Raw genomic sequence first — 53,735 nt, forward strand, 5'->3', positions numbered from 1 at the left:
ATCGGTGTCTTCGACTGGTTCGGCGACGTCTTCCTCGACGGGGTCTTCGGTGTCTTCGACCGGTTCGGCGACGTCTTCGTCGACAGGCACATCGGTGTCTTCAACCGGTTCGGCGACGTCTTCGTCGACAGGCTCGTCAGTGTCTTCGACCGGTTCAGCTACGTCTTCCTCGACGGGGTCTTCAGTGTCTTCGACCGGTTCAGCGACGTCTTCTTCGACGGGGTCTTCAGTGTCTTCGACCGGTTCAGCAACGTCTTCTTCGACGGGGTCTTCGGTATCCTCGACCGGTTCGGCTAAGTCTTCATCGACAGGCTCATCGGTGTCTTCGACTGGTTCGACGACGTCTTCTTCGATGGGTTCATCCACGTCCTCGACTGGCTCGGCCACGTCTTCGTCGACCGGTGGCGTCACCTCTTCGCCCGTATCCAGCATCACTTCGGCGCTGGTTGCAGCAAAGTTCTGCGTGACCATGACAGCGTCATAACCTTGCATGTCGCCCTCTTCGATCCCGATCCCGATATACTTGAAATCAGGGTTCAGGATGTTTGCGCGGTGACCCGGGCTGTTCATCAGGTTTTCGTGCAATTGCGCTACATCATCGCTGATGTCGGGCGCGCCGCGTTCGGACTGCCAGGCGATATTTTCGCCTGTGCGCCAGCTGCCCTCCAGATCAAATCCGGCCGCTTGCATCCGTTGCGTCGCCGATGATCCACCTGCGCCGGTATGGCTGAACCGATCTGTGTCCAGCATCCAGGCGCTGTGGTCTTCCGACGAGTCGTTCAGTTGTGTCTCCAGTTGTAGGGGGTCCAGTCCGCGAGATGTGCGTTCCTGATTGATCAGGGCCAGCATTTCCCGTTCGACTGTGCTTGCTGTCGACATGTTTGCCTCCGTTTGGTTGTCGTCTGTTTCAGACAGCGGTCAGTTACAGGGGCGATGCCAAGGGCGAAAAGAGGCGGTGTTCAATCAGGGCGGGTATTGGCGGGCGAGTGCTGTCGCGTGTGATTCGCTGCGCTGCAAAATGCCGGTCCAAACGGGTCGGGCGGGGTTCGGCAGATTACCGCATAGAAGGACAGGTACTTTCGGCAGAAACCATCAGGACCCAAAAACGACAAACCCCCGGGCAGGGCCTCGGGGGTCGTCAAATAGTGTCATCCAAAGCTGGACGAGCGAGGTTTTAGAGCAAACCTTCGCGCTGTGCTTTCTTGCGTGCCAGTTTACGGGCACGGCGGATCGCTTCAGCTTTCTCGCGCGCTTTTTTCTCGGACGGTTTCTCGAAATGTTGCTTCAGCTTCATTTCACGGAACACGCCTTCGCGCTGCAGCTTTTTCTTCAGGGCACGAAGCGCCTGATCGACGTTATTGTCGCGAACACTAACCTGCATGTGGTTGTCACCACCTTTCTAGATAGAGTTGCAAGGAAATTGCAGGAATTGGCCGTATAGCAAAGCCGGTCTAACTTGTCTAGTACTGGGGCCGAGCATCGGAGAACCGCCATGACCGCGACTTACGAAGATACAAAAGAGCAACTTTTGAACGCCATGCTGGATCATGTCCCGTTTGACGGATGGTCCGGGACCAGCTTTCGCGCGGCGATTGAAGAATGCGGTGTCGATGACGGGTTGGCCCGCGCCATTTGTCCGCGCGGCGCGGTCGATCTGGCGTTGGCGTTTCACGCGCGTGGCGACGCCGAGATGCTGGACCAACTCAAATCCGCAGACCTGAGCGGCCTTAAGTTCCGCGAAAAAGTGGCTGCCGCGATTCGGTTTCGGTTGCAGGCGGTTCCGGACAAAGAGGTCGTGCGCCGGGGCATGACCCTGTTTGCCCTGCCGACCCATGCCGCCGACGGTGCCAAGGCGATCTGGGGGACCTGCGACCTGATCTGGGATGCGTTGGGCGATACCTCGGACGATGTGAACTGGTACACCAAGCGCGCAACGCTTTCGGGTGTGTATTCCTCGACGCTTCTTTATTGGCTGGGTGACGACAGCCCCGATCATCAGAAGACTTGGGAGTTTCTGGACCGCCGCATCGAGGGTGTGATGCAGTTCGAAAAGCTCAAGGCGCAGGTCAACGATAATCCGCTGTTCAAGCCGTTCCTGACGCTGCCCAACTGGGTGGCCGGTCAGATCAAAGCTCCGACGCGAATGCGTGCCGACCTTCCCGGGCTGCTGAACCCCCGCAAGTAAGCGCAGTTGCATCTGGGCCTTTTGACTGTCGCCTGCTAGGTCATGGGCAAAGGAGACTTGCCGATGACCCAGATGATGCGCGCCGTTGAGATTTCGACCCCGGGTGGCCCGAACGTTTTGCAACTGACCGAGCGTCCGATCCCTGAACCAGGCCACGGTCAGGTTGTGATCAAGGTTGCCTATGCCGGGGTCAATCGCCCGGATGCGTTGCAGCGCGCCGGCGCCTATGACCCGCCTCCGGGGGCAAGTGATCTGCCGGGGCTTGAAGCATCTGGCGAGGTCGTGGCCATTGGCCCCGGTGTTGAAGGGCTGGCCGAGGGGGATCAGGTCTGTGCGCTGCTGCCCGGGGGAGGTTATGCGGAATACGTCGCCACACCTGCTGCGCACTGTCTGCCGGTGCCCTCGGGCATGGATCTTAAACAGGCGGCCTGCCTGCCTGAAACTTTCTTTACCGTCTGGTCCAATGTGTTCACACGCGGCGGTCTGAAAGCGGGCGAGCGGTTTCTGGTGCATGGCGGCTCGAGTGGGATCGGGACGACAGCCATTCAACTGGCGCACGCCTTTGGCGCGCGCGTCTTTGCAACCGCTGGGTCGGATGACAAATGTGCGGCCTGCGTTGAGCTGGGGGCCGAAAAGGCCATCAACTACAAGCAAGAGGATTTTGTCGCGGCGCTGCGTGCAGAAGGTGGGGCAAACTTGATCCTCGACATGGTCGGTGGCGACTATATTCCGCGCAATATCAAGGCTCTGGCCGAGGATGGGCGGCTGGTCCAGATCGCGTTCCTGCAAGGGCCGGTGGTCGAAGTCAATTTCGCGCTGATGATGGTGAAACGCCTGACACTGACCGGCAGCACGCTGCGCCCGCAAAGCGACCTGGCCAAGGCCCGCATTGCGCAGGATTTGCTGGAGGCTGCGTGGCCGCTGCTTGAAGCTGGGAAAATCGCGCCCGTCATGGACAGCGAGTTTGATCTGGCCGAAGCGGCGGCTGCCCATGCGCGGATGGAAAGCTCGGGTCACATCGGCAAGATCGTCCTGAAGGTGGCTGACTGAGCCTGGCTTCAGGCGACAGCGCGGCGATACAGGTGCCAGGTGGCGTGGCCCAGAATAGGCATGACCACGATCAGGCCCAACAGCATCGGTATCGCCCCCAGAACCAGCATGGCGGCGACGATAAAGCCCCAGGTCAGAACGACACCGGGGTTATGCCGCAGCACACGAACCGAGGTCACCACGGCGACCGGTAGCCCGACCTTTCGATCCAGCAGCAGCGGAAAGCTGACGACGCTGATGGCCAGTGCGATTACCGCAAAAAGAAACCCGATCGTCGTTCCGATCAGGATCATGGCCCAGCCTGCTCCGGTGGTGAAAACGTCGGTCATGAAGCTACCGAACGACGCAGGTGGTTCGGGCCCCAGTGTCTGTGCGTAAAGGCTCTGCGCGACCATCAGCCAGATCAACAGCAGCATCACCATATAGAACCCAAGCGCCAGAATGGCGCCGAAGGACGGTGATCGAAACACGCCAAAGGCGTCCAGCCAGTGAACCCCGTCGCCCTGTTCCCGCTTGCGGCTGATTTCATAAAGCCCAACGGCGGCGACAGGTCCGATCAGAGCGAACCCGGCGACCAGCGGGGCCAGCAGCGGTACCATGTCCATGTTCATCCCGATCCCGAACATCAAAAGCCCTGCGATCGGGTAGATCAGAACGATAAAGACCGCATCGGCGCGGGTTTCCAGAAAGTCGTGATAGCCCGCCTGCAAACAGGCGCGCAGATCCGACAGTGTCAGGGTCTGCACCAAAGGCATCTCGTTCGTGTCCGAGCTGCCGACGGTGGATACGCTTTCTGCGATGTGTTCGCTGGTTGCCCCAAGGTTCCGGGCGGCCCAGCTGATGGGATTACCGATCGTTTTGTCCATGTTCGTCCCCTCCCTGGCTTGACTGCGCCACGGGGTGCATCCGGTGATCGGTTTGTCCGCGCCCGGATGATCCGGCAACGCCTGGTTGCAGTATAGCACAGATTTGGGAGCAAGTCCGCCTGGCTGTGCCAGATCGAATGGATTGCCCTGTGTGGCAGGCATGTTAGCTTGGCCAAAAGCCTTCAGGGAGAGCACCATGCAGCAGACCGCACGCACCGTTGTGATTCATGAAACCGGTGGCCCCGAGGTTCTTCGGATCGAAGACCGCCCGGTCGGTGATCCCGGGCCGGGCGAAATCCGCATACGACATCAAGCCTGCGGGCTGAATTTCATCGACGTTTACCAGCGCAGCGGCTTGTATCCGCTGGACCTGCCGCATGCTCTGGGCATGGAGGCGGCCGGTATCGTCGAGGCCGTCGGCGAAGGTGTCACGCATCTCAGCCCCGGCCAGCGCGCGGCTTATGCTGCGGCGCCTCCGGGCGCGTATGCGCAGGCGCGTGTTATGCCAGCGGCGCAGGTTTGCCCACTGCCCGAGAGCATTTCGTTCCGAACTGCGGCGGCGATGATGTTGAAGGGCCTGACGGTTGAATATCTGTTCCATCGGACAACGCCGCTCAGGCGGGGGGACACGGTCTTGTTCCACGCCGCAGCCGGAGGTGTGGGCCTGATCGCCTGCCAATGGGCCAAATCCGAAGGCATCACTCTGATTGGAACCGCCGGGACGGATGAAAAATGCAGCCTTGCCCAGTTCAACGGGGCCGCCCATTGCATCAATTACCGGACCGAGAATTTTGCCGAGCGTGTTGCCGAAATCACCGGCGGCAAGGGTGTCGATGCCGTGATGGATTCCGTCGGCGCAGACACGTTTCAGGGCTCATTGGACTGTCTCAAGCCGTTGGGCATGATGATCTCATTCGGCAACGCCTCGGGGCCGGTTCCGCCCGTGGACCTAAGCGTTTTGGCGCAGAAGGGGTCCCTAAAGCTGACACGACCAACGCTGTTCACGCATATTTCGGACCCGGGCGTTTGCCAGGCGATGGCGCGGCGGTTGTTCGGCAAGGTCGATGGGAAAGAGGTCAAGGTTCATGTCGACCAGCAATTCCCGCTGGAAGAGGTGGCCGACGCGCATCGCGCACTTGAGGCACGGCAAACCACCGGCAGCACAATCCTCGAGATCTGATCCCTTGGCCCCGGCGCAAAGCGCCGGAGCCTTGAGCCTTGTCAGAACCGATAAGCCGCGCGGATCTGGAACGTGGTCGCATCGACATCCACGCCGCTGGAATTGAAATTGTCGAATTCGTGATAGAGGATCTCGCCCGCCACGCTGATATTGGGGGCGACGATCTGCTCGTACCCAGCACCAATGAACCAGCCATTGTCGCTGCCAAGATTGTCTGTTCCGGCGTCAGCATAGCCACCGGTCCCGTAAAGCAGCCCTTGCGGATTTACCTTGTATCCGGCCCGCGCCTTGATGCGCCAGACGTCTTCAAGCGTGGCTGCGCCAGACAGGTCGATGTCAGCCCAGTCATAGTCGAAGCCACCACCGACGACCCAGTCGCCCAGGTCATAGTCATAACCAAGGATCAGACCGCCGATTGCGCCATCGCCGTCAATGCCGGATACGTTGGTGTCCACATCGGCATAACCGATCTGACCACCGGCGTAGAACCCGGTCCAATCGCCCGAGGACTGTGCCATTGCCGAGCCTGCCGCCAACGTAGCGACAGTGGTGACGAGAGCCAGTTTTCCTGTCATCTTTTGTTCCTTTCAAACGAATTGCGATAGTCCCGTCCTGAACCCAGGACGCGCGATGCAAATATTTCCCCGGCCAAGGTGGCCGGAATTCCGATGGATTAAGTGTTCCGTACCGAACGTGTCGCCGCCTGCTCGAGCTGTCGGCGAATGGCCCATTACCGTTGGACGCGTGCTATGAGACAGGATTTAGGATCGCGAATGCAGCTTTCAAATAAAATCGGCGGCAGGGGTGAGCCTGCCGCCGACTGTTTCGCTGAGATCAGCGGATTATTGCTCTTGCAGTTCCGCGGGGGTTTTTTCTGCGATAGTTTCCCAATTGGTGCTGGCCTGTTCGATAAAGCCGGGGATGTCGCCTTCCCAACGCTTCTGAATGCCTTCGGACAGGTTCAGATACAGCTTGTTGTCGACGATCTTCCAATAGTTCGGATCGCCATCGAACTTAAAGCCCATGGCCGCGCCAAAGGCGCAGTAGCCACCATATGCGGGCAGGTAGGCCTCTGGGTTTGCTTCAAAGGCAGCTTTGTTTTCCTCGTTCGCAAAACGGTACATCGCGTCGTTGTGCAAAGCGGTGATCTGCCAGTCGCCTTTGGTGGGTTCGCCTTCAGTGAAATAAGCAACCGGGTCATACCCTTGCAGCGCCAGACCGGTGGTCGTGGTGTTGAGTTCTACGCCGGCGGCCAGGGCCGAGCTTGCAATGGCGACCGACAGTGCAACGCCGCCGATGATGGATTTGATCTTGTTCATTGGTCTTCACCTTTCGTGAACAGAGCCGATTTCGAGCCCGGAATATGGCTCTCACAACCCGGATTTTTTGTCCGTGACGCCGGTAATTGGCCGTCACAGAACCCGAGTTGGGGAACGTCGTGATCACGTTCAAAGCAATCAATTGTGATTGTGCTTAGACGAACGATGCCTGTGCAGACGCGCAGGTCCGCGCCTGAACAGGTGGCCGGTTTCAAATGCGGTACCGGCGCGGTTCCAGCCAGCCGATAACGGGTTTGCGGCTGGCGGCGTATCCGGTATCGGACCGGTCCAACCGGTCCGCAAGCACGGGCAGGCGGCTGACCGGGACCTTGGGAAACAGATGGTGCTCGCGGTGATAGAACATCAGGTAAGCCAGCCGGGCAAGCAGGCCGCGTTGGCTGCGCGCTGCGACGCCGCTGTCATGGGTGCCTTGATGGGTGATCCAGACCGCGAACAGGGCTGCAAGGGACTGGGCGACAATCATTGCCAGCACGTGCAGACCAAGCGCCTGCGATCCGCTGAGCACGGCGACCGCGACAACAGAGGCCACCAGCCCCCAGTCGATCAGAATGCGTCTGCGGACTTTGGAGTTGGCGCCACGCCAGGCCGCTCGGTTGATATCGACCGGAAAGCGCGGCCCGTAAATCAGGACCTGAGGCAAAGTCATGTGCCCGCACCGCCCTTCGCAATCGCCCGGACCCATGGCGTGTTTGTGATGCAGCAGATGGCAGTGGCAAAACGCATGATTGGACCCCAGCATCAAAGCGCTCAGCACATGCATGACCGCGTTGTCCCAGCGTCGGGACAGGCCCAGATTGCTGTGGATTGCCTCATGGTTCAGGCGCAGCCCACACAGAAAGAACATGAAACTGCCAAGACTGCCCAGCGGCCAAAGATAGGTGCTGTAAAGTGCAAGCGACACCACCAGCCAGGGCAAAGGCAACAGCAGCTCTCTGACCCGATCCCAATGGCTGAGCGATACCAGATCGGTCCAGGCAACATTCATCGGCGCGCGTTCGGGTTGGCGTGGCGGGATTGGATCGGGCATGTCTTGTTCCTTTCGGCATCTGAAATAGCAGGCATTTCTGTAATGACAGAAATCAATGACCAAAAATTTTTACTCTGGCTTGTCTCCTGTTCCTTTGGGTAGCAGCCGAGCGATCCGACCGCCGAGTTTGACTATGGCAAGCTGCACGCGACGGGGCAGGCGGTTTACGTCGACATACCAGTCGTCGAACATCTGCATTGTGTCCAACGTCTCTTCCAGCCGTGCGCGGATCTGCGCGGGTGTGCCGTCTGCGCGGGCTTCCTCGGATGCAGCGCGCATCGCCGCCAGGGTCGGGGCGAATTCGCGTTCGCGGCGACCTTCGGCAACGGCCTTTGCCAGATCGAACATGTCTCGGATCGAATGGAAATGGTCGCGCCGGTCGCCCAGCTTCCGGCTGGATTTGACGATCTTCCAGCTTTGAAGTTCTTTCAAACCGTTCGAGACGTTGGACCGCGCCAGTCCAAGCGTGTCGCAAATCTCATCAGCAGTCAGGGGGTCAGGTGAAATGTGCAAAAGCGCATGAATCTGGGCCACTGATCGGTTCACACCCCATTTCGAGCCCATGTCACCCCAGTGAAGAATGAAATCCTGCATGGACTGTGTAAGGTGCATTGTTGGTTTCCAATTTTCTGTAATGACAGAAATTACAGGAATGTACGATTCGATCAAGCCCTTTCAGCATCTTCGCGCCGCGTCAGTTTTTCGCGCCGATTCGGGGTTCTGTTCCGGCCTTGATGCGCGCGATGTTTGCAGCGTGCCGCCAATAAACCAGCAAAGTCAGTGCGATGCCCAAGCCAAAGCCGGCTCCGTTGGTCAGGACCATGACCCATGTGGTCGAAAGCGCGGCTGCGGCCAGCGCGCCGACGGATGAGATGCGCCAGATTGCAGCTGCCACAAGCCAGGTCAGGCAGCAGGCAACCCCAACGCGCCAGTCCAGCGCCAGCCAGATGCCCAGAAACGTGGCAACACCTTTGCCACCCTTGAACCCAAGCCAAACCGGAAAACAATGGCCCAGAAACGCCATCAATGCGGCGATCTGCGCGGCGTCCTCGCCGACCATGGCACGGGCCAGCAGAACCGCCACAGCGCCTTTGCCGGCGTCAAACAGCAATGTCAGGGCCGCCGCAGCCTTGTTGCCGGTGCGCAGCACATTGGTTGCGCCGATATTGCCCGAGCCGATCTGACGCAAATTCCCCAGCCCCATGACCTTGGCGATGATCATGCCAAAGGGGATCGAACCCATCAGGTACCCCAGCGCAGCCCAGAGGATGAGTTGCGTGATCGAACTGTCAAAGGGTGGCATCAGGTTCTCCGGTAGACTTCTTGGCCTGCGACGTAGGTTGCGCTGACCTTACCCTGCATGCGCTGGCCGTCAAACGGTGTGTTCTGAGATTTGGATTTCAACGTAAACCGGTCCAGCACGAACGGCGCATCCGGATCGAACAGCACCAGATCAGCGGGGGCGTTTTCGGACAGGCGGCCGCTATCCAGCCCCAGGCGTTTTGCAGGGTTCAGGGCCATGGCGCGGAACAGGGTTGGCAGGTCCAGTTGCCCCGAATGATAGAGTCGCAACGCCGCTGGCAGCAGCGTTTCCAGCGCCACAGAGCCCGAGGCGGCCTCTTCAAATGGTAGGCGCTTGCTTTCTTCGTCCTGCGGGGTGTGCATGGAACTGATTGTGTCGATCAGGCCGGTTCGTACCGCCTCGATCACCGATTGGCGATCGTCTTCCGATCGCAGCGGCGGCTTGACCTTGAAGAAGGTGCGATAGTCGGCCACGTCCAACTCGTTCAGTGTCAGGTGGTGGATCGAGGTACCGGCAGTGATGTCCAGCCCGTTGCGCTTGGCCCGTTCCAACGCTGGCAGGGCGCGACTCGTGGTGATCTGGTCGGCATGATAGGCCGCACCGGTCATTTCCAACAGCGCAATATCGCGATCCAACCCCATCCGCTCGGCCATTGGTGAAACAGCGGGCAGGCCGCGCAGGGCGGCAAACTTGCCGCTGGTGGCAGCGGCCCCATGACTTAGACCGGGCTCTTGCGGGTGTGCGATCACCAGCGCGCCGCAGGATTTGGCATAGGTGAGCGCTCGGGAGAATACCTTGGTGTTGGCGACGACATTGTCGCAATCGGTGAATGCGACAGCGCCCGCGTCCTGCAGGAAACCGATCTCGGTCATCTCGCGGCCTTCGCGCCCTTTGGTAAGCGCAGCCATTGGCAGAACGTTCACAGGCGCATCAGCCTGCGCGCGGCGGGTGACGAATTCCAGCGTTTCCGGCGTGTCGATGGCGGGGCTGGTGTCGGGCCGCGTGATGATCGTGGTCACCCCACCGGCGGCGGCGGCAAGACCGGCTGACTTATAGCTCTCCTTGTGGCGCTCGCCCGGTTCGCAAACCTTGACGCCGATATCTACGATGCCGGGTGCCAGACAATGGCCGCCGCAGTCGATGACCTGCGCATCCGCGTCAGGCGCGCTGTCTTCGCCGCGCGCTGCGATCCTGCCTTCGACTACTTGTAACCAGCCAATGCTGTCCGTACCGGTTTCCGGGTCGATCAGGCGGGCGTTAGTGAAGATCAGGTTGCTCATGCCATGGCCCTTTCGATTGCGGCTTTGGTGGCGGCGGGGTTCGCCTGGTATTTGATCAGATGCTTGTCGCCACCCTTGGTGACGACCTGGACAAAGCTGCCCATGATGTTGACGGCTTCGATCTGGTTCAGCGGCACTCTGCGAGGTCCTGGGCCAGACAGCGTCGTATCGCTCATGTCCCAGTTGTTCGACAGCTCTTCCGAGGCCAGGTACCATGCGCGAAAGCCGATGGCAGCCAGTGCCGCTGGTGCACCGGCCCAGACATAGGGGTTGCCGATCAGCCACAACACCGCCATTGCGCCCGCCATCGCAAAGGCGGCCAGCCAGACATTCGTCCGGACGTATGCGCCCTTGTCAGGCGGGAATGTCACAGGATCAGCCAAAGGGCACCTCCGATGATCAGCAGAAGAACCAGCGCCAGAACGGCCGAGCCGACGCGACGGGGCTTGTCATCATCGGGAGATGGCTGCGGCGCTGAAAACGGTTTGGCGCTTTCAGTCTCAATCGCACCGCCGGTCCAGTTTGTTGCCTCTTCCGTGTAAAGCCCGATCAGGTGCAGCCGAGGATCCGGCTGCAAAGTAACGGCTTTGCCGCCGAAGGCAGCGCTGCGAACAGCCATGACCCAACCTTCAACCTTCTCAAGCATCGCGCGATCCAGTTGATCGACGGTGACGCCGCACCCCTCGTTGAGATAGCCGTAAAGCCCGAGGTCTTCGAGGTCGGAGACAGGGAAGATATCGATCTGACCCGCATCCAGCCCCACGACCCCCAGAACCTGATCCACCGCGCCCGGTTCGCGCAGGAATTTTGCCTCTTGCGGGCGCATGTCCAGCGCGAACAGGCGGATCACTCCGTGTTCATTCGGGGCGACGGACAGATCGCTCATGCGGCGCCTTTCAGGTTGCGGGCCAGCAGCTCCATCGCCGCCATGCGGACGGCGACGCCCATTTCGACCTGCTCCTGAATGACCGAGCGGTTGATGTCATCAGCCAACGTGCCGTCGATTTCCACGCCGCGGTTCATTGGGCCGGGATGCATGACGATGGCATCCGGCTTGGCCTGCGCCAGCTTGGCGGCATCCAGCCCGTAGCGGTGGTAATATTCGCGTTCGGAAGGGATGAAACCGCCATCCATCCGCTCTTTCTGAAGGCGCAGCATCATGACGACATCGACGTCCTTGAGACCTTCGTTCATGTCGTCATAGATTTCGGCCCCAAATTCGGCGAACTGGCCGGGCACCAAAGTCGGTGGGCCGATCAGCCGAATGCGGTTTTCCATCTTGCCCAACAGGATCAGGTTCGACCGGGCCACGCGCGAATGGGCGACGTCGCCGCAGATCGCAATGTTCAGCCGGTGCAGACGGCCCTTGGCGCGGCGAATGGTCAGTGCGTCCAGCAGGGCCTGAGTCGGATGTTCGTGCCGCCCGTCCCCGGCGTTCAGCACCGCGCAGTTCACTTTCTGCGCCAGCAGGTCGACCGCACCGGAATGCGGGTGTCGCACCACCAGCAGATCGGGGTGCATCGCATTCAGCGTCATCGCCGTGTCGATCAGCGTTTCACCCTTTTTGATCGAACTGGCCTGCATCGCCATGTTCATCACATCAGCGCCAAGACGTTTGCCAGCAATCTCGAAACTGGCCTGCGTACGGGTCGAGTTCTCGAAGAACATGTTGATCTGCGTCAGGCCTGTCAGCACGTCGGAACGCTTGGCTGACTGTCGGTTCAGATTGACGTATTTCTCGGCCAGATCGAGAATGGCGGTGATATCGGATTGCGACAGATGTTCGATGCCAAGAAGGTGACGATGGGCGAAACGCATTGGCGGGCTCCTGTCTGACAATCGGGCCGCTTATAGAAAGCCACGCGCGGCGAGGCAACCTAAGGATCGGTTCCTTCGGGCAGTTTCTCGCACCCACCTTCGGGCAGACACTGCTCGCCCGGTTTGCACCATTTGCCATAGCCGCAGTCGACGGCCTTGATCGGCACACATCCCTGATGGGCCGAGCATTTGAATCCGGGTCGGCATTGCGATCCGGTTTCCTCGCACAAAACCCAGCCGGGGCGCGAGCATCCGCCACCCGGCAGACAGGACGATCCGCGCGCGCAGGTCAACCCGTCGTCGCAGGTAACTGGCGGAGAGGGATCGAACTCGGGCGCGGTTTTCTGGCATTCGCCGCGCGCGTTGCAAAAACTGTCGCTGGGGCAATCCAGTCGCGAGGCGCATTTGTTAGCTCCGATCGGCGCGCAGCGGGTGCCGCCTGCGACACAGCGCTCGAACGGGCCGCAGGACCGGCCACCGCCGCAATAATTGCCGCCGGATTGGATGCAGTGGCCATCAAAGCTGCATCTTTGGCCAACGGAACAACAGCGGCTGCCGCAAGCAAACTGCCCGCCTCGGCACTGGCCGGGCCGGTCAAACAACTGCGCAAAAGCTGGGCCGCTGACCACCGTCAGCATCAAACCGATCAGAAGGAATCGCAGGATCAACAACATGAATGGCACCATGGTCGATGCGCGCGCCGGTTCTGGCAAGGTCTATTCGCTTTCCCTCAGCCCTCAGGCGGTTAAATTGAGCTTATGGAATCGGGTCTGGACTTTCATACGGCGCGGGCTCTGCTGGAATGGCAGATCGAACTTGGTGCGACTGAGGCGATCGGCGACGCGCCGGTGGACCGATACGCGCTGCCCGACACGACGCCAAAGCCTAAGAAACCCGAGTCCGCGAAAACCCCGCCAGAGGCACCTCAGAAAGTCGATCCGGCAGAGGTTGCGCGGCACGCCGCAAATGCCGCCAACTCGTTGGATGAACTGCGCGCTGCGATGGACGCATTCGGCCTGTGCGATCTGAAGCGTGGTGCCCGTCAACTGGTGTTTGCAGATGGTACCCCCGGCGCGCGCGTGATGATCATTGGCGAAGCCCCGGGGCGGGATGAAGATCGAGAGGGCAAGCCCTTTGTTGGGCGCGCCGGGCAATTGCTGGACCGGATGCTGACGGCAATTGATCTGGATCGGACGAAAAACGTCTACATCACCAATGTGCTGCCTTGGCGGCCGCCGCAGAACCGCGATCCGAAACCCGAAGAGATCGGCATGATGAAGCCGTTTCTGGAACGTCACGTGGCGCTCGCAAAGCCCGACGTTCTGGTAGTGATGGGCAATATCAGCTGTCAGGCCGTGCTGGGCAAACGCGGGATCACGCGGCTGCGCGGGAAATGGGATCAGGCGCTGAATCTGCCTGTGATTCCGATGTTCCACCCTGCCTACCTGCTGCGTCAGCCGCAGATGAAACGACAAGCCTGGGCGGATCTGTTGGAGCTTAAGGCGCGGTTGGAGGCGAGGTCATGAAGGTTCTGGCATTTTCGGACCTGCATCTGGCGCGAAACCGGGCCGCTGAGATCGTTGCCGCCAGCGCCGAAGCCGATCTGGTGATCGGAGCCGGGGACTATTGCAACGGGCGGCAGGGGCTGGATGACGCGATGGCGATGCTTTCCGGTATATCGGCGCCGCTGGTGCTGGTGCCCGGCAATGCCGAAAGCGCCGAGGAATTGGCGGACGCGGTGCCAGACGGGGTACATGTGTTGCACGGAACGGGAATGACTCTGGGCGGGCTGCACCTGTTCGGGTTGGGTTACGGCGTCCCGGTGACGCCATTTGGCGACTGGTCCTGCGACCTGTCCGAAGCCGAAGCGACCGAGTTGCTGGATCGGTGCGAGGCCGCCGATATCCTGATCACCCATTCGCCGCCCAAGGGCCATGGTGATGCGACCTCGATGGGGCAGTCGGTCGGATCGACGGCTGTTCGGGATGCAGTGGAACGGCTGCAACCATCGTTCGCCCTTTGCGGCCATATCCACGACAGTTGGGGCTATCGCGGTGCGATCGGGCGAACCCAGGTTGCTAACCTGGGCCCCAAAACCAATTGGTTCGAAGTGGCGTCATGATCGAGACTTTGACTCTGCTGACCTTTGTCCCGGCGGCCATTGCTCTGAACATGACGCCTGGGGCCGACATGATGTTCTGTTTTGGACAGGGGCTTAAATCGGGCGCGAGGCCGGCGATTGCCGCAAGTGCGGGCATATCGGCCGGGTCGATGGTGCATGTTCTGCTGGCTGGATTGGGGCTGGGTGCTGCCGTCGCTGCTGTGCCCTGGTTGTTCGATGTCATCCGCTGGGTCGGGGTGGGGTATCTGTTGTCTCTGGCGTGGGGTGCGATCCGTAACGGAGCGGTTACTGACGACGCGCCGAGTCGCCCAAGGCACCGGGCCTTTCGTGACGGGTTGCTGGTGAACCTAACGAACCCCAAGGTCATCCTGTTTGTTCTGGCGTTTATTCCGCAATTTGTTGATCCGGCGCAGGGATCGGTGCTGCTGCAATTTCTGATCTTTGGCGCGATCATTGCCCTTGGTGGGTTTTTCATCAACGCGGGGGTCGGGATCTTTGCTGGCGGGGCAGGCAGGGTTCTTGTCGACAATCCCCGCAGCTCGCGCATTCTGGGCTGGATCACAGGCGGTATCTACACCGCGCTCGCGGTTCGGCTCGCCATTCTGGAAAGGGCCTGACGCCTCATGTCACGCATTGACGAAACCTTGGAGTTCATCCCGGTCCGCATCGCTGTCCTGACCGTCTCGGATACGCGGACGGTCGATGATGACCGCTCGGGTCAGACGTTGGTGGACCGCATCGAAAAGGCCGGGCACGTTCTGGCAGATCGCCAGATCATTCGGGACGAGCGCGGTGAAATCGCGGCGCAGTTGCGCCTGTGGGTGGCGGATCCGGCGATCGACGTGGTGATCTCGACCGGCGGCACCGGGCTGACGGGGCGGGACGTTACGGTCGAGGCGCATCGGGACGTGTATGAGAAGGAAATCGACGCCTTTGGCACCGTGTTCACCATCGTTTCGATGCAAAAGATAGGGACCTCGGCGGTGCAGTCCCGTGCCACCGGTGGGGTTGCGGGCGGGACCTACCTGTTTGCGCTGCCCGGCAGCCCCGGGGCCTGCAAGGATGCGTGGGACGCAATCCTTGAAAAGCAGTTCGATTATCGCCACCGCCCCTGCAATTTTGTGGAAATAATGCCCAGATTGGACGAACACCTGCGACGGAAGTAGACTACTGCTACGTTAAACACTTCGTAAACGCTTTGTGGCTTGGCAATTTTTGTCGCCCGGCTACCATTCGTGTCAGGCAGCATTTGCGACCGGAGTTGAGTGATAAATGCGATTTCTGAGGCAAAGCCTTGTGGGGGTTTTCCTGACGTTTCTGACGTTGGGCCTGTTGCTTGTGGCCGCACAAATGATTTCGGGCGCAGTGCAGGACGTGCTGGACCGCGACTCCAAGCCGCCTGCCGCGCGCGAACGGGTGTTCGCCGTCAGCGTTCGCACGGCCGAGCCAGAAACGGTGACGCCGTATCTGGAGGCATTCGGGCAGGTCCAAAGCCGCCGACGCTTGGAGTTGCGTGCGGCACTTGGCGGGCGTGTCGTCTCACTATCCGAAGATTTCGAGGATGGCGGCACGGTTACAGCCGGTGAACTGCTGGTCGAGCTTGATCCGGCTGATGCACAATCGGCATTGGATCGCGCGAAATCCGACCTGTTGGATGCCCAATTCGAAGAGCGTGATGCCGAACGATCGCTGTTGCTGGCGCAGGATGAATTGAAATCGGCCGAGGCGCAGGCAGAGCTGCGCGCGCGCGCCCTGCAACGTCAGAAAGACTTGCAGTCCAGGGGTGTCGGGGCCGCCGCCAGTGTGGAAGAGGCCGAACTGGCTGCCACTTCGGCGCAACAGGCGGTGCTGTCCAGCCGGATCGGCCTGGCGCAGGCCGAGTCGCGGGTGGATCAGGCCACAACCCTGCTGTCGCGCGCCCGGATCGCGTTGGACGGCGCCGAACGCGATCTGGACGACATGACGATCCACGCAAGGTTTGCGGGTACTCTGACCGGAGTGACACTGGTCGAGGGCCGTCTTGTGTCGGCCAACGAGAAACTGGCCGAACTCGTCGACCCGAATGCACTGGAAGTGGCGTTCCGGGTGTCCACCGCCCAGTATGTTCGATTGCTGGATGACGATGGTGAGTTGATCTCTGCGCCGGTTACCGTATCGCTGGAAGTGACAGGCACCGACCTGACCGCCAAGGGGCGCATCAGCCGCGACAGCGGCTCTGCGGGCGAGGGCCAGACCGGACGCCTGGTCTATGCCCGACTGGATGATGCATCGGGGTTCAAGCCCGGTGATTTCGTCACCGTGAATGTTGAAGAGCAGCCACTGGACAATGTTGTGCGGCTGCCGTCCTCGGTGCTCGATGCGACGGGCAACGTGCTGGTTTTGGGGGCCGATGACCGGTTAGAGCCGCTGCCGGTGCAGTTGGTGCGCCGTCAGGGGGACGAGGTGCTTTTGCGCGGTGACGGGCTGGCAGGCCGCGAGGTTGTCATTGGCCGGACGCCTCTGTTGGGCTCTGGTGTGCGCGTGCGCCCGTTACGTATCGAGGCCAACGCCGACACCAGCCCGGATATGGTTGAATTGACCGACGAACAGCGCGCGCGGCTTGTCGCGCAGGTCGAAGCCAGTGACCGGATGCCGCAGGCCGTCAAGGATCGGGTGCTGGGACAGCTGAGCGAAGCCAGCGTTCCCGCGGCGCTGGTCCAGCGCCTTGAAAGCCGGGCCGGAGGCTAGGGGCAATGATGCGCGACATCCCCGGCGCAGCGGGCGGCATCCTCAGTTACTTCACCCGGCACCGGACCGTGGCGAACCTGCTGCTTCTGGTGATGCTGGTACTGGGGGCCGCGGCCATCCCGAATATGCGGGCGCAGTTTTTCCCGGATGTGATCCTCGAACGTGTCGATGTGAACGTCGATTGGGACGGGGCCGGGCCCGAGGATGTCGACAACGGCATCGTACAACTGCTCGAACCTGCGTTGCTGGCGGTCGAGGGCGTGGCCAGCACCGAATCCACCTCGCGCGAGGGATCGGCCCGCATCCGGTTGGAGTTCGAGCCCAACTGGGACATGTCCCGCGCAGTCGAAGAGGTCAGAACCGCCGTCGACAGCGTCAACAACCTGCCCGAAGATTCCGATGAGCCCACGATCCAACGCGGCGCGTGGCGGGATCGGGTAACGGATGTGGTCATCACCGGACCGATCGAGGCAGAACAGCTGGCCAAGTTTACCGACGAATTGATCAGCCGCCTGTTTGCCGTTGGCGTGACGCGAACGACAATTCGCGGTCTGGCCGCGCCGCGCGTTGTGGTCGAGGTTCCGACGGTTCAACTGATCGCCAATGACATCACCATGTCCGACATTGCCTCGGCCATCGCGGCAGAAGTCACTGCCAGCCCGGCAGGGGATGTCACAGGTGCCAACGCCCGCATCCGTACCGGCGCCGAAAAGCGCAGCCCCGAAGAGATCGAGGGTATTGCCCTGCGCACCTTCGAGGACGGATCGAAGCTGATCGTGGGCGATGTGGCCGAAATCCGCGTCGAAGGCGTCACCCGCAATCGCAGCTACTATGTGGGCGACAACCCGGCCATGTCGGTGCGGGTGGATCGGTCGAATCTGGGCGATGCGATCGAAATTCAACGCACCGTTGAAGATGTCGTTCTGGACATGCAGGCCAGCGTTCCCGAGGGTATCACGATCGAGCTGATCCGCACCCGTGCGCAAGCCATCACGGATCGCCTGGACATCCTGGTCGACAACGGCCTGGTCGGGCTTGGACTGGTGGTCTGCCTGCTGTTTCTGTTCCTCAACGCCCGCATCGCGTTTTGGGTCGCGGCGGGCATTCCTGTGGCCATGTCTGCCGCGATTGCGCTGATGTACTTGGGCGGGTTGTCGATCAACATGGTTTCTTTGTTTGGCCTGATCATCACATTGGGGATCGTGGTGGATGACGCTATTGTCGTTGGCGAACATGCCGATTTCCGCGCGCGCCGGTTGGGAGAGGCCCCGATGGTGGCTGCCGAACGCGCCGCGCGTCGTATGGCTATGCCGGTCTTTGCCGCGACGATCACCACCGTCATCGCCTTTTTCGGCCTCACACTGGTCGGTGGACGGTTTGGAGAGCTGATCCGCGATATTCCCTTTACCGTGATTGCAGTTCTGGCTGCGTCGCTGATCGAATGCTTCCTGATCCTGCCGAACCACATGGCCCACGCCATTGCCCATTCCAGCAAGGAACACTGGTACGATCTGCCCAACCGCGTGGTGAACCGGGGGTTCCGCTGGGTGCGCGACAACCTGTTCCGGCCTCTGGTCGCGTGGGTGGTATGGGCGCGCTACGTAGTCGTGGCCGTGATGGTCGTGATCCTGGCCAGCCAGATCGCGCTGTTCATCCGGGGCGATGTGAACTGGCGGTTCTTCAACGCGCCCGAGCGGGGCTCGGTCACCGGCAACTTTATCATGGTCGAGGGCGCGACACGCGCCGACACCTTGGAAATGATGCGTATGGTTCAGCGCGCGACGGAAGAACTGGGTGAGATCTATGCCGAGCGTCACGGTCGCAACCCGATCGATTATGTTCTGGCCGAGGTTGGCGGCTCTGCCGGGTGGGGGCTTGCGGCTGCAGATGGCAAGGATGCCGATCTGTTAGGGGGTATCTCGATTGAGCTGATCGACGCTGACCTGCGCCCCTATTCCAGCTTTGAATTCGTCGGTGAGTTGCAGGATTTCGTTCCGCGTCATCCAAAGGTCGAATTGCTGTCCTTCCGGGGTTGGCGCTCTGGCCCTGGGGGCGATGCGATTGACGTGCAATTCTATGGTGCGGACGTGAACACGCTCAAATCCGCGTCCGAAGAGTTGCAGACGGAGTTGTCGAAATACCCGGAAGTCTCGGCGCTCGAGGACAATCTGGCGTATGACAAGGAGGAGTTCATTCTGGACCTGACCGCGCAGGGTCAGGCGTTGGGCTTTCGTATCGAAACACTGGGGCGTGTGCTCAGGGATCGTCTGAACGGCATCGAGGCCGCGACCTTCCCTGACGGGCCGCGCAGCGCCGAGATCAGGGTCGAACTGCCCGAGGGCGAACTGACCGCAGACTTTCTTGAACGTACTTTGATGCGCACACCGGACGGGGTCTATGTGCCGCTGGCCGATATCGTCTCGGTCGAGCGCAAGTCGGGTTTCTCGACCGTCAGGCGCGAGAATGGTCTGCGGGTGATCTCGGTGAATGGCGACATCTCCGAGGATGATCCGACCCGTGCCGCCGAAATCGAACGCGCCATGCGCGAAGAAATCCTGCCCAATATCGCGGCCACGAAACAGGTGGAATGGCGTATGGCGGGCCTGAGCGAGCAAGAAGACGAGTTTTTGTCCGAGGCCAGAACCGGCCTGATTCTGTGCCTGACCGGCATCTATCTGGTGCTGGCTTGGGTCTTTGCCAGCTGGACCCGACCTTTGGTGGTGATGGCGATCATACCGTTTGGCCTGGTCGGCGCAATCTGGGGCCACTACATCTGGGAGGTGCCTCTGAGTATGTTCACCGTGGTCGGGTTGCTGGGGATGACGGGGATCATCATCAACGACTCGATTGTACTGGTGACCACGATTGACGGATATCAGCAAGAGCGCGGGCTTGTGCCTTCGATTGTCGAAGGCACCGCCGACCGTTTGCGACCAGTGATGCTGACGACGCTGACGACGGTACTGGGTCTGACGCCATTGCTCTATGAAGGGTCCCAGCAGGCGCAATTCCTGAAACCTACAGTGATAACGTTGGTCTACGGGTTGGGCTTTGGCATGTTGTTGGTCCTGCTTCTGGTGCCTGCTCTCTTGGCCATTCTCAATGACGTTTCGCGCCCGATGACCGCATTGCGACGTGCGCTGAAAGCACCGGATAGGGTTGTGAAAGGCGCGGTTGTTGCAACAAGCGCGGCGCTCGCAGTCTGGCTGGGCGTGTCCATGGTCTGGCCCGCCCTGACCGGTGCCCCGATCGGCCTGCTGGCCGGGCTTTATCCTGCGGAGGATGGTTTGAGCATTCTGCGGATGGGCTTTGGCCTGTTTGCTGGTGGTGCTATGGCCATTCTGGTGCTGGGCGTGCTGGCTTCAGGCCTGCTTTATGGACGGCTGTCCAGACGCGCAGGGGCCTGATCAACGCGCAGGGCGCGGGCCAGAAGGTCGGGCACGCGCGCGCTCATGGGCAAATCGCCGTCGAGGATTTGTTCCATCGGAAACCATCGCGCATCCAGCGCATCATCCGCGGCCACGGGTGTCCCGGACTGGTAACGGCACATGACACCGACCAGCAGGTAGTGCGATAGCACATGCCCGTCCTCGTCGCGCCGCACCAGATCCAAATTGTCGATATAGCCGTCGGGATGCGCCGTCACGCCGGTTTCTTCCAGCAGCTCCCGGACTGCGGCCTGAGAGACGGTTTCGCCCCATTCCACGTGACCGCCGGGAAAGCCCCAAAGCCCCTTGTCGGGTTGTTTGCTACGCTGAACCAGCAGAACCTGATCCTGATGCATCACCACGGCCAATGCGCCGATCTTTGGGGAAGGGGTCATCCGGTCAGCCCGCGCTGCACCCAAGGATGTCCACGGCGTGATTGACCCCAAGCACGGTGATCCGAACCTCGGACCGATCCAGCGCCAATGGTCCGCCCGAAGCACTGATCACCTCGGACCGGGCAATCAACGTGTTTCCCTGCCGCCTGGTTTCCGCCTGCGAGGCCCAAAGCGTCGGGTTGCCGGGCTCGATCACCGCGAATTCTTCGCCACCCGCCGAGGGCATGGTGATGTGCGCTTCGATCTGCATTCCGTCCTTTGTGGGCTTAAGATGACAGGCCGCCCCCGCCACGCCTGCTTCGCGCGCAGAGAACGGGCGTTGAGCCAGCGCTGCGGCAATGGTCGGATTGCGCCCGGCTTCGGCATCCAGCACGTGATCGAAATCCAAACGTCCCGGGACGCAGACATCTTTGCACACGCCCAGATCCATCTCGCCGCGCAGGCGCACGGGCTTTGTCGGGTTCTTCGGGGTGATTTCGACCGGCAACACCAGCTGCCCCTCATATCCGACGGATTGCAGCCCATTCTGGTCAAACACGCTGGGCGCGGGCCAGGTGATTTTCACGTCGCCTACATTGCCCGAACCGCCCCAGTCGAACTGCGGCGGAATACCGGCATCGCCCGGAGCGCGCCAATAGGTCTTCCAGCCGTCTTTCAATGTCAGCCGCAAAGCACCCTGATAGGTGCCCTTGGCTGTGCGCCCACCGTCCAGAATATCCAGTTGCACAAGCTGATCCACGCCCTGCGCGATGGCAGGCGAGGTCAGGCATAAGCTGGCGATCAGGGCCGCGGCTGTCGACATCCGGAAATTCGTCATGACCCATAAATGCGCCCTGCGAACCCGATTGCCAAGTCACGTTCCGGTCACTTCGATGAAATCTGCCGGAATCCCGGCTGACGCCTTGCCATTCCCCGCCTTCCGGGGCCATTGTTGCAGAGGAAGCCGAGACAAGAGACTCCTTCACATGGACCTGACCGGAAAACTGCTGATTGCGATGCCTGGTATGGGCGACCCGCGTTTCGAACACTCGGTCGTCTACATTTGCAGCCATGCTGAGGATGGCGCGATGGGGCTTATCGTGAACAAGCCGTCGGATCTGCGGATCAAGGCTCTGTTGGAACAGCTCAATATCCCGTGCCGCATCCCGGTGGTCGGCGAACGCCTGGTACATTTCGGCGGTCCGGTCGAGATGTCGCGCGGCTTTGTCCTGCATTCCTCGGATTACGAGGCGAACCTGCATTCGATGGAGATCAGCACCGATTTCAGTATGACGGCAACGCTGGACGTGCTGGAAGACCTTGCTTCGGGCACAGGACCGCTGAACGCGATGGTGGCGCTGGGCTATTCCGGCTGGGGACCGGATCAGCTTGAGGATGAGATTGCCATGAACGGCTGGCTGACTACTGACGCAAGCCCCAAGCTGGTATTCGATCTTCCCGATGACGAAAAATGGGAGGCTGCATTGGCAACCCTGGGTGTTGACCCGCTGACCCTGTCGGCCAGCGCGGGCCGCGCCTAGTCGCGGGGCGCCGCAGCGCGTCTGAGCCGGTCGTTGATCGCAGCGCCCAAGCCCGTGTCGGGAATCGGGGCGACGGCGATCGGGCGGCCGGATTTGTCCAACGCGTGCAGGGCCGCAAACAGGTTGGCCGCGGCTTCGTTCAAGTTTCCGCTTGCGGACAGGTTCACATCGCACTCGCCAGTGCCGAACCCAAGAAGCACTTCGTCACCTTGCCGTGACTGCGCGTTCAGGCGCACGGACGACTCGGGCGCATAATGCGACTGCAATTGCCCGGGGGCGGTCAGCAGATCGCCCGACTGGTGGATATGCAATCGGGTGTTCAAAACGGCCTCGATATCTTCCAACGCAACGCCTCCGGGCCGCAGAAGGGCGGGCTCGCCTGCCAATCCGACAATCGTGGATTCAAGGCCCACACCGCAGGGGCCGTCATCCAGCACCGCTGCAATGCGCCCGTCCAGCCCGGCGAGAACGTGTGCGGCGGTGGTCGGGCTTATCCGGCCCGATGGGTTCGCCGATGGGGCCGCAACCGGTGCATCGACGGCTTTCAGCAACGCGCGCGCTGTCGGATGCGCCGGAACCCGAACCGCCAGTGTTTCCAACCCGGCAGTGACCAGCGACGACACGCCATGCCCATCGCGCAGGGGCAGCACCAAAGTCAGGGGACCGGGCCAGAACGCATTTGCCAACTGTTCCGCCTGATCGGACCATTCCACGTATCGCTGCGCGTCTGCGACCGAGGCGACATGGGCGATCAGCGGGTTGAAACTGGGGCGCCCCTTGGCGGCGTAGATTGCCGCCACTGCCTGACCGTTGCGGGCGTCGCCGCCAAGCCCGTAGACCGTCTCGGTCGGGAAGGCGACCAGCAATCCCTGTCGCAGCAAGTCGGCGGCCTGTGTCAGCCCAGCGGGATCGGCGGACAAGACTTCGGTGCGATAAGGGATCATGGGTCGTGACGCCGCGTTTTGGTTGATTGCAACATAGGGACAGGTAGGTAATCGTGCCAACCCAGATGAATACCGGGGGGGCTTGAAGAATCCAAGCCCGCTCTTACAACCCGACAGACAAGCCCGAGAACAGCCATGCCATACCGCGCACCGACCTCTGACTATCAATTCCTTTTGGACAACGTCGTCGGATTCGATCAGATCGCCGCTACCGAGAAATTTTCGGAGGCCAGCGCCGATGTGGTCAGCGCCATCCTGTCAGAAGCCGGCAAGATGTGCGAAGAAGTTCTGGCCCCGCTGCAACGTCCCGGCGATCTGGAGCCTGCCCGGCTGGAAAACGGAGTGCTTCGCACTTCACCCGGATATGCGGACGGCTGGAATGCGATCAGCGAAGGTGGTTGGATCGGTATGAGCGGCGATCCGGACTATGGCGGAATGGGTCTGCCGATGACCGTCACGACCGCTGTCAACGAGATGATGTCAGCAGCTTGCCTGTCTCTGCAACTTGCCCCGCTTATGACCCAGGGCCAGATCGAGGCGCTTGAACATCACGCCAGCGACGCGCTCAAGGCGTTGTACCTGCCCAAGATGATGGCGGGTGAGTGGTCCGGCACTATGAACCTGACCGAGGCACAGGCCGGGTCGGATGTCGGTGCTTTGACCTCGCGCGCCGAACCCAATGGCGACGGAACCTATGCCGTGAGCGGGCAAAAGATCTTTATTTCTTGGGGCGACAATGATTTCTGCGAAAACATCTGTCATCTGGTTCTGGCCCGTCTGCCGGACGGTGTCCCGGGAACCAAGGGCATTTCGTTGTTTCTGGTGCCCAAATACATCCCTGACGAAAATGGCAATCCGGGCGTTGCCAACGATCTGAAGGTCGTCTCGCTGGAACATAAGATGGGTCTGCACGGCTCGCCCACCTGCGTCATGCAATATGATGGAGCCAAAGGCTGGCTTGTGGGCAAGGAACATGGTGGCATGGCTGCGATGTTCACCATGATGAACAACGCGCGTCTGGGTGTTGGCGGTCAGGGTGTCGGCGCTGCGGAAGGCGCCTATCAGCATGCGTTGGCTTATGCGCTTGAGCGCAAGCAGGGCAAAACAGCTTCGGGCACCATTATCGACCATGCGGATGTCCGTCGTATGCTGATGGAAATGCGGGCCGATGTTTTTGCGTCGCGCGCGATCCTGTTGGCCAACGCCGCTGCGATCGACATGTCGCAGGCTACAGGTGATCCGGAATGGTCGGCGCGCGCCGCCTTCTTAACACCGATTTGCAAGGCATTCGGTACTCAGGCGGGCATGCGCGTGGCTGAGACTGGCGTACAGGTGCATGGCGGTATGGGGTTCATCGAAGAAACCGGTGCCGCGCAGTACTACCGCGACGTCCGCGTCACCGCGATCTACGAAGGCACCAACGGCATTCAGGCCATGGACCTTGTCGGTCGCAAGATGATGGACGGGGGTGAGGCCGCTATGAGCCTGCTTGACGAGATCGAGGATCAGGCCGAACGCGCCCGGGCGACCCTTCCCGAACTGGCCGGGCCGGTTTGGGAGGCGACGGAAACCTTGCGTGAGGCAACCGAATGGATGGTTGCTCAGGGTGACATGAACAGCCGCTTTGGCGGCGCGGTGCCCTATCTTCACGCCTTTGCACGCGTGTTGGGCGGGCATTTCCACCTATCCGCAGCGCTGGCCGACCCGGACGGACCCCGGGCCAAACTGGCGCGCTTTTACATCAACGCGTTGCTGCCGGAACATGCGGGGCTTCTGGCGCAGGCGCAGACCGGTGCTGACGATCTGTACGCCCTCAGCGCCGAGGAGCTGGCACTCTGATGGACGGAGATACCCCGTTGTCGATTCACTATCCTTGGGCTGAACCACCGGCCCCCGGAGAGTGCATGGAAATCGCCGAGGGCGTTATCTGGATTCGGCTGCCGTTGCCGATGGTGCTGGATCACGTGAACGTTTATGCGTTGGACGATGGCGACGGATGGACGGTGCTCGATACGGGCGTGTCAACGAACAAGTCTCGCGCGATCTGGGAAAAACTCATGGCAGGTTCATTGGCCGGCAAACCCGTCAACCGGGTTGTGGTGACCCATCACCACCCGGATCATGTGGGCAATGCGGGTTGGTTTCAGACCGAACATGGTGCGGAACTGGTCACCACGCGGACGGCCTGGCTGTTCTCGCGCATGCTGACGCTGGACGTGCAGGAAACCTGGCCGCAGCAGACCCTGGACTATTACCGCAGCGCTGGAATGGCGCCCGAGATCCTGGCCAAGCGCATGGCGGAACGGCCTTTCAACTTCGCGGATGCGGTCTATCCGATGCCGCTGGGCTTTACCCGGATCAAGCAGGGTGATGTGATCCGCATGGGTGGGCGCGACTGGGACGTGCAGATCGGCAATGGCCATGCCCCGGAACACGCCACATTCTGGAGCCGCGATGACAATCTGGTTCTGAGCGGAGACCAGATCCTCAGTTCCATCAGTTCCAATCTGGGCGTCTACGCCACCGAACCCATGGCCGACCCCGTGGCCGACTGGATGGAATCCTGCGAGCGACTGGCTCAGCTGGCGCGGCCCGAACAGCTGGTTCTTGGCGGGCACAAGCTGCCCTTCACCGGGCTGCCGGTCCGCATGCGCCAACTGGTCGAGAACCACCACGGCGCGCTTGATCGTCTGGCGGCCGAACTGGATGCCCCAAAAACCGCGTCCGAGTGCTTTGCACCCCTGTTCAAGCGTCAGATCGGTGAAGGCGAGTACGGGCTTGCTTTGGTCGAAGCGGTTGCGCACCTCAATCATCTCTACCACATTGATGCTGTCACCCGGACGCGGCGCGCGGATGGGGCATGGGAGTATCAGCGCAAAGGGTAGATCAGATGCAGGATGAAATCGAAACCTCGGCCGAGGCTGCAGAAGCCGCAGCTTTGCCCAGGTGCTATGAGGTGCATGCCAATTCCGCTAGCGACTCCGGTTCAAAGGAACTGCCGAAGCCGCTGCAACAACCGGTCGAGACCAAAAGCCCGGCCCAATGGGCATATGAACGGTTGATTCTGTATATCCAGAACTTTGAAAAAACACTGGATGGCGATCATGAGGTGGCTATGGGCTTTACCGGCGGCGACGCCGGGGTGATGCGGATCGAAGGCATGGGCTATTTCGATCCGGACGTGATCACTTTTTATGGCTCGGACGGGGGCGGGGCAAAAACCCAACTGGTTCAGCATGTCAGCCAACTGAACGTGATGCTGCGGGCCCTGCCAAAGACGATCGAAGACAAGCCGGCCAACCGAATAGGGTTTCGCCTGGCGGCCGATCTGGAAGAAAGCTGACGGTCCAGCTTGCAATTCACGTCTGCGCAGCCTTGAATGAGTGCATCGTTCAGGAGGGCGCCGCGTGACCAATTTCTCAGCCGTTACAAATGCCTACACAAGCGCATGGGCGCGGCGGCGCGTATTCGTTCCGATTTATGTCGCGGTTCGGTTGCTGCTGATCGCATTGATTGCGCCGGGCGTGGCCATGGCCGTCAATTTTGCCGTTTCGCTGTCCGACCAAACGGCGCTGACGGATCAGGACATCGCCATGTTCCTGCTGTCGCCAGCAGGGTTCTTGGCTGCAATCGTCGTGCTCAGTTTGTTTCTGCTGGCTGAGGTGCTTGTCTTTGCGGTGATGGCCGGATCTCTGCGGATGGGCGAAAGCGACCCGTGGCGTGCGGGCGGTTCTGCGATCAGGTTGATCCTGACGCGCCTGCCCGCGCTGTTCGGATTTGCCGTGCGTCTGATCCTGCGGGTTCTGGTCCTGGCGTTACCATTTGTAGCCGTCGCCGGGTTGATTGCCTGGTGGACGCTGACTGAATACGACATCAACTATTACCTGACATTCCACCCGCCGGCGTTCTGGGTGGCGGTGGTTCTGATCGGGTTGGTCGTGGCTGCTTTGGCCTGGGTACTGATCCGCCGGTTGTCGGCCTGGGCGCTGGGCCTACATCTGGTTCTGTTCGAGAAAGTAGGGCCCAAAGCGGCCTTTGCCGAAAGTGCCCTGCGAATGCAGGGCAAGCAGGGGCGGCTGAAGATCGAACTGGTCATCTGGATTGTTATCCGCATCGCAATCGCCGCAGCCATCGCCGCAGTGGCGGGAATGTTGTTCGCGTTGGTTCCATTGCAAGAGGGGACCAATCTGCGGGTTGCTCTGATGCTCAGCCTGATCGTCGCGGCCCTTTGGTCGCTGGCGGGGCTGGTGCTGGCGGCCACTGCACTGGGCGCGCTATCTGTTGTGCTGGACGAGTTCTTCGAGCCCAAGGCGGGTACCCTGCCGCACCCCGAACCGGGTAATTTGCGCGCGCCGACCCTGGTTACTGTCGCTGTTGCAGCGCTGGCCGTGCTGATAGGTCTATGGACCGGGCAGGAACTGTTGGAACAGGTGCAGGCACCCGATCATGCCGATGTTATCGGCCATCGCGGGGCCGCTGCGCTAAGGCCGGAAAATACCATGGCAGCGGTGCTCAAAGCGATCGAGGATGGCGCAGATTGGGTTGAGATCGATGTTCAGGAAACTGCGGATGGTGTGGTCATCATCGCCCATGACAGCGATTTCATGAAATTGGCGGGCGTTCCGCTCAAGGTCTGGGACGCCACGATGGAGGACGTGGCAGAAATCGACATCGGCAGTTGGTTTGATCCCCAATATGCCTCGGAACGCGCGCCGACCTTGCATGACGTGCTGAGCGCGGCCAAAGGCAAGTCCAAGGTCATCATCGAATTGAAGTATTATGGCCACGACGTCGATCTGGAAAACCGGGTTGCAGCCATCGTCGAAGAGCTGGAGATGCAGGACGAGATCGCGACCATGTCGCTGAAATACCCCGCGGTCCAGAAGATGAAAGCCATTCGTCCCGATTGGCGCGCAGGCGTTCTGGCGGCGACGGCTGTGGGCGATCTGTCGGGGCTCGAGGGTGAATTCGTGGCCGTAAACGCAGCGACCGTCTCACCCGGGCTGATCCGTCAGATCCACGATGCGGGCAAGGACATCTATGTCTGGACAGTAAATGACCCGCTGCAAATGTCAGCGATGGCTTCGATGGGGGTCGATGGCCTGATCACCGACCGCCCGGCGATGGCGAACGAGGTGCTGCGTGTGCGGGCCGAGATGGGCCCGGGTGAGCGCTTGTTGCTCTGGCTGGCGACCACGTTCGGATTGTCGATCGATACCGACGAGATGCGCGATGCCAGCCCGTAAGCTGTCCGCTATCCTTTTGTGCCTGGCTTCGCCGCTTGCAGCACAGGATCTGATGCGCGGGGTCGAGATGCCCGCCCATCGCGCGCTGATGGTGGTCCGCGACGCCGGTGACCTGTCAGAGTTCGAAACCGACGGATGTTCGGGCGGGTTGTCATCAAGCTGGCGGCTGGTGGCGGACGCCTTCCCGAAATTCAGCGCGCTTTATGAGGCGCACCCGCCCTGGGAATATTGCTGCGTCACCCATGATCGCGCCTATCACAACGCGGGCGGTGCCGAAAATGCCGAAGACGGTTTCGAGGCGCGTCTAACCGCAGATGACGCGCTGCGCACTTGCGTGAAGGACCACGGCGAAGGCCACGCCAATGAATATGCGGCCAGATACGACATGACCCCGGACCAGATTCGCTCGGTTCATTCGATAACGGGTGAGGCAATGTACATGGCGGTCCGCTTTGGCGGAGGGCCATGCAGCGGCTTGCCGTGGCGGTGGGGCTTCGGTTACCCGGGATGTACGATCTTTACGTCACCTGCGCGCGAATGACATCGTGACAGGCCGGGAAAATTCCAGTATCCACGCCTGAAACACGCGAATTGGGAATCTAGTAGACATGGCTGAACACAAGCACGGCGAAATGGACATCACCGTACAAACCAAAACCTTTGATGGTTTCATCAAGTTCACCACATGGTGCGTTGTGGCCATCGCGTTCCTGTGCCTGTTCCTGGCGGTTTTTGCGTCGTAATTCACCCCGGGGGCGATCCGTGTTCAGGATTTTGATTGCGTGCCTGTTGGCAGCAACCGTGGCAGGATGTGTCGGATCGCAGCGGCCGCAGGCCGATCAGGCCGAGATTGTAGCCCGATCCTTTCGGGATCCCGGCCCCTCGACCCTAACGCTTTACACGATGATCAGCACCCGCACCGGGTCCGGGGCGCATACGTCCCTGATGATCGGCGGCAGCGAACGCGTGATTTTTGACCCTGCGGGATCGTTCCGTGCCGACGTCGTTCCGATCAGAGATGACGTTCTGTACGGCATTACGCCTGCGGTTGAACGCGCCTATCGCAGCGCCCACGCGCGCGAGACGCATTATGCCCGCATTCAAACCATCGAAGTCAGCCCGCAGCAGGCCGAGATCGCGCTGCAACTGGCCAAGCAGTCGGGGCCTGTGGCCGGGGCCTATTGTGCCAACTCAACTGCGCGGCTGCTGCAACAGGTTCCGGGATTCGAGCAGATTGATGTGACCTTCTTTCCGGTCAAACTGTCCGAGCAATTCGGGCAGATTCCGGGGGTCGTCACCTCGGAATATCGCGAGAATGACGATGCCGACTTGCAAAAGGGGCTGGCGCAGAACAACGCGCGCCTCAATCAGTTGGATGCGACCTCAACCAACTAGGTAGAGCAGACCGTAAAGCGAGGCTGCGCCGCTGAAAATCGCGTAGAGCACGTTTTTGGTCAGAAGCCCGACTGCGAGTGTGACAGAGGCGGCTGCCATGCGCGGCAGATCCGGCTGTCCGTCAGTGGCGGTGGGCCAGGCGACCAAAGGCGCGATCAGAGCAGGGATTATCGCGACCGCGGTATAGCGGAGATGGCGCAGCAGCCACGGCGGCATCGGACGGTCGCCCACCAGACCGATGAATGTGAACCGCAACGCGTAGCTGCCCAGGGCCAGACCGACGATGATGATCCATATGGTGATCGGGTCTGTTTGTGTCATGTCTTTCTGCGCTCCAGCATCAGTTCGGCCTGGGAACCGGCGATCATGCCGACCGAACCCGCGATCAGAAGGCCAAGGTTGAACGGCACCGCAACGGTCAACAACGCGACGATGATGGCGACAAGCGCAGCGACCACATGGGCCAATGTCCGCATCATCGGGCCGATCATCGCCAGAAATGCAATCGGCAGCGCAAAATCCAGCGCCCAGCTGTCCGGAATCTGTGAACCCAGAACAGCCCCCAGAAAGGTGGTAAGCATCCACAGAGGCGTGACCGGAGTTGCCGACCCGAAGAAGTAAACCATCCGTTGGGGTACAGTCATCTGGGGCTCTTTCTCGAACCGCGCGATGCCGCTGGCGTAGGTGTTATCGACAATCAGAAAGGCCGCACAGGCCCGTTGCCACAACGGCGCGGCTCCCAAATACGGCGTCAGTGAAGCCGAGTACATCGCGACACGCAGATTTACCGCCAGAGCCGAGATCAGAATAATCAGGGTCGGTGTGTTTTCCTGCATCAATTGCAAGGCGGTAAACTGTGCCGCCCCGGCAAAGACGGTGGCCGAGAAAGCCATGGTCTGGACGATGTCCAGCCCGGCCTCGGCAGCAAAAACTCCGAACAACAGGCCGAATGGACCGGCGACGAATATAAACGGGGTACCGTCCCGAACGCCTTTCCAGAAGTATGACTTGGATGTGGAGCTTGCCATGGCTAAATCCTATGGTGATCGCAGCAGCAGTAGCGGTCTTGGGAAAGGGTTGCAATTGGCCACGGAAATCGATCTGTCAGACTATCTCATCGCCCCGGAACCCGGGGCCGCGCGCCTGACGCGCGCGGTTGAAGGCGTGGACCAGAACGGAGAGGTCAGCCGGATCTCGGTGGTCGAGGAAAGACCGCTGACAATTTTCCTGAACGCGCAGGAAATCGTGACCGCAATGACCATCGGCGATTATCCCGAGTATCTGGCGCTGGGCTTCCTGCGCAATCAGGGCATGTTGCGCCCCGACGACACGATCACACGAGTCGATTACGACAATGATCTGGAAACCGTTGTCGTTCGCACCGAGCGTGAAACGTTTTATGAGGACAAGCTGAAGAAGAAGACCCGCACCAGCGGCTGCGCTGTCGGCACGGTTTTCGGAGACATGATGGAGGGGCTTGAGGATGTGCGCCTGCCGCAGACCCCTGTCCGCACGTCGTGGCTGTACGAACTGGCGTCCAAGATCAACCGCACACCCTCGCTGTATCTTGAGGCAGGGGCCATTCATGGCACGGTCCTGTGCCGCGAGAACCGCCCGCTGGTCTATATGGAGGATGTCGGTCGCCACAATGCCGTCGACAAGATTGCGGGCTGGATGTTGTCCGAAGGCGAAGAGGCCGCTGACAAGATCCTGTACACTACGGGCCGCTTGACCTCTGAGATGGTGATCAAGTCGGCGATGATGGGTATCCCGGTTCTGGCCTCGCGATCGGGGTTCACAGCCTGGGGGGTCGAGATCGCGCGCGAAGTTGGATTGACCCTGATCGGACGCATGCGCGGGCAACGGTTTGTTTGCTTGGCGGGCGAGGATCGTGTGCTCCGTGATGTCGACCCGTCCAGTGTGCCGCAGGAAGAGAAAAAGCACCGCCGCAAGAGCGCCGGGTCCTGACAACTCTTTTCCGTTGGCTGCGAAAGTCGCGAAAAACTCTGCAAAATCCGGGTGATATGTCGTAAGGTGGCATATGGAACTCGTGAACCTCATCGCACCTGTTTTTGCGGTCATCCTCACCGGCTACGTATTTTCATGGACAAACCTTCTGGGCAAAGACACCTCGGAGGCGCTGGTCCAGTTCGCCGTCTATGTGCTGATTCCGGCGATCATGTTCTATCTGATCGGGCAGGAAGAATTTGCGAACCTGCTGAATATTGGCTTCTACCTCGCCTATGGCGGCACGCTGCTGCTTTTGTTTGCCGCTTTGTTTGTCGGGCTCAGGGTTATTCTGAACCTGCAGGTCGGGTCCGCCACAGTTGCGGCGTTTGCAGCGGTCGCCTCGAACACCGCGCTGGTGGCGCTGCCGATCCTGCATGCGATTTTCGGGTCCAGCGGTGCGTTGCCTGCTGTTCTGGCAAACCTCGTGGTTGCCATTTTGTTTTTGATCCTGACGTCGATCCTGGAAAGCAGCGCGGGGCATAGCGCTGACAAAAAGACTCCGATCCTGAAAATCATTCTGAACGTCCTGAAGAACCCGATCATCGCCGCGACCCTGTTGGGGGTGGCCTATTCCTTTACCGGGATCGGGTTTGCAAGCGCCGTGTCGGACTATCTGGAACTGCTCAGCCAGGCGCTTGCAGCTGTGGCGCTGTTTGCGATCGGATTTACCACAAGTGTGCGAACCATCGTGCAGACGGGGCCGCTGATTCTGTTCCTGTCCGTGACCAAGCTGATCGTTGCACCTGGCCTCGTTCTGTTGGCTGCGCACCTGATCGGGCTGGACCCGTTATGGACGATCGCTGCGGTGGTCTCCTCGGCGGTGCCGACAGCGAAGAACATCTTTTTGCTGGCCAAACATTATGATCAAGAGCCCAAGCTTGCCGCACATACGGTTTCGGCGACCTCATTCCTGTCGATCGCGACGCTGATCGTGTGGCTATTCGTCCTGCATCATATCTACCCAACGGCGTTTCAATTGAATTGATCCTTGGCGTAAATGCTGGGAATGTGCCGCGTGCATTTCGAACACGAGAGGACGGGGATGAATCGCCCAATTGGTGTCATTCTGGCCGGGGGTCTGGCCACTCGCATGGGTGGTGGCGACAAAGGCCGGTTGCAGCTTGGAGGGCAAAGCCTGTTGTCCCATGTGATCAATCGCCTGACCCCGCAGGTTGCGGGGCTGGTGCTGAACGCCAATGGGGACCCGAGCCGGTTCTCGGATCTTGGCCTGCCCATCGTTGCGGATTCGGTCGATGGGTTTGCCGGTCCGCTTGCAGGCGTTCTGGCGGGTCTGGACTGGGCGGCGGAACAGGGCGCAGAGGCCATCGTGACAGCCGCAGCCGACACGCCATTTTTCCCGCGCGATCTGGTGGACCGTCTGATGCAGGCCGCCGAGGGGCAAGCGCATCCTCTGGTACTGGCCACGACCCCGCGATCCGGGGATGAAGCGTTAAAGTCCGGCGGCGGCAAGCGAGTCAATCGGCATCCGACATTTGGCCTCTGGCCCGTGGCGTTGCGCGACGACCTGCGCGAGGCACTGGGTGACGGCTTGCGCAAGGTTGTGCTGTGGACCGACAGACATCACGGGCGCGAGGCATTGTTTTCTGCCGAGCCGTTTGATCCCTTTTTCAACGTCAACACGCCCGACGATCTTGCGAAGGCGCAGGACATGCGGGAGCAGCCATGAGACTCTTTGGCGTCACCGGATGGAAAAACGCCGGAAAAACCGGGTTGATGGAGCGTTTGGTCACCGAGATCACCGGACGAGGTTACTCGGTTTCGACGATCAAACACGCGCATCACGCAGTTGACGTGGATCAGCCGGGCACGGACAGCTACCGGCATCGAACCGCCGGTGCGTCCGAGGTTTTGCTGGCATCGGCCCACCGCGTCGCGCTGATGCAGGAGTTGCGCGGCGCGTCGGAGCCGTCCCTGAGCAGCCTTCTGGCCCGCTTGTCCGAGGTCGATCTGGTGTTGATTGAAGGCTACAAACGCGAACCGCATCCAAAGATCGAAGCGTTCCGGGCAGTGGCGGGAAATCCACTGATGGCCGAGGAAAATGACTCGATCCGCGCCGTCGCCAGTGACACGCCCCTTTCACTGGACCGGCCTGTGTTTGATCTGGACGATACATCCGCTATTGCAAATTTCATTCTGCAACAGGTCGGGCTGGACCCGGCGCGAAGCTGAAGGATTGTGGAATTGACGACATCTGAGCCCAAACCGGATATTGCGCCTCCGCCGCTGCGGAACGACTGTTTTGCCTTGCCCGCAGGTGTGAACTGGACGCCGGTGGACAGCGCGCTGGACCTGTTGCGTGCGCGGTTGCGTCCTGTGGTGTCGAACAGCTCGGCCGAGCTTGCGCAGGCATCGGGTCGGATTCTGGCACAGGACGTGCAAGCGCTGCGGTCCAACCCGCCGCTCGCCAATAGTGCGGTGGATGGTTACGGCTTTGCAGGCGCGATACCCGAGGGAGAGCATGTGATGCCACTGGCCGACGGCCGCGCGGCGGCGGGTGTCCCCTTTGACGGTATTCTGCCCGCTGGTCACGCCTTGCGGGTGCTGACCGGGGCCGCGATCCCCGAGGGCGTGGACACGGTCATTCTGGAAGAGGACGTGACAGCCCGCGAAGGCCACATTGCGTTTCGCGGCCCGCTGAAACGTGGGGCCAACACGCGACGGGCGGGCGAAGATGTGGCCGCGGGGGAGCTTGCTTTGCCTGCTGGCCGTCATCTTACCCCGGCGGATCTGGCGCTTTTGTCAGCGGTCGGCGTGTCCGAGGTTCCGGTATATGACCGCTTGCGGGTCGCGGTTCTTTCGACCGGAGATGAACTGGTCGAGCCCGGTCAACCTGTCGGGCCGGGTCAGATTTTTGACGCGAACCGGCCCATGCTGCTGTCCCTGGTCGACCGGATGGGATTTGACGCGGTCGACATGGGTCGCGTCGCGGATGACCCTGATGATTTGCATGCACGACTGACTCAGGCAGCGGACCAGGCGGATGTGATTCTGACCAGCGGCGGTGCCTCGGCAGGGGATGAGGATCACGTCTCGGCCCTGTTGCGCAAGGAAGGGGCGATGCAGGAATGGCGGATTGCGCTCAAGCCTGGAAGGCCGTTGGCTTTGGGCATATGGCAGGGCACGCCGGTTTTTGGCTTGCCGGGCAACCCGGTCGCGGCGATGGTCTGCACCTTGATCTTTGCCCGCCCGGCGCTTGGACTGATGGCGGGGGCGGGTTGGCAATTGCCGCAGAGGTTCGATTTGCCTGCCGCTTTTGAGAAACGCAAAAAGCCCGGTCGTCGCGAGTATCTGCGTGCCCGCGTGCGGGATGGGCGGGTCGAGGTTTTTCGCTCGGAGGGGTCAGGCCGGATCAGCGGTCTCAGCTGGGCCGAAGGGCTGGTCGAGATCGGCGATGCCGAGTGCCATATTCAACCCGGTGACCCGGTTCGGTTCATCCCCTATGGCAGTTTTGGCATCTAGCTAGTCGAACGTCCCGGCCACACGGCCCACCAGCATAAAGGCGCGAGCGGTGCGTGTTTCGCCCAATGCGGTCAGGTCCGCATCGCTGGCATCGGGTTCAAAATCCGCGATCATGTGGTCGAAGCGGCGTAAAAAATGATGCGCGGCGTCGCGGAAAATCGGATCCTGCTTCATCCGTGCCGCTGTCAGTGCCAGTGACGAGCGATCCCGAATACCGCCAAGCGTCGCCACCGACCGACCACGCGCGCCCTGGGCAAATTGACGCCAGACTTCGGGCCGGGCCATATCGGGGCGCAGGTCGTCCATATAGATCCCTTCTTGACTGAGAAGGGTCAGAACATCCTGCGACGCCTGCACCAGTTTCGATGCCTTCCGATCTTTCAGCGCCAGTCGCAACGCCTCGAAGCCTTGCTTGTCGCTTTGCGTTTCGGGGAAATTCAGCGCGCGGATGAAGATATCCGTCGTCAACGGCGGGGCAATGTCTTCGGCCTGCGTGCCGAGGGCCAAACTGGTCTGATCCTCGGGTTCGGAACTGCCACGTGTGGGCTCGTTTCGGGCCGACGAAAAGGTTGCGGAGGCAGGTGCCGCCTGTTTGGGGGTCTGGGCGATTTCGTCCAGCTTTTTGGCTGACGCAGGTTCATAAGTGCTGGCGGCGCGCTGTTGCTGTGTAACATAGGCGTGCCGGATGGCGTCGATCGCAGTCTGCAAACGCTCGCTTTCTTCGCGCATGACCCGGCTGGCCCGCATCGCGGTGGCCGCAACCCAGATCATTGCGACCGGAAGAAAAACGGCCAGCAGCGTGACGATAAACCCGCCGCCCTGTTCTGCGCCCGGCAGCACCAAAAACACCACTGAAACCACCAACCAGATGACGCTGAGCGCAAGCGCTGCGATCTCGATCCCGGTCACGGCTGGCCGCGCTGGACGGTCATAGACGCCCAGCGAAGTTGGCCGCTCGCTCTCTTGCTCTGAATTCTGCCCCGACATGGCACCGGCTCCGGTCAGGCGTATTGGATACTCAGAATTTCATAGGACCGCACGCCACCGGGGGTGCGCACTTCGACACTGTCACCCTCGTCCTTGCCGATCAGCGCGCGCGCGATGGGGGATTTGATGTTCAACAGACCGTTTTCGATATTGGCTTCGTATTCGCCAACAATCTGCCAGGTCTTCTCCTCGTCGGTATCTTCGTCCACCAGCGTGACCTTGGCACCGAATTTGACCGCCCCGGCCAGTTTGGCGGGGTCGATCACATCGGCCAGCGACAGGATGCCCTCAAGCTCTTTGATGCGGCCTTCGATGAATCCCTGCTTTTCGCGCGCCGAGTGGTATTCGGCATTTTCCTTCAGGTCGCCCAATTCCCGAGCCGAGGCAATAGCCTCGATGATCGCCGGACGTTCGACGGATTTCAGGTTTTTCAGCTCCGCTTCAAGCGCGGCATTGCCCGCGGGCGTCATGGGGATTTTTTCCATTTTGTCTTGGTCCACGCATAAATTGTCACGCCCCGTCGCATGAAAACAGCGCCGGGGCGAGTGATGGGTCGCTGAATACCTGACCCAAATGCCGCGTGAAATGCAAGAGGGGTCAGCGGTTCCGGCGTTTTATTCGCGAACTCGCGCCGTCAGGATGTGGCAGGGCGTGTTTGTTTGCCCGCCCCAACAGATCACCCCGGCGCCAGCGATGCGCTTCGGATCCTAGCCATAACAGCTCAATCATACTGCACGACCTCGAATTCGATGCCGTTTTCATCGCGGAAATAGAACCGTCGTCCAGGCTCGTAATCAGCGTGGTTATGCGGTTCAAACCCGGCCTTTTTGACCTTTGCTTCTGTTGCGTTCAGGTCTTCGACCAACACCCCCACATGATTCAGCCCGCCTACGACATCGTAGCTGCTGTTGTTCAGGGGTTTTGGGTCCTCGGGCGCATAGAGCGCCAGATAGGTATGCTGGCTGCCCACATGCACCGTATAGCCACCAGCGATGGCCGGACCTTCCCAGCGGGTTTTCCAGTCAAAGACTTTCTCCATCCACGCGGCCGAGGCCTTTGGATCGCGGACTGTGAAATTGGTGTGTTCAAGCGTCGCCATCATGGGATCTCCTTTGCGAATTCAGGCTTGTCACGACTCACTGTAATTTCTAAACCTAACTTTAGGTCAAGAGATTTCTCGAGGATAAGATGGGAGCATCCGAAGGGTTGGCAATTGGTGCTTTGGCACAGCGTACCGGATTGGCGGTTTCGGCCATCCGGTATTACGAGGCTCAGGGGCTTATCGCCCCCTGGCGCAATGCGGGCGGGCAGCGTCGCTATCAGAGGGCTGATATCCGGCGCCTGAGTTTCGTGATGATCGCTCAGCAGTTCGGTTTGACCCTGCCCGAGATTCGCGAGGTTCTGTCGGGCCTGCCCGGAAATCGCACGCCAACCCCGCAGGATTGGAAAAAGATCAGCCGGTCCCTGCGCGCGCGCCTGGATCAGCGAATCGATACTTTGGTGCGGCTGCGCGACAATCTGGACGGCTGCATCGGTTGCGGATGCCTGAGCCTGCCGAAATGCGCGCTTTATAACCCCGACGACCGCGCAAAATCGCATGGTAGCGGTCCCAGGTACCTGATGGGGGACGCTCCGGACGCATAACTGCCGCATTGCAGCAATGTTACGCCGTGTTTTGATTGACCAAGGTCTTTCTGAGCATGTAATCAGCCGTGAAACAATATTGCGCAGACCACGCAGTGAAAGCGCCAATTCGGAAAGTTAGCTAAGGAGCCCGCGATGGCCGAGATTGAACGCGAAGCGATGGAATACGATGTGGTGATCGTGGGTGCAGGTCCCGCGGGCCTGTCGGCGGCCATCCGTCTGAAACAGCTGGATGCCGATCTGAACGTTGTCGTTCTTGAAAAGGGCTCGGAAGTGGGCGCGCATATCCTGTCGGGCGCTGTTCTGGATCCGTGCGGTCTGGACGCTCTGATCCCCGACTGGAAGGAAAAAGGCGCGCCGCTGAATGTGCCGGTGCAAGAAGACAACTTTTATATGTTGGGTGAGGCGGGCAAGATCCGCATTCCCAACGCGCCGATGCCGCCGCTGATGAACAACCACGGCAACTACATCGTGTCGATGGGCAATGTCTGTCGCTGGATGGCGGAACAGGCCGAAGAACTGGGTGTCGAAATCTTCCCCGGCATGGCTTGTTCCGAGCTGGTCTACGGCGACAATGGCGAGGTTAAAGGCGTTGTTGCCGGTGTCTTTGGGCTGGAGCCCGATGGATCCTATGGTCCGGGTACCGAGCCTGGCATGGAACTGCACGGCAAATACGTCTTCTTATCGGAAGGTGTCCGCGGCTCGCTGTCCAAGGAAGTCATCGCCAAGTATGACCTGCAAGCTGGCAAAGAGGTGCAGAAATACGGCGTCGGCATGAAAGAGATCTGGGAGGTCGATCCGGCGAAGCACAAGGAAGGCACCGTTACGCACACTATGGGCTGGCCGCTGGGCAGCAACGCAGGTGGCGGGTCTTTCATCTATCACCTTGAAAACAATCAGGTCTATGTCGGTTTTGTGGTGCACCTGAACTACAAGAACCCGCATCTGTACCCCTATATGGAGTTCCAGCGCTTCAAGCACCACCCGATGGTTGCCGAACTGCTGAAGGGCGGCAAGCGCGTGGCTTATGGTGCGCGTGCGATCACCGAGGGCGGCTATCAGTCGATGCCGAAACTGGTGGCTCCGGGTGTGGCGCTGCTGGGCTGCTCGGCCGGTATGGTCAACGTGCCGCGCATCAAGGGCAACCACAATGCAATGCTGTCGGGCAAGGCGGCCGCCGAGGCCGCTTATGATGCCATCAAGGCCGAGCGTTCGGGTGATGAGTTGACCGCGTATGAAACCGACGTGCGCGACGGTGCGATTGGCGCTGACCTGAAAAAGGTCCGTAACGTCAAGCCGATGTGGTCGAAATGGGGCCTTGTGCCTTCGCTGGCGCTGGGCGGTCTGGACATGTGGACCAACACGCTGGGCTTTTCGTTCTTCGGCACACTTGGCCACGGCAAGAACGATGCGGAGTCGACCGAAGACGCCAGCAAGCACAAGCCGATCGACTATCCGAAACCTGATGGCACGTTGTCTTTCGACCGCCTGACCAACGTCTCGTTTGCGATGACCAATCACGAGGAAAGCCAGCCCTGCCACCTGCATCTGACTGATCCGGATATCCCGGTAAAGGTCAATCTGCCCAAGTTTGACGAACCGGCGCAGCGTTATTGCCCGGCGGGTGTTTACGAAATGGTACAGGACGACGACGGGCCGCGATTCGTCATCAATTTCCAGAACTGCGTCCATTGCAAAACCTGCGATATCAAGGATCCCAGCCAGAATATCACCTGGACCACGCCGCAAGGTGGGGACGGGCCAAACTACCCCAACATGTAAGCAAAAAACCGGGCAATGGCGGCGTCGTGAAGGCTCTGCCATTGCCTCTTTGGGGGCAAAGCCCTAGCTTGTTGCCAGACAACGACAACAAGGCAGTTTTTTGGTGTTTTCCCAGGTTCGTCGCGCGGTGATTGCCGCGTTTCTCAGCTCATCGGTTGCATGGCCGGTTTTTGCGGATACGGGTTCGGGCTCTTATCTGGCGGGACGTCAGGCGATCTATCAAAGCGATTACGTCGCTGCCGAGCGGTATTACAGCCGGGCGCTGAACTTTGATCCGAAAAACGCAAAGCTGTTGGAAAGCGTGCTGCTGGCGCGCATCGCGCTGGGCGATATCGAAGGCGCATTGCCGGTCGCCGAAGCCACCGATTCAGGCGACGGTCCAAATCAGGCCGGGCGCATGGTGATCTACGCCAACCTGATCGCACAGGACAAGCTGGACGAGCTGCTGGCGCGCGACCCGGAAACGCAGGGCGTTGGTCCGCTGGTCGACGGACTGGTGATCGCCTGGACCCATATCGGTCAGGGTGCCGTGACCCAGGCGATGGAGCAGTTTGACACCGTCGCGATGCAGGAAGGGCTGCGCGAGTTTGCGCTGTACCACAAGGCAATGGCGCTGGCGTCCATTGGCGATTTCGAAGGCGCCGAAGAGGTCCTGGTCGCCGACAATGGCGCGGTCTCACGTATCTCGCGCCGGGCGGCGCTGGCCCGGGCCGAGATCCTGTCTCAACTGGATCGCAACGATGACGCGTTGCAGTTTCTCGAAGATGTGTTTGCCGCCGGGAACGATCCCTTCATCGAGAACTACACCGCACGTCTGGCGGCGGGCGAAACGCTGCCGTTTACCCATGTGCGTACCGCGCGTGATGGCATGGCCGAGGTGTTCTTCTCGGTCGGATCGGCGTTGAATTCGGATGCGGCGGATGACTATGTGCTGCTGTACACGCGCATTGCCAACTTTTTGCGCGCTGACCACATCGATGCGATCCTGCTGACGGCGGAGCTTCTGGAAGAGTTGCGGCAATACGACCTTGCGGTCGACGCCTATCGCGCCGTGCCGCCGGACAGTTTCGACTATCACGCGGCGGAACTGGGCCGGGCCGAAGTGCTACGCCAATCCGGCAAGACCGACGCGGCCATCGAAGTGTTGCAGAACCTGGCGGTGCAACAGCCTGATTTGCCAGGCGTGCACGTCGCTCTGGCAGACCTGCTGCGCCAGCAAGAGGATTACGCGGCTGCCGTCGCCTCTTATGACACCGCCATCAATCTGACCGAAGCCGGAGCCGGAGCCAACTGGTTCCTGCATTACGCCCGCGGCATATCGCATGAGCGGCTCAAGAACTGGGAAAAGGCCGAGGCGGACTTCCGCAAGGCATTGGAATTGAACCCCGATCAGCCGCAGGTGCTGAACTATCTGGGTTATTCGCTGGTGGAACGGCGCGAAAAGCTGGACGAGGCACTGGACATGATCGAGCGCGCTGTCGCGGCGCGCCCCGACAGCGGCTATATCGTCGACAGCCTGGGCTGGGTCCTCTTCCGTCTTGGCCGTTACGACGAAGCGGTCGATCACATGGAACGTGCGGTCGAGCTGATGCCGGTCGATCCGGTGGTCAATGACCACCTCGGGGATGTGTACTGGGCCGTGGGCCGCGCGCGTGAGGCGCAGTTTCAGTGGAAGCGCGCGCTGTCCTTTGTCGATCCCGAAGATACCGATGGTGAGGCCGACCCCGACCGTATCCGCCGCAAGATCGAGGTCGGTCTGGACGTGGTGTTGGACGAGGAAGGCGCTGACCCTTTGAAGGTCGCCAATGACGGCTAAGGCTTTTGCGCCCGCCAAAATCAACCTGACCCTGCATGTGATCGGCCAGCGCGCAGATGGCTATCACCTTCTGGATTCGCTGGTGGTTTTTGCAGATATCGGGGACGATCTGACGCTGTTGCCGGGGCCCGAACTGTCAATGACGATCAGTGGTGAACATGCCGAAGGTGTGCCTGCCGATCAACGCAATCTGGCCTGGAAAGCGGCAGAGGCTGTGGGCTGGATCGGACATATCGACTTGCACAAAGTTCTGCCTCATGGTGGTGGCGTCGGAGGTGGTTCGTCAGACGCTGCCGCCGTGCTTTCGGCGCTGTCAGGGCAGGGGATCAATGTTCCGACCAATGTGCCCTTGTCCCTGGGGGCGGATGTTCCAGTGTGCCTGACGGGTCAGGCCACTCGAATGCAGGGCATCGGCGAGAACTTATCGCCCATATCCTTGCCGCAGCTTCCGGCTGTTCTGGTCAACCCTGGTATTTCCGTGCCCACCGGGGCAGTGTTCAAGGCGCTTGCATCGCGGGACAAGCCCCCGATGCCCGAGGTGATCCCCGATTATTCGACGCCCGAGGGCTGCGCCGACTGGTTGCGCGGGCAGCGGAACGATCTGGAAATCCCGGCAATGGATGTGGCCCCGGCGATCGAGGGGGTTCTGGACGCGCTTGAAGCATCCCGGCACACCCTGTTTGCCCGCATGTCTGGCTCGGGCTCGACCTGTTTTGCGCTCTATCCCACGATGAAGGACGCACATTTCGCGGCCTACGAAATCGGCGCGGCCCATCCCGATTGGTGGTGCTGTGCAACGAAGCTTAATTGAGGCGGGACACCACGTAGTCGGCCAGATCGCGCAACAGGGTGCGAAGCTCATGATCCGGCAGTGCGGTCAATGCCGCCTTGGCCTTGGATGCCCAGCCACGCGCGTCCACGCGCGTCGCCTCTAAGGTTCCATACTTGTTCATCAGGGTCAGAGCATGATCCAGATCGCCCTCTTCCTGGCGGCCCTTGCTGATCGTACGCTCCCAGAAGGCATATTCCTCGGGGGTGGCTTGCGCCACGGCTTTAATCACCGGAAGCGTCAGTTTGCGTTCGCGGAAATCGTCGCCGACATTCTTGCCGGTTGCCTTGCTGTCCCCCTGATAATCCAGCAGATCATCCGCAATCTGAAACGCGATGCCCAGCGCATCTCCATATTCAAACAAAGCCCGGACCTGCGGTTCCGGCGCTCCGGCGATGACGCCACCAACCTCGGTCGCAGCAGAAAACAGCGCCGCGGTTTTGCCGCGTACGACCTGAAGGTAGACGCTTTCATCCGTACCCAAATCGGTCGCTGCGGTCATTTGCAGGACCTCACCTTCAGCAATCGTCGCCGAGGCATTGGCGAGGATATCCAGAACCCGCAGAGATCCGGTTTCAACCATCAACTGAAAGCTGCGCGAGAACAGGTAATCACCAACCAGAACGCTGGATTTGTTGTCCCACAGCAGGTTCGCCGTAGGCCGCCCGCGCCGCTGGGCGCTTTCATCAACCACGTCATCATGCAACAGCGTGGCGGTATGGATAAACTCCACTGTCGCAGCCAGCCGCACGTGGTGGTCGCCGGAATAGCCAAACAGACGCGCCGCTGCCAGCGTCAGCATGGGACGCAGGCGCTTGCCGCCAGCCTCGACCAGATGCGCGGTGACCTCGGGAATACGCGGCGCGTGCTCAGAGGCCATACGCGTCTGGATCAGCGTGTTTACCGCCGCCATTTCAGGTGCAAGTATTTCGGCCAGCCGCTCGTGAGGCTTTGAAATTGCGCTGACTGTCATCACACTCCTGATACAAGGCTCGACTTCCGGCTCACCTTGCCCTTACATCCATCCCCATGAAAGAACTTCTGCGCAGCACCGATCCGACGATCCTGGCCTTTGCATCCGCCCTTCTTAAGGGCGAGGATATAGACTGCTTTCAGATGGACGTAAATATGAGCATCCTCGAAGGCGGTATCGGAATCTTCCCTCGGCGCCTGATGGTGCGTGCCGATGACCTGATCCGCGCTGAACGGGTCATGCGCGACAATGAGATCCCGTTGGGGCGATGACGCGTTTTGCCGACAGCGAATTGACCTGCAATGATTTTCTGGGCGGTCAGGTGCGTCTATGGCAACCCCGGTCTGGCTATCGCGCTGGCGTGGATCCGGTTCTGCTGGCTGCTTCGGTCCAGGCCTACGCTGATCAAACAGTGCTGGAATTGGGATGCGGCGCGGGGGCTGCGATCCTGTGCCTGATGGCGCGCGTGCCGCGGTTGCAGGCAATGGGCGTGGAATTGCAGGCAGAATATGCGGATCTGGCGCGCCGAAATGCCGCCGAAAACCGCGCAGCACTGACCGTCGTCGAAGCGGATTTGACCGCGTTGCCGTCCGAATTGAAACAGCAACAGTTCGACCATGTTTTGGCAAACCCGCCTTACTATCGGCCCGGGGCTCACAGCCCCGCAGTGGATTCGGGGCGACGGATCGCCTTGGGTGAGGAAACCCGCCTGACCGACTGGGTGGATGTGGCTGCCAGACGGTTGGCGCCCCGTGGTTATGTACACATGATCCAAAAGGCCGACCGCTTGCCCGATTTGTTGGTGGCCTGTTCAGGGCGGTTGGGCTCGATCGAGGTTTTGCCGCTTGCACCGCGAGCCCATCGCGCCGCCGAACTGGTGATCGTTCGGGCGCGCAAAGGTGGGCGCGCAGCGTTTCGCCTGTTGGCACCGGTCATCTTGCATGATGGCGCGCGGCATGAGCGCGACGGGGAAAGCTATACTCCCGTGGTCTCGACCGTGTTGCGCCAGGCTGCGCCGTTGGCCGGGTTTTCCGAAGATTAGGCAAAGACTGGCCCAATTTGTCGGATTTGTAACAGATTCTGTGCGTCAGAGGCGTGACAGGCTGGAAACGATGTGATCAACTTCTTACGTAATACATGCAACCAGAAAAGGAGGATCGCCATGAGCGTGAGCGCACATCTGACGGAACTGAAGAAGAAGCATGAAAATCTCGGTCTCCAAGTGGAAGAAGCCCAACGCTCGCCAGGCATCGACGATCTCCATATCGCCCAGCTGAAAAAACAGAAGCTGAAGCTCAAGGAAGAAATTGAGCGCCTTTCAAACTAGGACTTCAGACTGGCGCGTGCGGCAATCGCCGCCCCGCCGGTCACCAACAGGGCCGCGATCGCAAGACCCCAGGTCGGGGCGGCGAACCCGGCCAGTACCAACGCCAGTGTAGACAGCAATGGGGCCGCATAGGATGCCGTGCCCAAAATCTGAATGTCGCCGCGTTTCACCCCGATATCCCAGACATAGAAGGCCAATCCGACGGGCCCAAGCCCCAGGGCCAGCACCGACGCCCAGCCAAGCGCGCTGCTGGGCAAAACGGTTTCCTCGACCGCAAAGTGTAACCCCCATGATGCGATGGCCGTAACCACGCAAAACACAGCGACCGAGCTGGTCGGTACATCCCCCAAGCGTCGCGACAGAACCGAATAACCTGACCACGTCAACGCACATAGCAGGGCTAGCCCGTAGCCAGGCAAGTGCTGGGCCTGGAATCCTGCGCTGCCGCCGCCGCCGATGATCACGGCGGCCCCGGCAAAGCCCAGGCATGCACCCAAAAGATGCCCAACGCGCAGAGTCTCACCCGGCAACAGGCCCGAAAACAGCACGATCAACAAAGGCCAGAGATAAGCGATCAGCCCGGCTTCGGCCGCTGGGGCCATGCGCAGAGCAGAGAAATACAACGCGTGGTAACCAAACAAACCAATCGCGCCGAACAGATAGGTTACCCATGAAACCTGACGAAGCTGCGTGAGCCCGCCAGTTGCGACAACCCAAATCAACCCCAACGAACCTCCGATCGAAAAACAGATCGCGTTCAGCAACAAGGGCGGTGTCGGCACGGACCCGACCGTGAACAGGGCCAGCAGCGACCACAGCAAGACCGCGACGAATCCAACGGCAGTTGCGCCCATCCTTGTCATTGGGAATCAATCCTCATTGGTGAGAGTAGCCCTGAATTCATCCGAGATTTGCGGGGCGGTTTCAATCGCGGTCCGCAATCGCGCCTCGAATTCCCCGGTTTGAGGCAGGGTTTTGGAATTGGCTGGATGCCGCAAAAAAAGGCCGATCCCAAGGGACCGGCCTTTCGACTATTCTAGTTGCTCTGGCTCAGACGAAGAACTGCGCACCGTTGGCCGAGATGGTCGAGCCATTGATGAACTGCGAATCGTCCGACGCAAGGAACGCCACGCAGCGCGCGATTTCTTCCGGTTCACCCAGACGACCGGCCGGGATCTGGCCGATGATGGATTCGCGCACCTTTTCTGGCACCGCCATGACCATCTCGGTTGCGATATAGCCGGGGCAGATCGCATTGGCAGTGATACCCGCACGCGCGCCTTCCTGCGCCAGCGACTTGACGATACCCAGATCGCCCGCCTTGGTCGCGGCATAGTTCACCTGAGCGAACTGGCCCTTCTGTCCGTTGATCGAGCTGATGACGATGACGCGGCCAAACTTGCGCTCGCGCATGCCAGGCCAGACAGGGTGAACGGTGTTGAAAACACCGGTCAGGTTGGTGTCGATCACCTGATGCCATTGTTCCGGCGTCATCTTGTGGAAGGGTGCGTCGCGGGTAATGCCTGCGTTTGCAACCACGATGTCAATCGGGCCAACTTCGGCCTCGACCTTTTCGATGCCCGCTTTGGATTCGTCATAGTCGCCGACGTTCCACTTGTAAGTGGCGATGCCGGTTTCTTCGGTGAACTTAGCCGCCGCTTCATCATTTCCCGCATACGTGGCCGCAACATTGTAACCTTCGGCCTTGAGCGCCTTGGAAATTGCTGCGCCGATGCCGCGAGAGCCGCCGGTGACGAGTGCTGTACGTGCCATTTAGGAATCCTCCAAATTTAGTCGGCTTGGTAATGCTGTTACTCTGAGAGAAAGCGATGCGCAATATTGTTTCGCGGTCAAATTGGCATTTCCAGTCATCAATATCGTCGCATCACAGTATTAGGGTCGAATTGTAACAAAAAAGGGCGCCAGTCGGGCGCCCTTTTCTATTGAATTATCAAAGCACTTAGTCGCGCTCCACGCAAAGGGCAACGCCCATGCCGCCGCCGATGCACAAGGTCGCCAGACCTTTCTTTGCGTCGCGGCGTTTCATTTCGAACAGCAGCGTGTTCAGAACCCGGCAGCCCGAGGCACCGATCGGGTGACCGATGGCGATCGCACCGCCGTTGACGTTCACGATCGACGGATCCCAGCCCATGTCTTTGTTCACAGCGCAGGCCTGTGCCGCGAAGGCTTCGTTGGCTTCGACCAGATCCAGATCGTCAACCGACCAGCCCGCTTTCTCCAGCGCCTTGCGCGAAGCATAGATCGGGCCAACGCCCATGATCGACGGGTCCAGACCAGCGGTTGCGTAAGATGCGATACGGGCCAAAGGTTCGATCCCGCGCTTTTCGGCGTTCTCGGCCGACATCAGCAGGGTCGCGGCAGCACCGTCGTTCAGACCGGATGCGTTGGCCGCCGTGACCGAGCCATCCTTGGTGAAGGCGGGGCGCAGCTTGGCCATGGCCTCCATGGTCGCGCCGTGACGGATGTATTCGTCGCTGTCCATCACGATATCGCCCTTGCGGGTCTTGATGGTGAATGGCGTGATCTCATCCGCGAATTTGCCGGCCTTTTGCGCGGCCTCGGCCTTGTTTTGCGAAGCGACGGCGAATTCGTCCTGCATGTCGCGGCTGATCTGCCACTTTTCCGCGACGTTTTCCGCAGTCTGGCCCATGTGATAGCCATTGAAAGCGTCCCACAGACCGTCACGGATCATTGTGTCGATGTATTTCATGTCGCCCATTTTCTGACCGGCGCGCAATGCGGCGGCATGGGGCGAAAGGGTCATGTTTTCCTGACCACCGGCGGCAACGATTTCAGCATCGCCCAACTGGATGTGCTGTGCGCCCAGCGCAACGGCGCGCAGGCCCGAGCCGCAGACCTGGTTGATGCCCCAGGCTGCGCTTTCCTGCGGCAGACCGGCATTGATATGCGCCTGGCGCGCGGGGTTCTGACCCTGGGCGGCAGTCAGGACCTGACCCATGATGGTTTCGCTTACCTCGGCCTTTTCGACCCCGGCGCGGTCCACAACCGCTTCGAGAACGGCGGTGCCCAGATCATGTGCGGGGGTGTTCGCAAAAGAACCGCCAAAACTGCCGACACCCGTGCGTGCAGCGGATGCGATTACTACGTTGGTCATATAGTCAATCCTTTACCGTCATGGTCCAGCCGAAGACCCAGCGGCGTGCATGAGAGAACATCCCTGATGCAACATAAGCGCCCCGTGATCCCCGCTTGTGTGCGTTCTGGAATACCTCAACGCTGCACGTGCAGCAATGGACAGCTTGTCTCACAGCCCCAAGTGGCAAAGTGTCGCGTTGGCAAACAGTGTGCTAACTGGCGGTTTTGGCGTTGTTTTCCTGGACCCAAGGCCGTGTGACCGAAGGCGCGCCGAACAGGTAACCCTGCAGACAGTCAACGCCGTTGGCGACAAGAAATTCGGCATCTTCTTTTGTTTCGACCGATTCGGCGGTGACAAGAATTTCGAATTCCCGTGCAACCGCGATCAGGGCGCGGACCAGTGCCTGATTGTCAGGGTTCTCGCTGACTCCGCGCACGAATTGCCCATCGATCTTGGCGGCATCGAAAAGAAACTCGCGGAAGTGGCGGAAACTGAAATTGCTGGCGCCGAAATCATCCAGCGCAAAGGCGATGCCGCGCGCCTGCTGCCGGTCCATGAAATCTGTGACCAGCTCCGGGACCTGCATGGCCGAACTTTCCGAGATCTCCAGAATCAACCGTTCGCCCAGCGTGTTGTCCTTCCTAAAAAATCGGTCCAGCACGCGCGACCACCGGGCATATCCGATAGAGCGGGCGGACATGTTGATCGACAGCCGGATATCGGGATTGTGCCGCAAGGTTCGCAGGCCTTTTTCCAATGCGACGCAGTCCAGATCCCGCCCGATCGGAGAGTTCTCGACCTGCGGCATGAACTCGCGCGCGGGGATCACCCGTCCGGTTTCGTCCAAAACGCGAATGAAAGCTTCGTAGAAGGCGACGTTGTGCGGCGCGCGCGCCTGCATCACGGGCTGAAACGCCAGCTTGCATTGTTTGTGTTTGACCGCGTCGGTCGCCATAAGCACCGCCGAGCGATCCCGGGCCGTGACCGCCGCGTTCAAAGGGCTGTCTGATCCTTCGGGCAGATCTTGGATGTTCTTGTCCCGCATGGACGCACCGTTTGTTGAGCCAATTCCGCCTCAGTGTCAGGTCAAACAGGTGAATCTGCGGTTAAAAAATTGCGAAAAAAGCGCGGCAACGCCGTTTGGGATCAGCGTGTCGATTGCCACGCGCGCCCTAGCGCGGATGCGGCTCCGAACAGCGCACCCACCAGCCCGAGCACCATAAGACCAAAACCAAGGGCCAGAAGGGCCGCAGGGGCCTCGGGGTTCAGCGCAGTCAGCATGGCAAGGATCAGACCAGATAGGCCTGTTGCGGTCGAAAATGTCGTTAAGCGTGTCATCTCAATGCGATACTCAGAAATAGGAACATTCGCCCGATATGGCGCATCGGGCAGTAATTTCAACACTTGTCAGAAAATTTGGGCGTTATTTAGACCTGTTTCGCCCGTGAAGAAGGCGCGGTGGCGTCAAATTGCTCAAATCCGGGCGTTCCGCGATCCTGTGGATTTCGGGCGAGGTGCTTGGCCTTGATCTGGGCCGAATTATCGCGGCTGCCGTCATGACTATACCCCGGCGGCGCAAAGCAATAGGCCAGCCGCTGCCGCAGGCTGAGGCCCGGTTGCGTAGCATCACGCCAGATGCCAACCCACTCGTGAAAGGCGACGCGCAGCGGGTTGAAGGTGCCGATATTGTGCACCAGACCATAATCGACGCGGTCATCTTCCTGTTCGGGCACGAAGGTTCCGAACAGCTTGTCCCAGATGATGAACACACCAGCAAAATTGCAATCCAGATAGCGCGCGTTGCGCCCATGATGGGCACGGTGATGGCTGGGCGTGTTCATCACCGCTTCGAACCAGCGAGGCATCTTGCCGATGGCCTCTGTGTGAATCCAGAATTGATAGATCAGGTTCAGGCCACCGACAAACAGCACCATCGCCGGATGAAAGCCCAGCAGGATCAGAGGCGCTCGAACCACCATCATGAAGGTGAACGTATAGGTCCAGGTCTGCCGCAACGCTGTTGTCAGGTTGTAGTGCTGCGAGCTGTGGTGGTTCACATGGCTGGCCCAGACCCAACGAATGCGATGGCCAAAGCGGTGCACCCAGTAATAGCGCAGGTCGTCCAACACAAAGCACAGGATAATGACCGGGATCGAGGTGCCGAGGTTCAACGGCGTGATCTGCCACAGCCACATGAAGAATGCCCAAGCGATGAAGCCCAGCAGAAAGCCTGACGCGATATTCCCGGCTCCCATGATCAGTGAGGTCACGGCGTCGCGGGTCTCATACCGACCGCCTTTGCCCTTGAGTGCGATCCACAGGAACTCGGCCAGAATCGCGGCGATGAAGAAGGGGACGGCCCATTGCACGGCGTCGGGGAAATTTACGGCGTCGGTCATGCGGGCTCCAATAGGTGGCGCCAATGACGGCGCTCGGTCTCATCAAGGCGGATAATGGCCCGGGGTGTTCCGAACTCGTGAAACTGAACCTCGAAACCGTCGGGATGTTCGATCCAGTCGAAATCCAGCAGGTGGCGGGCTACAGTGTCTGCCCCCAAGGCCCACAAAAGCCCGGCACCGGTGTTGGTGCGGACCAGAGCTGTATGACCGTCATGCGAGATGGTCAGGTCGATCACATCATCATCTGGGAAATGCCGCACCCATTCGGTCCGGGCCTCTTCGGGCGTCAGAGCGCGTATCCGCGACCGTCCGGTCAGATGCAATAGCGCCGTGACGCCGGCTATGCCGCCGACCACCAGAACTAAGAGTATCTCAAGCGGCATCGCGACCTCCCCACGCGCAGAGTGCAAAGCGGGCGGGGGACTGTCAAAGGTGGCGTGGCGTCAGGTGCCTTCGACCCGTTCGACAATCTCGTGTTGCACCACCCTTTGCACGAACGGGCCAAGGCCCGCGGGTCCCGAGGCGCGATCCTTAAGATGGATGCAGATGTCCGGCCGACGGGCAGCTATGATACCCACCATCTCGCCCCGGACCGAGTCATCAAGACCAGCACCCATTATGGCGCAGGCGATGCGCGGTTCGGCGTCCAGTTGACGCCGGACCTCATCGGGATCATGCGCTCCCAGCCATTGGATCGGCATATGGTCAAGCTGTTGCGCGACGTCGCCGATCACGTTGGGCAGTTTTCCAATCAGCAGAACAACCGGTTTCATGGCCGTCTTCCCTTCTGATGTCGCAAAGAAAAAACCGGCCCAATCGGGGCCGGTCTCAGCATAGCACATTTTTGTCCTGACCGCTTGGGGCGTCAGCTGTTGGCGTTGACCAGGGTCGACACAATCGCCTTGGCGCTGTCCGAGTTCCATTCGGCGTCACCGATCAGACGCGCGATTTCGTTGCCATCGGGGTCGATGATGACAGTAATCGGCAGGCCGATGACACCCATTTCCCGCGCGACCGCCTGTTTAGGGTCCTGATGCCGCGGCAGGTTGGTGATGCCGTTTTCGTCGAAGAACTTCTTGATCCCGGCGGGTGAATTGCGTCCGGTGGCCAATGTCAGAACCTCGAACTTGTCGCCGCCGAATTCTTCCTGCAATTCGGAAATCTGCGGCATTTCCTTGCGGCACGGCGCACACCACGTGGCCCAGAAGTTCAGCAGGACGTATTTACCCTTATAGTCCGCCAACGTTGCGGTGCCGCCATCATCCTCCAATTCGAAGGCAACCGGTTCGACGGGCTTTGGCTCTTTGTGCAGGATCAACCGTTTCAGGCTGCCGTCACGCAGCGGTCCAAGTGTTTCCGCGTCGGTGGCCAAAGCCGCGTTTGCACCCAGCGCAAGGGCCATATAAAGGGGGATCAGACGAAATAGGCGCATATCAACTCCGGGTTTTTGCAACATGACCGATCAATCCTCGAACCAGATGTGGGGCGGCCGCTTTGCCGCCGGTCCAGACGCGATCATGGAGGCGATCAACGCCTCGATCGGGTTCGATCAGCGGATGGCAGCCCAGGACATTGCAGGCTCGCGCGCCCATGCCGCCATGCTGGCTGCCACAGGCGTTATTACTGATAGTGATGCGCAGGCCATTCGGGAAGGGCTGCTCACAGTCTTGTCAGAAATACAGAACGGCGCGTTTCAGTTCTCGACCGCGCTGGAAGATATTCACATGAATGTCGAAGCGCGCCTGAAAGAGGTCATTGGTGAGCCCGCGGGCCGTCTGCACACGGGCCGCAGCCGAAATGATCAGGTTGCGACCGACTTCAAACTGTGGGTCCGTGATCAGTTCGATGCGGCGGAAACCGGTCTGCTGGCGCTGATCCGCGCGCTTTTGGCGCAGGCCGAGGCCGGGGCCGATTGGGTCATGCCCGGTTTTACCCATTTGCAGACTGCGCAGCCGGTGACATGGGGCCACCACATGATGGCCTATGTCGAGATGTTTGGTCGCGATCTGTCTCGCGTGCGCGACGCGCGTGCCCGGATGAACGAATCCCCCTTGGGCGCTGCTGCGCTGGCGGGTACCTCTTTCCCCATCGACCGTCAGATGACAGCCGAGGCGCTGGGCTTTGACCGACCCGCCGCGAACTCGCTGGATGCGGTTAGCGACCGCGACTTCGCGCTTGAATTCCTGTCCACCGCATCGATCTGCGCCGTGCACCTGTCACGCTTTGCCGAGGAACTGGTGATCTGGTCCTCGGCCCAGTTCCGCTTTGTGACGCTGTCAGATCGCTTCTCGACAGGCTCGTCGATCATGCCGCAGAAGAAGAACCCCGACGCGGCCGAGCTGATCCGGGCCAAGGTCGGGCGCATTTATGGGGCGAATACTGCCCTGATGATGGTGATGAAAGGCCTGCCTCTGGCCTATTCGAAGGACATGCAGGAAGACAAGGAACAGGTCTTTGACGCCGCCGACAATTGGATGTTGGCGCTGGCCGCGATGGAGGGCATGGTCAAGGACATGACAGCCAACCGCGACAGCCTTGCCGCCGCTGCCGGTTCCGGCTTCTCGACCGCGACCGATCTGGCCGACTGGCTGGTGCGGGTGCTGGGCCTGCCGTTCCGCGATGCACATCATGTCACCGGATCGCTGGTTGCGATGGCCGAATTCAAGGGCTGCGACCTGCCTGATCTGGCGCTTGAGGATATGCAAACGGTCCATGCAGATATCACCGACGACGTCTTTTCTGTCCTAACCGTGCAAAATTCGGTAAACTCGCGCCAGTCCTATGGTGGTACGGCACCCGATCAAGTGCGGGCCCAAGTCAAGCGGTGGAAGGCGCTGGTGTAATGCAGATACGACGCGTGGTACTGTTGATTGCCGCTGCGGCGGCGCTGGCCGGATGCGGCGCAGATGGCGAACCCATTCAACCGACGATGAGCGCCAATGTTGGGATTGGCACAAGCGGCTCTTACGGCGGTGTTGGCCTTGGGCTGAGCCGTGGCGGGCTGGGCGTCTATTTGGGTTTGTGAACGCAGAATGAAGCTCATCGGCGCAGCCTTGGTGCTTGCTCTGCTCGCAGCCTGTGAACCGGCCGGCAATCCGCGCCCGGAACCCGAGGCCAGATCCAGCGGCTCAGGCGTTTCGATCTCGGGCTATGGCCGGGTTGGCGTGTCTACTGGCGGGTGAGGCGCGGAATCATTTGATCCGTATGCCTCTTTTGGTCTAAGCGCGCTGCTATGGATCACTTTCTCTACCGCGACGGCGCGCTTTACGCCGAAGATGTCCCAATCTCCGAAATCGCCGCTGCGGTCGGAACCCCGTTCTATGTCTATTCGACGGCCACTCTGCTGCGGCATTTTCAGCTTTTTGATGACGCTTTGGAAGGTACCGATCATCTCGTCTGCTATGCGATGAAAGCGGCCAGCAATCAGGCAATCCTGAAGACGCTGGCGCAGGCCGGTGCAGGGATGGATGTTGTCTCGGGCGGGGAATATTTGCGTGCCAAGGCTGCGGGTGTTCCGGGCGACAAGATCGTGTTTTCGGGCGTC

Annotated in this window: 64 protein-coding genes (2 of these 64 running past the window's edge); 33 read left to right on the forward strand and 31 right to left on the reverse strand. The window is 60.4% G+C overall.

Features of this window, described 5'->3' with window-relative positions; all coding sequences use genetic code 11:
* Positions 1-879: the 5' portion of a CAP domain-containing protein gene (locus tag ACR0JA_RS11800; protein ID WP_480574556.1), read on the reverse strand. Its footprint begins 285 nt before the window's first position; only the first 879 of its 1,164 coding nucleotides appear in the window; its start codon is at positions 877-879; its stop codon lies beyond the left edge, outside the window.
* Between the two features lie 295 nt (positions 880-1,174).
* Positions 1,175-1,381, reverse strand: a complete 207-nt coding sequence (gene rpsU, locus ACR0JA_RS11805; RefSeq protein WP_005614280.1) for a 30S ribosomal protein S21 — start codon at positions 1,379-1,381, stop codon at positions 1,175-1,177.
* Positions 1,382-1,492: 111 nt separating this feature from the next.
* Between rpsU and ACR0JA_RS11810 the strand changes: the two genes are divergently transcribed.
* Both ACR0JA_RS11810 and ACR0JA_RS11815 read left to right on the forward strand, forming a co-directional pair.
* Positions 1,493-2,185 carry a COQ9 family protein gene (locus ACR0JA_RS11810; protein WP_480574559.1) on the forward strand — a complete coding sequence of 231 codons (693 nt, stop codon included), beginning with the start codon at positions 1,493-1,495 and terminating at the stop codon, positions 2,183-2,185.
* 63 nt (positions 2,186-2,248) lie between these two features.
* Entirely contained in the window at positions 2,249-3,235 is a 987-nt protein-coding gene (locus ACR0JA_RS11815; RefSeq protein WP_480574562.1) for an NAD(P)H-quinone oxidoreductase, read from the forward strand.
* Positions 3,236-3,243: 8 nt separating this feature from the next.
* On the opposite strand, the gene ACR0JA_RS11820 is transcribed toward ACR0JA_RS11815, so the two are convergent.
* A complete protein-coding gene (locus ACR0JA_RS11820) occupies positions 3,244-4,101 on the reverse strand; it encodes a DUF2189 domain-containing protein (RefSeq protein ID WP_480574565.1) in 858 nt (285 codons plus the stop codon).
* Positions 4,102-4,297: 196 nt separating this feature from the next.
* Here ACR0JA_RS11820 and ACR0JA_RS11825 point away from each other — a divergent pair, with 196 nt between their 5' ends.
* Positions 4,298-5,281, forward strand: coding sequence for a quinone oxidoreductase family protein (locus tag ACR0JA_RS11825; protein ID WP_480574568.1), 984 nt, complete (start codon positions 4,298-4,300; stop codon positions 5,279-5,281).
* 41 nt (positions 5,282-5,322) lie between these two features.
* Here ACR0JA_RS11825 and ACR0JA_RS11830 read toward each other — a convergent pair whose 3' ends face one another.
* From ACR0JA_RS11830 to ACR0JA_RS11875, 10 genes are all read right to left on the reverse strand, one after another.
* The gene (locus tag ACR0JA_RS11830) at positions 5,323-5,856 is read right to left on the reverse strand and encodes an outer membrane protein (protein ID WP_480574571.1); all 534 of its coding nucleotides are present in this window, start codon (positions 5,854-5,856) and stop codon (positions 5,323-5,325) included.
* 267 nt (positions 5,857-6,123) lie between these two features.
* Positions 6,124-6,600 carry a YHS domain-containing (seleno)protein gene (locus tag ACR0JA_RS11835; RefSeq protein ID WP_480574574.1) on the reverse strand — a complete coding sequence of 159 codons (477 nt, stop codon included), beginning with the start codon at positions 6,598-6,600 and terminating at the stop codon, positions 6,124-6,126.
* A gap of 211 nt (positions 6,601-6,811) precedes the next feature.
* Complete coding sequence (locus ACR0JA_RS11840; RefSeq protein ID WP_480574577.1) at positions 6,812-7,648, reverse strand: fatty acid desaturase; 837 nt, start codon at positions 7,646-7,648, stop codon at positions 6,812-6,814.
* Between the two features lie 69 nt (positions 7,649-7,717).
* Positions 7,718-8,260, reverse strand: coding sequence for a GbsR/MarR family transcriptional regulator (locus ACR0JA_RS11845; RefSeq protein ID WP_480574580.1), 543 nt, complete (start codon positions 8,258-8,260; stop codon positions 7,718-7,720).
* Positions 8,261-8,342: 82 nt separating this feature from the next.
* On the reverse strand, positions 8,343-8,951 hold the full coding sequence (gene plsY / locus ACR0JA_RS11850; RefSeq protein ID WP_480574583.1) for a glycerol-3-phosphate 1-O-acyltransferase PlsY: 609 nt from the start codon (positions 8,949-8,951) through the stop codon (positions 8,343-8,345).
* Positions 8,951-10,231, reverse strand: coding sequence for a dihydroorotase (gene pyrC, locus ACR0JA_RS11855; RefSeq protein ID WP_480574586.1), 1,281 nt, complete (start codon positions 10,229-10,231; stop codon positions 8,951-8,953). Before pyrC ends, plsY begins: the two co-directional genes overlap by 1 nt.
* Positions 10,228-10,614: a hypothetical protein gene (locus tag ACR0JA_RS11860; protein WP_480574589.1), complete on the reverse strand. Its 387-nt coding sequence runs from the start codon at positions 10,612-10,614 to the stop codon at positions 10,228-10,230. Before ACR0JA_RS11860 ends, pyrC begins: the two co-directional genes overlap by 4 nt.
* Positions 10,599-11,117 carry a hypothetical protein gene (locus ACR0JA_RS11865; RefSeq protein WP_480574592.1) on the reverse strand — a complete coding sequence of 173 codons (519 nt, stop codon included), beginning with the start codon at positions 11,115-11,117 and terminating at the stop codon, positions 10,599-10,601. Before ACR0JA_RS11865 ends, ACR0JA_RS11860 begins: the two co-directional genes overlap by 16 nt.
* Positions 11,114-12,049, reverse strand: coding sequence for an aspartate carbamoyltransferase catalytic subunit (locus ACR0JA_RS11870; RefSeq protein ID WP_480574594.1), 936 nt, complete (start codon positions 12,047-12,049; stop codon positions 11,114-11,116). Before ACR0JA_RS11870 ends, ACR0JA_RS11865 begins: the two co-directional genes overlap by 4 nt.
* A gap of 59 nt (positions 12,050-12,108) precedes the next feature.
* The gene (locus ACR0JA_RS11875) at positions 12,109-12,762 is read right to left on the reverse strand and encodes a scavenger receptor class F, member 2 (protein ID WP_480574597.1); all 654 of its coding nucleotides are present in this window, start codon (positions 12,760-12,762) and stop codon (positions 12,109-12,111) included.
* A gap of 45 nt (positions 12,763-12,807) precedes the next feature.
* On the opposite strand from ACR0JA_RS11875, the gene ACR0JA_RS11880 reads away from it, so the two are divergent.
* The 6 genes from ACR0JA_RS11880 to ACR0JA_RS11905 all read left to right on the forward strand — a co-directional run bounded on the left by ACR0JA_RS11880 (position 12,808) and on the right by ACR0JA_RS11905 (position 20,305).
* Positions 12,808-13,575 carry a uracil-DNA glycosylase gene (locus ACR0JA_RS11880; RefSeq protein WP_480574600.1) on the forward strand — a complete coding sequence of 256 codons (768 nt, stop codon included), beginning with the start codon at positions 12,808-12,810 and terminating at the stop codon, positions 13,573-13,575.
* On the forward strand, positions 13,572-14,171 hold the full coding sequence (locus ACR0JA_RS11885) for a metallophosphoesterase family protein (RefSeq protein ID WP_480574603.1): 600 nt from the start codon (positions 13,572-13,574) through the stop codon (positions 14,169-14,171). The genes ACR0JA_RS11880 and ACR0JA_RS11885 overlap by 4 nt, the downstream gene beginning before the upstream one ends.
* Positions 14,168-14,788, forward strand: coding sequence for a LysE family translocator (locus ACR0JA_RS11890; protein ID WP_480574606.1), 621 nt, complete (start codon positions 14,168-14,170; stop codon positions 14,786-14,788). Before ACR0JA_RS11885 ends, ACR0JA_RS11890 begins: the two co-directional genes overlap by 4 nt.
* 6 nt (positions 14,789-14,794) lie before the next feature.
* Positions 14,795-15,337: a molybdenum cofactor biosynthesis protein B gene (gene moaB / locus ACR0JA_RS11895; RefSeq protein WP_480574609.1), complete on the forward strand. Its 543-nt coding sequence runs from the start codon at positions 14,795-14,797 to the stop codon at positions 15,335-15,337.
* 106 nt (positions 15,338-15,443) lie between these two features.
* Entirely contained in the window at positions 15,444-16,898 is a 1,455-nt protein-coding gene (locus ACR0JA_RS11900) for an efflux RND transporter periplasmic adaptor subunit (protein WP_480574612.1), read from the forward strand.
* A gap of 5 nt (positions 16,899-16,903) precedes the next feature.
* The gene (locus ACR0JA_RS11905; protein WP_480574615.1) at positions 16,904-20,305 is read left to right on the forward strand and encodes an efflux RND transporter permease subunit; all 3,402 of its coding nucleotides are present in this window, start codon (positions 16,904-16,906) and stop codon (positions 20,303-20,305) included.
* Here the strand turns inward: ACR0JA_RS11905 and ACR0JA_RS11910 are convergent.
* A complete protein-coding gene (locus ACR0JA_RS11910; RefSeq protein WP_480574618.1) occupies positions 20,272-20,721 on the reverse strand; it encodes an NUDIX hydrolase in 450 nt (149 codons plus the stop codon). The two genes, ACR0JA_RS11905 and ACR0JA_RS11910, sit on opposite strands and share 34 nt — an antisense overlap.
* 4 nt (positions 20,722-20,725) lie before the next feature.
* Entirely contained in the window at positions 20,726-21,523 is a 798-nt protein-coding gene (locus ACR0JA_RS11915; protein ID WP_480574621.1) for a protein-disulfide reductase DsbD domain-containing protein, read from the reverse strand.
* A 163-nt stretch (positions 21,524-21,686) separates the two neighbouring features.
* Between ACR0JA_RS11915 and ACR0JA_RS11920 the strand changes: the two genes are divergently transcribed.
* Positions 21,687-22,241: a YqgE/AlgH family protein gene (locus ACR0JA_RS11920; RefSeq protein ID WP_480574624.1), complete on the forward strand. Its 555-nt coding sequence runs from the start codon at positions 21,687-21,689 to the stop codon at positions 22,239-22,241.
* Here ACR0JA_RS11920 and ACR0JA_RS11925 read toward each other — a convergent pair.
* Positions 22,238-23,185 carry an L-threonylcarbamoyladenylate synthase gene (locus ACR0JA_RS11925; RefSeq protein ID WP_480574627.1) on the reverse strand — a complete coding sequence of 316 codons (948 nt, stop codon included), beginning with the start codon at positions 23,183-23,185 and terminating at the stop codon, positions 22,238-22,240. The genes ACR0JA_RS11920 and ACR0JA_RS11925 overlap by 4 nt on opposite strands.
* Positions 23,186-23,320: 135 nt before the next feature.
* Between ACR0JA_RS11925 and ACR0JA_RS11930 the strand changes: the two genes are divergently transcribed.
* The 7 genes from ACR0JA_RS11930 (at position 23,321) to ACR0JA_RS11960 (ending at position 29,826) form a co-directional block, all read left to right on the forward strand.
* Complete coding sequence (locus ACR0JA_RS11930; protein ID WP_480574630.1) at positions 23,321-25,024, forward strand: acyl-CoA dehydrogenase; 1,704 nt, start codon at positions 23,321-23,323, stop codon at positions 25,022-25,024.
* Complete coding sequence (locus ACR0JA_RS11935) at positions 25,024-26,070, forward strand: MBL fold metallo-hydrolase (RefSeq protein ID WP_480574633.1); 1,047 nt, start codon at positions 25,024-25,026, stop codon at positions 26,068-26,070. Before ACR0JA_RS11930 ends, ACR0JA_RS11935 begins: the two co-directional genes overlap by 1 nt.
* Before the next feature lie 5 nt (positions 26,071-26,075).
* Entirely contained in the window at positions 26,076-26,528 is a 453-nt protein-coding gene (locus ACR0JA_RS11940; RefSeq protein ID WP_480574636.1) for a DUF6173 family protein, read from the forward strand.
* Between the two features lie 64 nt (positions 26,529-26,592).
* Positions 26,593-28,431: a glycerophosphodiester phosphodiesterase gene (locus ACR0JA_RS11945; RefSeq protein WP_480574639.1), complete on the forward strand. Its 1,839-nt coding sequence runs from the start codon at positions 26,593-26,595 to the stop codon at positions 28,429-28,431.
* Positions 28,418-28,972, forward strand: coding sequence for a hypothetical protein (locus ACR0JA_RS11950; RefSeq protein ID WP_480574642.1), 555 nt, complete (start codon positions 28,418-28,420; stop codon positions 28,970-28,972). Before ACR0JA_RS11945 ends, ACR0JA_RS11950 begins: the two co-directional genes overlap by 14 nt.
* 67 nt (positions 28,973-29,039) lie before the next feature.
* Positions 29,040-29,174, forward strand: coding sequence for an aa3-type cytochrome c oxidase subunit IV (locus tag ACR0JA_RS11955; RefSeq protein ID WP_039522971.1), 135 nt, complete (start codon positions 29,040-29,042; stop codon positions 29,172-29,174).
* Between the two features lie 19 nt (positions 29,175-29,193).
* On the forward strand, positions 29,194-29,826 hold the full coding sequence (locus tag ACR0JA_RS11960; RefSeq protein ID WP_480574645.1) for a hypothetical protein: 633 nt from the start codon (positions 29,194-29,196) through the stop codon (positions 29,824-29,826).
* Here the strand turns inward: ACR0JA_RS11960 and ACR0JA_RS11965 are convergent.
* Complete coding sequence (locus ACR0JA_RS11965; protein WP_480574648.1) at positions 29,815-30,147, reverse strand: AzlD domain-containing protein; 333 nt, start codon at positions 30,145-30,147, stop codon at positions 29,815-29,817. The genes ACR0JA_RS11960 and ACR0JA_RS11965 overlap by 12 nt on opposite strands.
* Positions 30,144-30,854, reverse strand: a complete 711-nt coding sequence (locus ACR0JA_RS11970; protein ID WP_480574650.1) for an AzlC family ABC transporter permease — start codon at positions 30,852-30,854, stop codon at positions 30,144-30,146. The genes ACR0JA_RS11965 and ACR0JA_RS11970 overlap by 4 nt, the downstream gene beginning before the upstream one ends.
* Here ACR0JA_RS11970 and ACR0JA_RS11975 point away from each other — a divergent pair.
* The 5 genes from ACR0JA_RS11975 (at position 30,853) to ACR0JA_RS11995 (ending at position 35,316) form a co-directional block, all read left to right on the forward strand.
* Positions 30,853-31,794 (forward strand): formate dehydrogenase accessory sulfurtransferase FdhD, encoded by a 942-nt coding sequence (locus ACR0JA_RS11975; RefSeq protein WP_480574653.1) that lies wholly within the window; start codon positions 30,853-30,855, stop codon positions 31,792-31,794. The two genes, ACR0JA_RS11970 and ACR0JA_RS11975, sit on opposite strands and share 2 nt — an antisense overlap.
* Before the next feature lie 73 nt (positions 31,795-31,867).
* Positions 31,868-32,821 carry an AEC family transporter gene (locus ACR0JA_RS11980; RefSeq protein ID WP_480574656.1) on the forward strand — a complete coding sequence of 318 codons (954 nt, stop codon included), beginning with the start codon at positions 31,868-31,870 and terminating at the stop codon, positions 32,819-32,821.
* 57 nt (positions 32,822-32,878) lie between these two features.
* Positions 32,879-33,523, forward strand: a complete 645-nt coding sequence (gene mobA / locus ACR0JA_RS11985) for a molybdenum cofactor guanylyltransferase MobA (protein WP_480574659.1) — start codon at positions 32,879-32,881, stop codon at positions 33,521-33,523.
* The gene (gene mobB / locus ACR0JA_RS11990; RefSeq protein WP_480574662.1) at positions 33,520-34,026 is read left to right on the forward strand and encodes a molybdopterin-guanine dinucleotide biosynthesis protein B; all 507 of its coding nucleotides are present in this window, start codon (positions 33,520-33,522) and stop codon (positions 34,024-34,026) included. The genes mobA and mobB overlap by 4 nt, the downstream gene beginning before the upstream one ends.
* A 12-nt stretch (positions 34,027-34,038) precedes the next feature.
* Entirely contained in the window at positions 34,039-35,316 is a 1,278-nt protein-coding gene (locus ACR0JA_RS11995; RefSeq protein WP_480574664.1) for a molybdopterin-binding protein, read from the forward strand.
* Here ACR0JA_RS11995 and ACR0JA_RS12000 read toward each other — a convergent pair whose 3' ends face one another.
* The 3 genes from ACR0JA_RS12000 to ACR0JA_RS12010 all read right to left on the reverse strand — a co-directional run bounded on the left by ACR0JA_RS12000 (position 35,317) and on the right by ACR0JA_RS12010 (position 37,405).
* Positions 35,317-36,303, reverse strand: a complete 987-nt coding sequence (locus ACR0JA_RS12000; protein WP_480574667.1) for a hypothetical protein — start codon at positions 36,301-36,303, stop codon at positions 35,317-35,319.
* 14 nt (positions 36,304-36,317) lie between these two features.
* Positions 36,318-36,788, reverse strand: coding sequence for a transcription elongation factor GreA (gene greA / locus ACR0JA_RS12005; protein WP_480574670.1), 471 nt, complete (start codon positions 36,786-36,788; stop codon positions 36,318-36,320).
* A gap of 236 nt (positions 36,789-37,024) precedes the next feature.
* Positions 37,025-37,405 carry a VOC family protein gene (locus tag ACR0JA_RS12010; protein ID WP_480574672.1) on the reverse strand — a complete coding sequence of 127 codons (381 nt, stop codon included), beginning with the start codon at positions 37,403-37,405 and terminating at the stop codon, positions 37,025-37,027.
* A gap of 86 nt (positions 37,406-37,491) precedes the next feature.
* Between ACR0JA_RS12010 and soxR the strand changes: the two genes are divergently transcribed.
* The 4 genes from soxR (at position 37,492) to ACR0JA_RS12030 (ending at position 42,356) form a co-directional block, all read left to right on the forward strand.
* Positions 37,492-37,947 (forward strand): redox-sensitive transcriptional activator SoxR, encoded by a 456-nt coding sequence (soxR, locus tag ACR0JA_RS12015; RefSeq protein WP_480574675.1) that lies wholly within the window; start codon positions 37,492-37,494, stop codon positions 37,945-37,947.
* 135 nt (positions 37,948-38,082) lie between these two features.
* Entirely contained in the window at positions 38,083-39,729 is a 1,647-nt protein-coding gene (locus ACR0JA_RS12020; RefSeq protein ID WP_480574677.1) for an electron transfer flavoprotein-ubiquinone oxidoreductase, read from the forward strand.
* A gap of 100 nt (positions 39,730-39,829) precedes the next feature.
* A complete protein-coding gene (locus ACR0JA_RS12025; protein WP_480574680.1) occupies positions 39,830-41,545 on the forward strand; it encodes a tetratricopeptide repeat protein in 1,716 nt (571 codons plus the stop codon).
* A complete protein-coding gene (locus ACR0JA_RS12030) occupies positions 41,535-42,356 on the forward strand; it encodes a 4-(cytidine 5'-diphospho)-2-C-methyl-D-erythritol kinase (protein WP_480574682.1) in 822 nt (273 codons plus the stop codon). The genes ACR0JA_RS12025 and ACR0JA_RS12030 overlap by 11 nt, the downstream gene beginning before the upstream one ends.
* Here ACR0JA_RS12030 and ACR0JA_RS12035 read toward each other — a convergent pair.
* Positions 42,349-43,347 (reverse strand): polyprenyl synthetase family protein, encoded by a 999-nt coding sequence (locus ACR0JA_RS12035; protein ID WP_480574685.1) that lies wholly within the window; start codon positions 43,345-43,347, stop codon positions 42,349-42,351. The genes ACR0JA_RS12030 and ACR0JA_RS12035 overlap by 8 nt on opposite strands.
* Positions 43,348-43,403: 56 nt before the next feature.
* Here ACR0JA_RS12035 and ACR0JA_RS12040 point away from each other — a divergent pair, with 56 nt between their 5' ends.
* From ACR0JA_RS12040 to ACR0JA_RS12050, 3 genes are all read left to right on the forward strand, one after another.
* A complete protein-coding gene (locus ACR0JA_RS12040; protein ID WP_170712606.1) occupies positions 43,404-43,619 on the forward strand; it encodes a putative signal transducing protein in 216 nt (71 codons plus the stop codon).
* The gene (locus ACR0JA_RS12045) at positions 43,616-44,389 is read left to right on the forward strand and encodes a tRNA1(Val) (adenine(37)-N6)-methyltransferase (protein WP_480574688.1); all 774 of its coding nucleotides are present in this window, start codon (positions 43,616-43,618) and stop codon (positions 44,387-44,389) included. Before ACR0JA_RS12040 ends, ACR0JA_RS12045 begins: the two co-directional genes overlap by 4 nt.
* A 120-nt stretch (positions 44,390-44,509) precedes the next feature.
* The gene (locus ACR0JA_RS12050; RefSeq protein ID WP_480574691.1) at positions 44,510-44,674 is read left to right on the forward strand and encodes a YdcH family protein; all 165 of its coding nucleotides are present in this window, start codon (positions 44,510-44,512) and stop codon (positions 44,672-44,674) included.
* Here the strand turns inward: ACR0JA_RS12050 and yddG are convergent.
* From yddG to ACR0JA_RS12095, 9 genes are all read right to left on the reverse strand, one after another.
* Positions 44,671-45,537 (reverse strand): aromatic amino acid exporter YddG, encoded by an 867-nt coding sequence (gene yddG / locus ACR0JA_RS12055; RefSeq protein ID WP_480574693.1) that lies wholly within the window; start codon positions 45,535-45,537, stop codon positions 44,671-44,673. The genes ACR0JA_RS12050 and yddG overlap by 4 nt on opposite strands.
* Before the next feature lie 187 nt (positions 45,538-45,724).
* A complete protein-coding gene (phbB, locus tag ACR0JA_RS12060; protein WP_480574696.1) occupies positions 45,725-46,447 on the reverse strand; it encodes an acetoacetyl-CoA reductase in 723 nt (240 codons plus the stop codon).
* 187 nt (positions 46,448-46,634) lie between these two features.
* On the reverse strand, positions 46,635-47,810 hold the full coding sequence (locus ACR0JA_RS12065) for an acetyl-CoA C-acetyltransferase (protein ID WP_480574699.1): 1,176 nt from the start codon (positions 47,808-47,810) through the stop codon (positions 46,635-46,637).
* Positions 47,811-48,003: 193 nt separating this feature from the next.
* Positions 48,004-48,837 carry an EAL domain-containing protein gene (locus ACR0JA_RS12070; protein ID WP_480574702.1) on the reverse strand — a complete coding sequence of 278 codons (834 nt, stop codon included), beginning with the start codon at positions 48,835-48,837 and terminating at the stop codon, positions 48,004-48,006.
* A 101-nt stretch (positions 48,838-48,938) separates the two neighbouring features.
* Entirely contained in the window at positions 48,939-49,130 is a 192-nt protein-coding gene (locus ACR0JA_RS12075; RefSeq protein ID WP_480574705.1) for a hypothetical protein, read from the reverse strand.
* A gap of 89 nt (positions 49,131-49,219) precedes the next feature.
* On the reverse strand, positions 49,220-50,191 hold the full coding sequence (locus ACR0JA_RS12080; protein ID WP_480574708.1) for a sterol desaturase family protein: 972 nt from the start codon (positions 50,189-50,191) through the stop codon (positions 49,220-49,222).
* Entirely contained in the window at positions 50,188-50,574 is a 387-nt protein-coding gene (locus ACR0JA_RS12085) for a hypothetical protein (protein ID WP_480574711.1), read from the reverse strand. Before ACR0JA_RS12085 ends, ACR0JA_RS12080 begins: the two co-directional genes overlap by 4 nt.
* A 60-nt stretch (positions 50,575-50,634) precedes the next feature.
* Entirely contained in the window at positions 50,635-50,964 is a 330-nt protein-coding gene (locus ACR0JA_RS12090; RefSeq protein ID WP_480574714.1) for a hypothetical protein, read from the reverse strand.
* Positions 50,965-51,056: 92 nt separating this feature from the next.
* On the reverse strand, positions 51,057-51,623 hold the full coding sequence (locus ACR0JA_RS12095) for a TlpA disulfide reductase family protein (RefSeq protein ID WP_480574717.1): 567 nt from the start codon (positions 51,621-51,623) through the stop codon (positions 51,057-51,059).
* 22 nt (positions 51,624-51,645) lie between these two features.
* On the opposite strand from ACR0JA_RS12095, the gene argH reads away from it, so the two are divergent.
* The 4 genes in view from argH to lysA are tightly spaced (at most 50 nt apart) and all read left to right on the forward strand, a layout consistent with a single transcriptional unit that may run on beyond the window.
* The gene (argH, locus tag ACR0JA_RS12100) at positions 51,646-53,034 is read left to right on the forward strand and encodes an argininosuccinate lyase (protein WP_480574720.1); all 1,389 of its coding nucleotides are present in this window, start codon (positions 51,646-51,648) and stop codon (positions 53,032-53,034) included.
* Positions 53,034-53,216, forward strand: a complete 183-nt coding sequence (locus tag ACR0JA_RS12105; RefSeq protein ID WP_480574723.1) for an argininosuccinate lyase — start codon at positions 53,034-53,036, stop codon at positions 53,214-53,216. Before argH ends, ACR0JA_RS12105 begins: the two co-directional genes overlap by 1 nt.
* Positions 53,217-53,223: 7 nt before the next feature.
* Positions 53,224-53,373 (forward strand): hypothetical protein, encoded by a 150-nt coding sequence (locus ACR0JA_RS12110; protein WP_480574726.1) that lies wholly within the window; start codon positions 53,224-53,226, stop codon positions 53,371-53,373.
* A gap of 50 nt (positions 53,374-53,423) precedes the next feature.
* On the forward strand, positions 53,424-53,735 hold the start of the coding sequence (lysA, locus tag ACR0JA_RS12115; protein WP_480574728.1) for a diaminopimelate decarboxylase. The gene runs 954 nt beyond the window's last position; 312 of the gene's 1,266 nt are visible here — the first part of the coding sequence; it begins with the start codon at positions 53,424-53,426; its stop codon lies off the right edge, out of view.

Source organism: Ruegeria sp. AM4 (assembly GCF_056540665.1).

Coding starts and splice junctions, on each gene's coding strand:
- ACR0JA_RS11975 (WP_480574653.1), top strand. CDS start 30,853: ATGGCTAAATCCTATGGTGATCGCAGCAGCAGTAGCGGTCTTGGGAAA.
- moaB (WP_480574609.1), top strand. CDS start 14,795: ATGTCACGCATTGACGAAACCTTGGAGTTCATCCCGGTCCGCATCGCT.
- ACR0JA_RS11935 (WP_480574633.1), top strand. CDS start 25,024: ATGGACGGAGATACCCCGTTGTCGATTCACTATCCTTGGGCTGAACCA.
- ACR0JA_RS11940 (WP_480574636.1), top strand. CDS start 26,076: ATGCAGGATGAAATCGAAACCTCGGCCGAGGCTGCAGAAGCCGCAGCT.
- ACR0JA_RS11905 (WP_480574615.1), top strand. CDS start 16,904: ATGATGCGCGACATCCCCGGCGCAGCGGGCGGCATCCTCAGTTACTTC.
- ACR0JA_RS12090 (WP_480574714.1), bottom strand. CDS start 50,964: ATGAAACCGGTTGTTCTGCTGATTGGAAAACTGCCCAACGTGATCGGC.
- ACR0JA_RS11815 (WP_480574562.1), top strand. CDS start 2,249: ATGACCCAGATGATGCGCGCCGTTGAGATTTCGACCCCGGGTGGCCCG.
- ACR0JA_RS11825 (WP_480574568.1), top strand. CDS start 4,298: ATGCAGCAGACCGCACGCACCGTTGTGATTCATGAAACCGGTGGCCCC.
- ACR0JA_RS11980 (WP_480574656.1), top strand. CDS start 31,868: ATGGAACTCGTGAACCTCATCGCACCTGTTTTTGCGGTCATCCTCACC.
- ACR0JA_RS11880 (WP_480574600.1), top strand. CDS start 12,808: ATGGAATCGGGTCTGGACTTTCATACGGCGCGGGCTCTGCTGGAATGG.
- ACR0JA_RS11840 (WP_480574577.1), bottom strand. CDS start 7,648: ATGCCCGATCCAATCCCGCCACGCCAACCCGAACGCGCGCCGATGAAT.
- ACR0JA_RS11915 (WP_480574621.1), bottom strand. CDS start 21,523: ATGTCGACAGCCGCGGCCCTGATCGCCAGCTTATGCCTGACCTCGCCT.
- ACR0JA_RS11925 (WP_480574627.1), bottom strand. CDS start 23,185: ATGATCCCTTATCGCACCGAAGTCTTGTCCGCCGATCCCGCTGGGCTG.
- plsY (WP_480574583.1), bottom strand. CDS start 8,951: ATGCCACCCTTTGACAGTTCGATCACGCAACTCATCCTCTGGGCTGCG.
- ACR0JA_RS11890 (WP_480574606.1), top strand. CDS start 14,168: ATGATCGAGACTTTGACTCTGCTGACCTTTGTCCCGGCGGCCATTGCT.
- ACR0JA_RS12080 (WP_480574708.1), bottom strand. CDS start 50,191: ATGACCGACGCCGTAAATTTCCCCGACGCCGTGCAATGGGCCGTCCCC.
- soxR (WP_480574675.1), top strand. CDS start 37,492: ATGGGAGCATCCGAAGGGTTGGCAATTGGTGCTTTGGCACAGCGTACC.
- yddG (WP_480574693.1), bottom strand. CDS start 45,537: ATGACAAGGATGGGCGCAACTGCCGTTGGATTCGTCGCGGTCTTGCTG.
- phbB (WP_480574696.1), bottom strand. CDS start 46,447: ATGGCACGTACAGCACTCGTCACCGGCGGCTCTCGCGGCATCGGCGCA.
- ACR0JA_RS11900 (WP_480574612.1), top strand. CDS start 15,444: ATGCGATTTCTGAGGCAAAGCCTTGTGGGGGTTTTCCTGACGTTTCTG.
- ACR0JA_RS12000 (WP_480574667.1), bottom strand. CDS start 36,303: ATGTCGGGGCAGAATTCAGAGCAAGAGAGCGAGCGGCCAACTTCGCTG.
- ACR0JA_RS11950 (WP_480574642.1), top strand. CDS start 28,418: ATGCCAGCCCGTAAGCTGTCCGCTATCCTTTTGTGCCTGGCTTCGCCG.
- ACR0JA_RS12095 (WP_480574717.1), bottom strand. CDS start 51,623: ATGCGCCTATTTCGTCTGATCCCCCTTTATATGGCCCTTGCGCTGGGT.
- ACR0JA_RS11920 (WP_480574624.1), top strand. CDS start 21,687: ATGGACCTGACCGGAAAACTGCTGATTGCGATGCCTGGTATGGGCGAC.
- ACR0JA_RS12020 (WP_480574677.1), top strand. CDS start 38,083: ATGGCCGAGATTGAACGCGAAGCGATGGAATACGATGTGGTGATCGTG.
- ACR0JA_RS11835 (WP_480574574.1), bottom strand. CDS start 6,600: ATGAACAAGATCAAATCCATCATCGGCGGCGTTGCACTGTCGGTCGCC.
- ACR0JA_RS11820 (WP_480574565.1), bottom strand. CDS start 4,101: ATGGACAAAACGATCGGTAATCCCATCAGCTGGGCCGCCCGGAACCTT.
- ACR0JA_RS11885 (WP_480574603.1), top strand. CDS start 13,572: ATGAAGGTTCTGGCATTTTCGGACCTGCATCTGGCGCGAAACCGGGCC.
- ACR0JA_RS11955 (WP_039522971.1), top strand. CDS start 29,040: ATGGCTGAACACAAGCACGGCGAAATGGACATCACCGTACAAACCAAA.
- ACR0JA_RS11965 (WP_480574648.1), bottom strand. CDS start 30,147: ATGACACAAACAGACCCGATCACCATATGGATCATCATCGTCGGTCTG.
- ACR0JA_RS12105 (WP_480574723.1), top strand. CDS start 53,034: ATGCAGATACGACGCGTGGTACTGTTGATTGCCGCTGCGGCGGCGCTG.
- ACR0JA_RS11865 (WP_480574592.1), bottom strand. CDS start 11,117: ATGAGCGATCTGTCCGTCGCCCCGAATGAACACGGAGTGATCCGCCTG.
- ACR0JA_RS12075 (WP_480574705.1), bottom strand. CDS start 49,130: ATGACACGCTTAACGACATTTTCGACCGCAACAGGCCTATCTGGTCTG.
- pyrC (WP_480574586.1), bottom strand. CDS start 10,231: ATGAGCAACCTGATCTTCACTAACGCCCGCCTGATCGACCCGGAAACC.
- rpsU (WP_005614280.1), bottom strand. CDS start 1,381: ATGCAGGTTAGTGTTCGCGACAATAACGTCGATCAGGCGCTTCGTGCC.
- ACR0JA_RS12010 (WP_480574672.1), bottom strand. CDS start 37,405: ATGATGGCGACGCTTGAACACACCAATTTCACAGTCCGCGATCCAAAG.
- ACR0JA_RS11870 (WP_480574594.1), bottom strand. CDS start 12,049: ATGCGTTTCGCCCATCGTCACCTTCTTGGCATCGAACATCTGTCGCAA.
- ACR0JA_RS11810 (WP_480574559.1), top strand. CDS start 1,493: ATGACCGCGACTTACGAAGATACAAAAGAGCAACTTTTGAACGCCATG.
- argH (WP_480574720.1), top strand. CDS start 51,646: ATGACCGATCAATCCTCGAACCAGATGTGGGGCGGCCGCTTTGCCGCC.
- greA (WP_480574670.1), bottom strand. CDS start 36,788: ATGGAAAAAATCCCCATGACGCCCGCGGGCAATGCCGCGCTTGAAGCG.
- ACR0JA_RS12110 (WP_480574726.1), top strand. CDS start 53,224: ATGAAGCTCATCGGCGCAGCCTTGGTGCTTGCTCTGCTCGCAGCCTGT.
- ACR0JA_RS11910 (WP_480574618.1), bottom strand. CDS start 20,721: ATGACCCCTTCCCCAAAGATCGGCGCATTGGCCGTGGTGATGCATCAG.
- ACR0JA_RS11970 (WP_480574650.1), bottom strand. CDS start 30,854: ATGGCAAGCTCCACATCCAAGTCATACTTCTGGAAAGGCGTTCGGGAC.
- ACR0JA_RS12065 (WP_480574699.1), bottom strand. CDS start 47,810: ATGACCAACGTAGTAATCGCATCCGCTGCACGCACGGGTGTCGGCAGT.
- ACR0JA_RS12085 (WP_480574711.1), bottom strand. CDS start 50,574: ATGCCGCTTGAGATACTCTTAGTTCTGGTGGTCGGCGGCATAGCCGGC.
- ACR0JA_RS12070 (WP_480574702.1), bottom strand. CDS start 48,837: ATGCGGGACAAGAACATCCAAGATCTGCCCGAAGGATCAGACAGCCCT.
- ACR0JA_RS12035 (WP_480574685.1), bottom strand. CDS start 43,347: ATGACAGTCAGCGCAATTTCAAAGCCTCACGAGCGGCTGGCCGAAATA.
- ACR0JA_RS11930 (WP_480574630.1), top strand. CDS start 23,321: ATGCCATACCGCGCACCGACCTCTGACTATCAATTCCTTTTGGACAAC.
- ACR0JA_RS12040 (WP_170712606.1), top strand. CDS start 43,404: ATGAAAGAACTTCTGCGCAGCACCGATCCGACGATCCTGGCCTTTGCA.
- ACR0JA_RS12030 (WP_480574682.1), top strand. CDS start 41,535: ATGACGGCTAAGGCTTTTGCGCCCGCCAAAATCAACCTGACCCTGCAT.
- ACR0JA_RS12045 (WP_480574688.1), top strand. CDS start 43,616: ATGACGCGTTTTGCCGACAGCGAATTGACCTGCAATGATTTTCTGGGC.
- ACR0JA_RS12050 (WP_480574691.1), top strand. CDS start 44,510: ATGAGCGTGAGCGCACATCTGACGGAACTGAAGAAGAAGCATGAAAAT.
- mobA (WP_480574659.1), top strand. CDS start 32,879: ATGAATCGCCCAATTGGTGTCATTCTGGCCGGGGGTCTGGCCACTCGC.
- ACR0JA_RS11845 (WP_480574580.1), bottom strand. CDS start 8,260: ATGCACCTTACACAGTCCATGCAGGATTTCATTCTTCACTGGGGTGAC.
- mobB (WP_480574662.1), top strand. CDS start 33,520: ATGAGACTCTTTGGCGTCACCGGATGGAAAAACGCCGGAAAAACCGGG.
- ACR0JA_RS11830 (WP_480574571.1), bottom strand. CDS start 5,856: ATGACAGGAAAACTGGCTCTCGTCACCACTGTCGCTACGTTGGCGGCA.